Source organism: Ruegeria sp. CDSC021 (genome assembly GCF_059610845.1).
This window is the reverse complement of record NZ_JBXWOK010000011.1, coordinates 1-54,104: the sequence shown is the minus strand read 5'-3', so window position 1 is coordinate 54,104 and position 54,104 is coordinate 1. Positions and strand designations below refer to the sequence as shown.

Genomic DNA, 54,104 nt, shown 5'->3' with positions numbered 1-54,104 from the left:
GGCTCGAAACAAAGGTCTAAACGCACGGCTTGCCTTGGGACGGTCCCTTGGCCAAGTCGCCGCTACCTTGTCAAAACGGGCATCAAAACATGCAACGCGCTTTTATTCCCGGCATTCTTGCCATGGCCACCATCGTTGTGGCTTCGAACATTCTGGTCCAGTTCCTGATCCTTGACGGGCTGTTGACTTGGGGTGCTTTCACCTATCCACTGGCCTTTCTGGTCACCGACATCATGAACCGCGTCTATGGCGTGGCCACCGCCCGCAAGGTCGTGTTTGCCGGGTTCGTCACCGGCATCGTCTGCTCGCTGATCGGCAGCCAGATCATGCTGCAGGGCGACGGGTTCACCTATGCCGCTGTGCCGCTGCGGATCGCTGTTGCCTCTGGCACTGCTTTCCTGATCGCCCAGCTGACCGATGTCACCGTGTTCAATGCAATGCGCGGGGGTCGCTGGTGGCGCGCACCGCTGGTCTCGACCCTAGTGGGTTCGGCGCTGGATACAGCATTGTTCTTCACTATCGCCTTTTCTGCCTCGATCGCGATCTTCGGCGCCAATGCCGACGCTGCGATCAGCTGGGCGTGGGAGCCTGTTCCCTTCATGCTGTCTGGCCCGATGGCACCCCTGTGGGTCACGCTGGCCTTTGCGGACTGGCTGGTAAAGTTGTCGCTGGCACTGATTGCGCTGATCCCCTTCAAGGTGATCGTTGCGCGCCTGACCGCGCAGCCCGTGTAAAAAACGCTTTGAGAATGGCACAGCTTGTGTCACCATCCTTGTTAACCGCAACAGATAGAAAAGGAGGTGATCCAGTGTCGAGAAAGAGATTGGAGAGAGGTGTTGGAACAACCGGGGGGATCGCCCGTTAGGGCAGCCCTTGGCGGAGCGCTCGCTCCGGCTGGTCGATTGATCTAACCGACCCAACCTCCTGAACTTTCGAAGGGCCGTCCTGCTAGGGCGGCCCTTTTTGTTTCCGCACAGCACTTGTAAGGTCCGCCCCATGTTGCGGATCAATGACGATATCACCCTGCAAGACTGGGAAATGACCGAAAGCTTTGTGCGCTCTTCCGGCCCTGGCGGGCAGAACGTGAACAAGGTTTCAACCGCGGTTGAGCTGCGGTTCGAAGCGGCGCGCTCGCCCTCACTGCCTGATCCGGTCAAGGCGCGGCTGAAACGGTTGGCTGGGCGGCGCTGGACCAAAGAGGGCGCGATCATCATCCAGTGCGAGGAAACGCGTAGCCAGGCCCGCAACCGCGAGATTGCGCGGGTGCGATTGGCTGAACTGATCACCCGCGCGCTGGTCAAACCCAAACGGCGTATCGCCACCAAGCCCACCTTTGGCTCGGTCAAACGTCGATTGGCCGCCAAAAAGGCCCGTTCGGATGTCAAATCTCTGCGCGGCAGGGTCGACGAAGATTGATCTGGTAACTTCTTTGCGCCTTGCTACTCTGCCCTGACAGGCGACAAGGAGGCAAAGCCATGAGGTTGGAGGGAAAAACCGCAATCGTAACCGGCGGCGCGTCCGGGTTCGGGGCCGGTATCGCGCAGAAGTTCATTGCAGAGGGCGCACGCGTGATGATCGCGGATATCAACGGCGCTGCGGCCCGCGAAATGGCAGAAACGCTGGGCGCGCAGGCTATCGCGCAGCAGGTTGATGTGGCCAGCACGGCATCGGTTCAGGAAATGGCGGACACCGCCCACGACGCCTTTGGCGGGCTCGACATCCTGGTCAACAATGCCGGAGTGACCCATCTGCCGACCCCGCTGGAGGACGTCTCCGAAGAGGATTTCGACCGTGTCTTCAACGTGAACATGAAATCCGTCTATCTGACTGCCCGCGCCTTTGTGCCGATGATGAAGGCACGCGGAACCGGGGCGATCCTGAACGTCGCCTCAACCGCCGGGCTGTCCCCACGCCCCAACCTGAACTGGTATAACGCGTCCAAGGGTTGGATGATCACCGCAACCAAGACCATGGCGGTAGAACTTGCTCCGTCCGGCGTGCGTGTCAACGCGATCTGCCCTGTGGCTGGGGAAACTCCGCTGCTGAAATCCTTCATGGGCGAAGAAACCCCCGAGATTCGCGCCAAATTCCTGTCGACCATCCCATTGGGTCGCTTCTCGACTCCCGAAGACATGGCCAACGCCGCCTGCTTTCTGTGCTCGGATGAAGCCAGTATGATTACGGGCACCACGCTCGAAGTGGACGGGGGCCGATGCATTTGATCCGGACTTCATTTGGCTCAAAATATCTCCGCCAGAGGCAGCGCGCCGAGGCGCGCTTCCCTGCCCAACGTCAGAGGTTTCGATGACTCCCGGATCCAAAAACCTGATCACCGATGTCCCAGGGCTGAAGGTCGGCAACGCGCAGGACGAGGCGTTGAAATCGGGCACAACTGTTCTGACGGCGGACAAACCCTTTGTTGCTTCTGTCCATGTAATGGGGGGCGCGCCGGGCACGCGTGAAACTGACTTGTTGGCACCGGACAAAACCGTTGATCAAATCGATGCGATCGCGCTGTCTGGTGGCTCGGCTTTCGGGTTGGACGCCTGCTCAGGGGTTACGGATGGTTTGCGGGGCGACGGGCGCGGCTTTGCTGTCGGGAATGCGATTGTGCCCATCGTGCCGGGAGCAATTCTGTTCGATTTACTCAATGGCGGCGATAAAACTTGGTCCGAGAATCCATACCGCGCTCTCGGAAAGGCAGCCTACCACGCTGCCGCAGAATGTTTTGCGCTCGGTTCAGTCGGGGCAGGAACCGGCGCATTGGCGGCTATGCAAAAAGGTGGCCTGGGTTCTGCATCGTTGGTTCTGGACGACGGCATCACTGTAGGCGCGCTTGTGGCAGCCAATCCGGTTGGCAGCGTCACGACACCTGGGGATCGCCACTTCTGGGCGGCGCCATTCGAGATCGACAACGAATTTGGCGGCCTGGGGCCAGACCTCTCATCGGGTCAAGCACAGATTCAGCAAAGCCGCAAAGCTCTAGCTATGGGGCAGGTTGACCCAGACCGGGCCAACACGGCCATTGCAATTGTCGCAACTGATGCCGCGTTAACCAAGACACAGTGCCACCGCCTGGCGGTGACAGCTCATGATGGCATCGCTCGCGCGATTGTGCCTGCGCATACTTCACAAGATGGTGATCTGGTTTTCGGCATCAGCACTTCCGGTCAAGCTGTTGACCCAAGCGTGCTGCCTATGATCGCGCATGCAGCCTCGGTTTGCCTGTCGCGGGCGATCGCCCGTGCGATTTATCTGGCGTCACCCAGTGCAGGCGATCTTCTGCCCTGTTGGGCAGACGTACATGACTTAAGTTAAGGACGACCCGATCCCGGCTGTGACACAGTGCCATCGCGCGGCAATCTGCGCGTTGACTCTCTGCCGCGCCAGAGGTCCTTTCTGTGCAGCCAATTCGTATCGGAGCAAAAGTTATGAATCGTATCCTCGCGACCGCAATTGCCGGCCTACTGGCCCTTCCAGTCTATGCTGAAGGTGACACCGAAGCTGGCAAGAAAGCCTTCAACAAATGCAAATCCTGCCATCTGATTGCTGATCCCGATGGCGAGGTGATCGTAAAGGGCGGAAAAACCGGCCCGAACCTCTATGGGGTTGCAGGCCGTACTGCTGGGACGGTCGAAGGGTTCAAATACGGTGACAGCATTGTCGAAGCCGGTGAAAACGGCTTGGTCTGGGACGAGGCAACCTTTGTCGAATATGCCCAGGACCCCAAAGCCTTCCTGCAATCCTATCTGGATCAGACCTCGGCCAAGTCCAAAATGACCTTCAAGCTGAAAAAGGGTGCTGAGGACGTTTACGCCTATATCGTCAGTGTTTCGGGCGAATAACCTGGGAAACCACGCAATCGGTAAGACCAGAAAAGGCCGCAGCCCCTGCGGCCTTTCGTGCGGTTGATAACCGGATCAATAGACGCCAGTTTGGAATCGCGTGGTGCATTGCCCGCTTTGCACCACAGCCAAGCCTATCAGGCCAAAGCTATTCCGGAATTCCCGGTCGCACAGGCGGATCGGCAGCAGGAGACGACAAATGGGAATCATGATCCCGGCCTGGGTTGATGGTGAATTGACCCCCGTTGAAAAGCTTGAAGCCCATGAAAAGGGTCTGCGGCACAAAGCGGTGTCGGTCTTTGTTGTGCGCGGCACCGAGATTTTGCTGCAGCGCCGGGCGATGGGCAAATACCACACGCCCGGCCTGTGGGCGAATACCTGCTGCACCCATCCTGACTGGGGTGAGATGCCCTCGGTCTGTGCAGTGCGTCGCCTGCAAGAGGAACTGGGGATCACTGGGCTGTATCCCGAATATCGTCACCGTTTGGAATATCACGCCGATGTCGGCAATTCGCTGATCGAGCATGAGGTGGTAGACGTATTCCTGGCCCATGTTCGAGGACCACTGAAGATCGAGCCGAACCCCGAGGAAGTGATGGATATCCGCTGGATCGACTACCACGATCTGCTGGCCGAGGTGCAGCGCCATCCTGACCGGTTTACGCCTTGGCTGAAAATCTATCTGCACAACCACGCCGACACGATTTTCGGCCCCGATCTGATTATCTCGGCCAAATCCTGATGCACCTGCTTGCAAGGTCCGCCCAAGGGGCATAAATCAACCCGTCATGGCCAAGCAGAAGACAGACCCGAATTACAAAGTCATCGCCGAAAACCGGCGCGCCCGTTTCGATTACGCGATCGAAGAGGATATCGAGTGCGGCATCATGCTGCACGGGTCCGAGGTCAAATCCCTGCGGGCAGGCGGGTCGAACATCGCCGAAAGCTATGCCACGGTTGACGACGGAGAGCTGTGGTTGGTCAACAGCTATGTCGCCCCCTACGAACAGGCCAAGGTCTTTAAGCACGAAGAACGTCGTCGCCGTAAGCTATTGGTGTCGCGCAAAGAGCTGTCAAATCTGTGGAACGCGACCCAACGCAAAGGCATGACGCTTGTGCCGTTGGTCCTGTATTTCAACCACAAGGGCCTGGCCAAGATTAAGATCGGCATCGCCAAGGGTAAGAAAAACCACGACAAACGCGAAACCCAGGCCAAGCGCGACTGGTCACGGCAAAAGCAACGCTTGCTGAAAGATCACAGCTAAAGGCGCTCGACTATCGGTTGTCAGATGGATTTGATCCTCGCGTTCTCAATCAGGCTACCGGGGCTACAGGTACGGCAGATGTCCGGTTAGAGCCCCGAGCTGCCGATGCTGCGTAAATCGGCTGCAGCGGGTGCAATGCTCCCGCATTTGGGCGTTTCTAGCTTCGGCTGATATGATCGACGTAGGCGACAATCAACCGCCTGGTCGCATCCCGACCTTTCCGCAAGTCATCTTGATCAGGCTTCTTATGGTCTGTGCCCTTGCCACGGTGCCTGCCCAGAGCATTATTCGGATTATTGGATAGCTCGCCGATTGTTTTCCATTCATCTTCGGCATTTAACTCCCTCATCACTTTCCTAGCATTACCGAAAATGGTCTGAATGCGATCCCGAACTTCGTAAAGATGAACGAAGCAGTTCGCCTCATCTTCGAAGGACCTGTTCAAGCTTTCGGCCATTGCCCTGATCTCGGGGAAACGTGGTAAGGCGTCGGCGAACTTGGCTCGAAACCGAGCCTGTTCTGCGAAGCGCTCCGCTTGGGTGTCGAAAGTGACATTGCCGTCCTTGCCACGGATGATGACGTCTACGTTTGTTGGGAACGTTGACAGATTTAAGTGGCCCACTTCCGCGATGATGGTTAGGTCGGAACGCCCGTCGGGGTATTCACGGGTCAATCGTGCGGAGTTCAGAACGAACTGCTTACCTGTAACGACGGCTTGGCCCAAGAAGTTAGGCTCTAACTTCCGATGAGCCTCATCTCGAAACTCGATGCCTCGTTCATACTCAGACGGTATGAAATGCCCGCGAGCAACTCCTTGTTCGATATGTACACTACCGGACAGTATCTCGACATCAATAATCTCTTCGAAGAGGTCCTTCGGTTCGAAGGTCCATTCGAGAACAGTTGTTGCGTCATCATTCATTGCGAGACTCTCCAATACAGGGTATCAGACAACAGAGCACCGATGCTATCCAGGCGCTGAAGCGAACGGCTGGTTTGTCCGCATAGCAGACCTTGAAGCCCTCAGAACCGGCTCAATGTCCTACTGAAAATGTCGGATGACCGGTCTGAGCCCAAAGCAGCCTTTGCAAATCGATGCAAATCACTTCCGTTGCTTGCCACTTTCAGTCTTTGGTTGCGGCCAAACTCTTCTGTTCGAGTGCTTTTTTGAATGTGGCTGTAAGCCGCTCGTTCAACGCGTGGTGAGGTTTAGCAGATGAACCGTAGTGCAATTCTGCCAACGCGGCGATGTCGTTAAATATCACCACAGACCCTCCATTTTCGCCTGCATATACAAGAAGTTTCTGGCAAAATGCATCCAGACCAATTGCGGGGAAATCCGCCATTGCAACGCCGCCCGGCGCTGGCCCCCCAAAGAGAAGCAAGACAGCGTCAGGTAGCGTGACGCCATGCTTGTAGGCTTGCTTGGCGAAATCGATTTCACCAAACCAGACCGTATCGTCCTGTGCCGTCACAATCCTGGTCAGGTTTGATACTGCTTCAGCGACGCTAAGTGGGGAGGTCAGTTCGATAATGCCGAAGTCTGGGGTCAATCCATCTGTAGGTGCCGGTGTTGCGCCTGCACCATCCACTACCGCGTTAAGTCGGATCCCAAAGTTGTTGAGTGATTGCTGGTTGTCTAAAGAATGCCGGATCTTCAAAAATTCTGCGTTCGTATAAATGTCCTTGGCGGTTCCATCCTGCGCAAAGGACAACACCCGAAACGGCAGGTCTAAGCCTGCTCTGACATTGTCGCTCAGGATCGATGTGTTGATACTCGGGTCCGAAAATATTTGAACCCGTGACGGCGGCATCTCAACACCTTCTGCTGCTGCTAACCGCGCATGATCAATTGTCACAACTGAGTTGAACCCGGCGTCTTCCACTGCGCGCTCAATGGCAGCAAAACTGTTATCTACAGCCGCCTCGGCTGAGGACGCATATGCTTCGGACCCTCCGGTCAGCACCAGAGATGCTGCAACGAGACTAAATTGACAATGATGGATTAGATTTTTCAGGTCTTTCATTTGCTTTCCCCATTTTTGAGCAAGAGCATGAGTGACAGAGCAGCAAAAACCAGTTCGGCTATCAGATAAAATACCAGTATTGCCCCCGGCAGACCATCCAACAGGATGCTCAAAGCACGGCCGCCAGCAAGCCCTGCCATGAACAGAAAAAGTACCCACAGCGCGGACCGCTGCAACTTCGGCTTTGTCGACGCAACCAACCAAAACAGTGCGTTCGCCAGATAGAGGCCCATGATGGCGCGGAAGACATGCGTTTGGTTTACACCTTCGACGGGAAAACCCAACAGATAGGTTACGGAAGCCGACGGCATGAGGCCGTAAGATAACGCTATGGGCACAAGGCCCAAGGCAGCCAGGATCAATAACGAGCGTTCTGTCATGATACCGTTCCCATGGTTTCGATGTTGTTGGAGCGTCGCCTACTAACCCAGTATGGCACCCCCCTCCAACGGTATAAAGGATAGTATCTTATTCAGAAGTATAGATTATTGAAATGTAGTGTGGTCACCTAGTCGCGCTGTGGATAGGCTGCGGAAAGTAAAAAGGCGGAGGGACAAATGAAAACATTAGCGGCAATGACACTTGGGCTGTGTATCGTAGGGTCTAGCGTTTGGAGTGACGAAAGTGAGCGCCCAAACATACTCGTGATTATGGCTGACGACGTAGGATGGGCAAGCCTCGGCGTTTACCATGGGGGTATCAAAAGTATCGAGACCCCAAATCTCGACCAGCTTGCTTCCGAAGGTGTACGCCTGACGGATTACTATGCTGAACCCAGTTGTACGGCGGGTCGGTCGGCATTCATGACAGGACAAATGCCTATTCGAACAGGTATGCACACTGTTGGTCTCCCGGGCGATCCAGTTGGGTTGCACCCCGATGATCCCACGCTGCCAATGTTTTTGAAGAAATTGGGCTATACCACGGGTCAGTTTGGCAAAAATCATCTTGGAGACCTGAATGAGTTTTTGCCTACCACCAAGGGCTTCGACGAATATTGGGGTTGGTTGTATCACTTGAACGCAATGGAATACACAAGTGACCCAGACTGGCCCGATGACCCGGAATTCGTGGCGCAGTTCGGTCCACGTAACATCATCCATTCGTACGCTACCGAAGAAGACGACGAAACGATCGACCCTCGTTTTGGTAAAGTTGGAAAACAACGCATTGTCGATGATGGGCCCGCCCCACCAGGACGGCAAGCGACCTTGGACGATGAGGTAACAAATCACACCAAAGACTTCATTTCTCGCGCGGTAGAAGCAGATACTCCATTCTTCGTGTGGATGGCTCCGGCACGGGCTCATGTCTGGACACATCTTAGTCCCAAGTATGAGGCGATGCTTGGTGACGGTCGCGGTCTGCAAGATGTCATTATGAAAGAACTGGATGACAACGTCGGGAAAGTCTTAGCTCATCTGGTCGACCTTGGAGTGTCCGACAATACTATCGTCATGTTCACCGCGGACAATGGTCCGGAGACGCTGACGTGGCCGGATGGAGGCACGACACCCTTTCATGGCGAGAAAGGAACGACTTGGGAGGGCGGTTTCCGCGTCCCGGCGGTCATCAGGTGGCCCGGCAAGATCCCCGAAGGGCAGGTGTTGAACGGTATTTTCAGCGGCTTGGACTGGATGCCAACATTTGTTGCTGCTGCGGGTGGTCCGGCGGACCTCAAAGAGAAACTGTTAGAAGGTTATGAAGGCTTCAAAGTCCATGTCGATGGCTACAATCAACTTCCTTATCTGAGCGGAGAAGCGGAAGAGAGCAGCCGTCGGGAACTGCTCTACTACCAGGGAACGGACCTTCAAGCTGTGCGCTATAATGATTGGAAAGCTCATTTCGTAGTTCAAAACCATGGATGGTCTGGCCCAAAAGAAGAGTTGGTAGCTCCGTTGCTCTATAACTTGCGCAGAGACCCGTATGAGAAAGCAGCTGATGAAAGTGGCATGTATGTCCGTTGGATGGGAGAAAAAATGTGGGCGTTCGGGCCCGCCGCACGCATTGTGCAATCGCACTTGGCGACCTTCCAAGACTTCCCGCCGCGAGGACGACCGGTAGCAAATCAGAGCCACGTAGAAGAACAAACTTCCAAGGAAGGTGGCATGTCTCAGTAGAAAACTGAACTTCCACTATTCAAATGCAGGGCGAGCTTTCGTTGGACACAGCCGCAAGCTCGCCTTTGTGAAACTACATTTTTGGCGACCCAAACGGGTCATTACTTTGAGTAAATGGCCGACACTTTCTGATTTTTGTAAATGGCGGTTTGTCCGCATAGCAGACCTTGAAGCCCTCAGAACCGGCTCAATGTCCTACTGAAAATGTCGGATGACCGGTCTGAGCCCACAGCCGACATGTCTATTTCTCGCTGCGTGCGCTCGCAGCGCGGAAACCGCCGCGACCGCATCATTGCTAGCGCCGCTGAGCGCTACAAAAGCGGACCATTCCGTGCACTACGAACCTGATTGAGATCGGCACTGCTCGATGATGTGCTTGCGGACAGCAGCGACAGCGGGCATTGAAAGCCGCTGCGCACGACAAAGCAATGTGACCTTGACCGGTTTCAGCGACCAATCCGGCAGCAAACGAAAAAGTGTTCCGGCTGAGACGTCTGACTTTGCCAGTTGCTCAGGTAACATCGCGATTCCGGTCCCGAACATTGCCGCCGCACGGGCCAATTCCATTGTATTGACTCGGATGGCGGGCTCTGGACAAATGTCTTGTTGCACTCCGTCTGAGTTTCGAAACGACCAAATTGGCGCTTCCTGAGTACGCAAGATGACCGGCAGGCCTGGCAAGTCTGATGGTGTTCTCAAGGCGTCGAAACGATGTAGAAATTTCGGGCTTGCGAATGGCGCTCGCGGCGCAACCGGGAGAGACACAGCCACGTCTCGTCCTCTATCTCGTTCGCCCGTCCGAAATGAAAGGTCTATATCGTCGGTTGAAAAATCCGATCTGGCATCGTCTGCGTGTAACTCCAACTCAATTTCCGGATATTCGCGCTGCAGCCCCTCAATCATGGGCAGGAAAATTGTCTCCAGGAGACTGTTCGGTCCCGAGAGCGAAACGCGCCCTTCAACCCTGTCGCCTCTCTTAAGGCCAAGCTCAGCTTCGGCCTGCGCTGCGGCGTCAACCGATGCGACGCAAATGTTGAAAACCCGCTTGCCCGAAGACGTTGCCATGACCGATCGGCCAGATCGATCCAGCAGAGTGAGTCCAAGATCGGCTTCGAGCACGGCAATCTTCTGGCTGATAGCCGACTTTGTTGTTTTCAGATCAGCTGCAGCAGCGCTCATTGATCCGGCTCGGAGCGTGGCGACAAAGGCCTTGGTGCAGGAGAAATGCCTATCGTTCATAAATTCGAACGATAGTTTAATAAAGAGCTATTTTCCAGAACTAACGGCCTAGCTAGATTCTTCGCAACAAGGATGTACAGGAGCCGTATCGTGAGACAAGATTTGATATTCCATCCAGCCGATAGTCGCGAGCACAAAGACTTTGGATTCATGACTGCCCAGCTGTCTTTCAAGCCGCATCTGCAAACCGACCGGCAAAGGTTTGGCCCATTGATCACGATCGACGACGGCACGCTTGCACCTGGTGCTCAGGGGTTTGGCCTTCACCCGCACAAAGATGTTGAAGTGGTGACGTTTCTGGTCGACGGCTCCGTGGAACACATTGATCCAAATGTTCCGAGCCACAATGGCCGGATGTCTTCAAAAGGCATCCAAGTGATCACTGCAGGGACAGGCATCGTCCACAATGAGGTCAATGCTTCTTCAAGCGACCCAATGCGCGCGTTGCAGATCTGGTTTGAGCCCCACTCGCTTGGTCTGAACCCCGACTATGCGCGCAAGCAACTTGATCCGGGGGATTACACCGATGCCTTCCAACTTGTCCTGTCGCCGACGGGGGACAAGGAGTCTTTGGTTGCACAGCAAGATGTTCGCATGAATTACGGGCTGTTCACGACCTCTCAGACGCTCTCATTTCAACCCGCAGATCAAGGCCGCAGCATCTACGCCTTTGTCATCAACGGCTCCGGCGAAATTGCCGGAAAACGCCTAACCAAGGGTGACGGGGTCGGGATTGTGAACACACAGACGCTGTCGCTTGTGACACAGCCAGATCTGGAACTGCTGATTTTCGACTTACCACCTCTCACGCTATCAAACTGAAACTGAAAGGAAAAAGTGATGACCGCTAAGAAACCGAGCCCCCAAAATGCCGCCATGGTGCTGATTGACCATCAAATCGGTACAATGAATTGGGCCAAATCTGTTGATCGGGATCTGATCGAAGCACACACACGTGCGCTTGCAAGGGTTGCTATTGATCTTGGAATGCCTCTTGTGATGACATCCAGCATGGAAGAACACATGCAAGGGCCGCTGATGCCTGCGCTGGAAGAGCTTGCACCTGATGCTTATGCGGCCCGGGTGAAACGCCCCGGCGTGGTGAATGCCTGGGATGACAGTGCGTTCGCAGATGCAGTGCGTGGTACTGGCCGCAAGCATTTCATCATGGCGGGGATCACCACCGATGTGTGCCTTGCACCTCCCGCCATTGATGCTGCTGCCGAGGGTTTTGAGGTGACGGCTGTCGTGGATGCCTCTGGCTCGCCCACATCGCTGACAGATGAGATGGCATTTCGGAAGATGGAGCGCGGCGGAGTCGAATTGACCACGACGAGTGCACTTCTCGCCGATCTCGCGGTCAATTGGACCAGCGAGGACGGGCAGAAGATAATGGCGGTGTTGGGGGAAGAAATCCTCAGCCGGGGTTAAAGGTCGATGATCGATGGAAGGTTCGCTGTCCATCGATCGCCCTTCAATGTAGCTGTTCGTTCCTCAAGGCCGCGCCGAAGCGCCGTGCGAAGTCCATGAACATTCTTTGTTCTTTCGACCCCATTTCAAACAGAGAGACCATGTTGGCTTCCTGCGCTGCTTGGATTTCACAGGTTTGTGCCTGTCCGAATGTCTGAAAACGGGAAATTCGTTGCGCCGACAAACAGCAATCGCTGCGGACGCAAATGCTTTCTGCGTGAGCGAAAGCCGCAGCTGCACAAGTCCGGAAAGTCCGCTCTACCGACATTGACCATCAGCCTAACTCGCAGCACTGACTTGCCGTAGAAATTCACCGTTCGCACAGGTGGCCCCAAGAAACCCAACCTTGAACAAAGCAGAGCCCAAATGCGGCACCGATCAGAACGCCATGGCCGCCTGAACAGCGCGTTGCCAGCGGTCATAGGCGGCGTCGCGTTCCTCTGCGGATAGTTTGGGTTCGAACCGGCGATCCAGCGCCCAGGTTTCCGCGAATTCCTGTTGATCAGGGTAGATGCCCGCGCGCATACCGGCCAGCCAGGCCGCGCCCAGTGCGGTAGTTTCCTGCATCACGGGTCGGTCGACCTCGGCGCCGAGGTAATCCGACAGCCCTTGCATCGCCCAATCAGATGCGCTGGCACCGCCGTCGACGCGTAAGATGACATCGGTATCTGCGCCCCAATCGCCCTGCATGGCATGCCACAGGTCTCGGGTCTGATAGGCGATGCTTTCCAGTGTTGCCTTGGCAAATTCTGCCCGCCCGGAATTGCGGGTCAGGCCAAAGACCGCGCCCCGACAATCGGGTTTCCAATAGGGTGCGCCCAACCCGGTGAACGCAGGCACCAGCACAACGTGCTGGTTCGGGTCGGCCTGCTGCGCCAGCTCGCCACTTTCCGGGGCAGTTTCGATGATCTGCAGCGCATCGCGCAGCCATTGCACCGCAGCCCCTGCGACAAAAATCGAACCCTCAAGTGCATAGGTTCTTTGTCCGTCCAACTGATAGGCGATCGTCGTCAGTAGGCGGTTCTTCGAGGCGACCGGCTGTGGCCCGGTATTCAACAGCGCAAAACAGCCTGTCCCATAGGTCGATTTCATCATGCCGGGCTGAAAACAGGCCTGCCCGATAGTCGCGGCCTGCTGATCGCCCGCAACACCCAGAATCGGGATTTTTCCCCCAATCAGAGTCGTTTCTCCGAAATCCGAGGCGCAATCCTGTACCTCGGGCAGCATGGACATGGGCACATCCAACAGATCGCAGATCTCGGTGCTCCAACAGCCTTTGTGGATGTCGAACAGCAGTGTGCGGGCAGCGTTGGTGGCGTCTGTCACGTGGTTGCAGCCTTCGGTCAGGCGCCAGATCAGGAAACTGTCGATGGTGCCGAACAGTAGATCGCCTGCCTCGGCGCGGTCGCGGGCGCCGGGGACATTATCCAGTAGCCATTTGACTTTGGTGCCCGAAAAATACGGGTCCAGCAACAGCCCGGTCTGCTGGGTCACGTCATCCTCGCAACCGGCCTGCTTGTAGCGGGCGCAGATATCGGCGGTGCGTCGATCCTGCCAGACGATTGCGTTGTGGATAGGCTCGCCGGTCTGTTTATCCCAGACCACGGTTGTTTCACGCTGGTTGGTGATGCCGATACCGGCAATCTGATCGGGGGTTGCGCCAACGCTCTGCATCACCTCGCGGCAGACACGTAGGACGCTGTCCCAGATTTCCTCGGGATCGTGTTCAACCCAGCCTTCTTGTGGGAAATGCTGCGTGAATTCATGCTGCGCGGTGCCTGCCCGTTGCATGTCCGCGTCGAACAGAATGGCCCGTGATGATGTGGTGCCCTGATCAATGGCAAGAATATAGGTCACGCCTGCGCCCCCCTTCGCATTTGGTTTTGCGAGACTTTAGCGCAAACAGTCGGTTGCGTACCAGAGTGTTCAGACGGGAATATTGTCGATCAGACGCACTCCATCCGCCCAGGCCGCGGCAAACAGGCGGGCGGGTCGGTCCGCATGTGTCAGCGGGTTCAGAGATTCCGCACAGCGCAGTTGGATATATTCCACTTGTGTAAAACCTGCGGCCAAAAGATCGGTACTGGCCTGTGCTGCCAGTGTGTCGAACGGGGCGCCGTTCTTTAGCGCGTTGGCCAGATCCAGCATGATGCGGTGTTTGTGCGCTGCAATCTCCACCCCCTCGGGCGAGAGGCGCTGATTGCGCGAGGACATGGCCAGACCCGAGGGTTCACGCACCGTGGGGCAGCCGATCACTTCGATCGGGATATCCAGATCGCGCGCCATGCGGCGCACGACCAGCAGCTGTTGATAGTCTTTTTCCCCAAAATAGGCTCTGTCTGCCTGGGTTTGCAGGAACAGTTTGGCGACCACAGTGGCGACGCCATCGAAATGGCCGGGGCGGAATTCGCCCTCCATCACACTGGTCAGGCCAGTTACAGATACGGTGGTGGCAAAGCCTTGCGGGTAGATCTCGTCCGGGTCCGGCACATAAATTGCATCAACGCCATAGGGGGCCAGTTTCTGAGCATCTTCGATTTCGGTGCGCGGATAATTGGCCAGATCCTCGGGGTTGTTAAACTGCGTTGGGTTCACGAAAATCGTCACGATAACTCGGTCGGTGCCATTTTTGGCCGCCTCAACCAGAGACAGATGCCCCGGATGCAACGCGCCCATAGTTGGGACGACGCCGATTGCCTCACCATTCTTGCGCCAGTTGGCGGTCAAGGCGCGCAGATCGGAGAGGCGACGCAGGATCGGAGCGGTCATTTAACTGCGCCCTGTGACGGAGCCTGATTGGCAAAGACATGTTCATCGGCGGGGAAAGCGCGTGCGCGCACTTCGGCGGCGTACTCGGCGATGGCGGCCTCGGCCAGTGGCCCCAGCTCGGCATATCGTTTGACGAATTTCGGTTTGAAAGCGGTGAAAAAGCCGACCATGTCGTCCACCACCAGTATTTGCCCGTCACATCCGGCGGACGCGCCAATGCCGATAGTAGGGATGGCGACCTCGGCAGTGATTTGGTTGGCTAGACTCTGCGGGACCTTCTCTAACACAAGGGAAAAGGCGCCTGCATCAGCCACGGCATGGGCATCGGCCAGTACCGTCTGTGCCTGATCATCACGGCCCTGCACCTTGTAGCCGCCCAGCGTGTTGATCGACTGCGGGGTCAGGCCGATATGCGCCATCACCGGGATGCCGCGCTTGACCAGAAAGCGGATGGTTTCGGCCATTTCGACCCCGCCCTCTAGCTTGATCGCACCGGCACCGGTTTCCGCCATCAGGCGGGCGGCATTGCGGAACGCCTGTGAGGGGCTTTCCTCGTAACTGGCAAAGGGCATGTCGATGACCATCATCGCCTTGTCCAGCCCGCGAGCAACAGCCTGACCATGCAGGATCATCATCTCCATCGTCACGCCAAGGGTGGATTCCAACCCGTGTAGCACCATGCCGACACTGTCACCGACCAGAACAAAGTCGCAATGATCATCCATCAGTCGGGCCATCGGAGTTGTATATGCGGTCAGACTGACCAGTGGCTCGCCACCTTTTCGGGAGCGAATATCCACGGCATTCGGGGCTCTTTTGCGGGCGGTGGCGCTCATGCTCGCTCCTCGCGGTTCATGTTGCGGTGCGGCATAGCAGATTGGACCGGGCCAAAGATAGCCCGGTTGCGCGAACATTTCCTTGATTGACCTAAGGTTTAAAGGGACATTGGTCCGCAGACCGGTCCGCGACATGCAGGACCACACAGTTTCAGTGGGGAGACAACGATATGACAAAGCAGATGTTTCGGTCTTTTGCATCGGCGCTGGCGATTGGAGCCAGTTTGATAGCCACCCAAGCCCTGGCCAAATCCGACATCACCATCGCAATGCAGCTTGAGCCGCCGCATCTGGACCCGACCAGCGCTGCGGCACAGGCCATCGATTCGGTTGTCTATACCAATATCTTCGAAGGTCTGACCCGGTTCATGGGCGACGGATCGGTCGTGCCCGGGCTGGCGGAAAGCTGGGAGATATCAGACGACGGCACCGTCTATACCTTTAAGCTACGCGATGGTGTGACCTTCCACGATGGCACCACCATGGATGCCGAGGACGTCAAATTCAGCCTTGACCGGGCCCGCGCTGAAGACAGCGCCAATGCACAAAAAGCCCTGTTTGCCGGGATCGAAAGCGTAGAGGTCGTGGATCCGCTGACCGTCAGGGTCACCCTGTCAGGACCAAACGGGAATTTCCTGTTCAATATGGCCTGGGGGGATGCGGTGATTGTCGCCCCCGAAAGCATAGAGACGATCAAGACCAACCCGGTCGGCACCGGCGCGTTTGCCTTTGGGGACTGGGTGCAGGGGGACAGCATCACGCTGACGCGAAACCCCGACTATTGGGGTGATCAGCCCGCGTTAGAGTCTGCTACATTCAAGTTCATCTCGGACCCGACCGCCGCCTTTGCCGCCATGATGGCCGAGGATGTTGATGTGTTCGACATTTTCCCGGCGCCTGAGAACATGCCGCAGTTCGAGGCTGATCCGCGCTTTCAGGTGCTTGTCGGCTCGACCGAGGGTGAGACGATTCTGTCCACCAACAACAAGCAGCCGCCCTTTGACGACATCCGGGTGCGGCAGGCGCTGGCCCATGCCATCGACCGTCAGGCAATTATTGACGGCGCGATGTTCGGCTATGGCACGCCCATCGGAACGCATTTTGCCCCGCACAACCCCGCCTATGTCGATCTGACCGGCAATTCGGCGTATGACCCCAAGAAGGCCGCGCAGTTGCTGGCCGATGCGGGCTATGCCGAAGGGTTCAAGACCACTCTGCACCTGCCGCCGCCTTCTTACGCTCGCCGCGGAGGCGAGATCATCGCCGCACAACTGGCCGAGGTCGGGATTGAGGCTGAAATCATCAATGTCGAATGGGCGCAGTGGCTGGAATCGGTGTTCAAGGGCAAGGATTTTGGTCTGACTATCGTCAGCCATACCGAGCCGATGGATATCGGCATCTATGCGCGGCCCGACTATTATTTCCAGTATGACAGCATCGACTTTCAGACGCTGATGGAGACGTTGAACGCCACCACCGACCCTGATGAGCGTACCCGCCTGTTGGGCGAAGCGCAGCGTCTGATCGCAAATGATTACGTCAACGGGTATCTGTTCCAGCTGGCCAAGCTTGGCGTTGCCAAGGCTGGCGTTCAGGGACTTTGGGAAAACGCACCCACAGCGGCCATCGACCTGACCGCCATCAGTTGGGCGGAATAAGACCAGTTCCAGAGAGGAGACCGGCGCATGAGAAGATCAACCCTCGTTGCGTTGATGATTGCGGTTTTAGCCGTGATTGCGCCGGTCGCCAAAGGGGATACGCCGCTTGAACAGGCGGTGACACTGTGGCTGGAGGGCGATGATGAACGCGCTCTGCCACTGCTGGCGGATCTGGCGGCTGATGGCAACGCGCAGGCTCGTCTGCTGTTGGGGCGAATTGAAACCGCCGATCTTGGACCATCTCCGTTCCGCCAATCGCTGGGCCGAAAGGGTTCGCGCAAGCTGTTTCGTCAAAAAGACCTGACGGCCTTTGGCCGATCCTGGCTGTTGGTCGAGGCGAAAGGTGGAAATGAGCTTGCCCAAGCGCTGTTGGATGCCAAACGCCCCACACCAGACCCGAAGCTGATTGCACAGCTCAATGCGTTGGGAGAACATCAAGCTACGGACTACCCGACGCGAATTGTGGCGCTCTATGGCGATCCAGAAATGCGCGGCGATCTGTTGGCGGATGGGCAGCTGATGCAGGACCTCAAACCTTATCTGAGTTATCTGACGGTCGATCCCGAGCCGCGCGGCGACGGTCTGGCAGCGCTGCGCCACATTCAGCCTGATCCAGTTGACATGAATTCCGATCAGGCGCTGGGCATGGCGGGGTTGCTGGCCCTGGGGCTGGGATATGGCGATCTGTCTGTGGACAATAGCTGGCGCCCGGCGGTGGAAAACTGGTTGATGACATCCCAGTCGACCCGCCCCATCGCGCAGCTCTGTTCTGACCAATGCGGGGCCGAGGCACCAAACTGCGCCTTTGCCTTCCTTGCCCTGTTTGGCGGCTATTTCGAGGTCATCCGCATCGACAGCCCGCTGGAAACGCTCATCCCGCAGGAGCAGTTTCTGGACAGTCCTCGCGCGCGCCTGATGGTCCTTCGTCGGGCGGCACTGGCCCGGACCGAGACAAATCTGGAAACGCTGGTGGACAGCGCACCCGCGGCGAAGCTTTCGACCTGCGCGACTGATTTGGTCCGGCAAGAGCAGCAGTCCTACAAGTAGCTGTTGCGTAGGCGCCGCTCGCACCCGTAACCTGTTTGTAATGCTACGCTATGCCCTCAAACGTCTGATTTCGCTGGTGATCAGCCTGGCTATCGCCTCGGTGGTCATTTTTGCAGTGATCGAGGTCGCGCCGGGCGATCCGGCATCCTTCATGCTTGGCGTCAACGCGCAGGCGGACACGCTGGCCGCGCTGCGGGCCGAGCTGGGGTTGGATGTGTCCAAACCGCAGCGCTATTTCAACTGGGTCAGCGGAATGCTGGTCGGGGATTTCGGCACTTCATACACCTATCGCACGCCGGTGTCGCAGATGATTGCGGACCGACTTTGGGTGTCGCTGCCGCTGGCGCTTTATGCACTGACCCTTTCAACCCTGATCGCCTTTCCCGCAGGGATTTACGCTGCTGCGCGCCGGGGGCGGCCCGGCGATGTGGCGGTCATGGGGGCCACACAGCTCGGCATCGCCGTGCCAAATTTCTGGTTTGCCATGATGCTGGTGCTGGTCTTTGCCATCAATCTGCGCTGGTTCAACGCTGGAGGGTTCGCAGGCTGGGACGATGGGTTTTGGACCGGTCTACACTCGCTGACCCTGCCAGCCATAGCGCTGGCTCTGCCACAGGCGGCGATTCTTGCAAGGGTCATGCGGTCGGCCCTGCTGGATATTCTGGGTGAGGATTTCATGCGCACCGCACGGGCCAAGGGCCTGTCCCGCCGACAGGCGCTGTGGCGTCACGGGGTGCGCAATGCGCTGATCCCGGTGTTGACCATCATCGGGCTGCAGTTTTCCTTTCTTCTGGCCGGGTCCATCATTATCGAACAAGTGTTTTACCTGCCCGGCCTCGGGCGGCTGGTGTTTCAAGCGATCTCGGCCCGCGATCTGATCGTGGTGGAATCCGTGGTCATGCTACTGGTTTTTGCAGTGATCACGGTAAATTTTCTGGTTGATCTCGCCTATGCCGCCGTTGACCCCCGTCTGAGGAGCAGGACATGAGCCGCAACCTCATCCTTGGTGCAGTACTCTCCTCGCTGGTGGTCTTGGCGGCTGCACTTTCCTTTGTCTGGACGCCCTACGCGCACGCCGCGCTGAATATTCCCGCCAAGCTGCAACCACCCAATGCGCAGCACTGGTTTGGCACCGATCATTTTGGGCGGGACATGTTCTCAATGATCATGGTGGGTGCGCGCACTTCAATCGCTGTGGCCTTGGTGGCGGTGGGGATCGGCATGACATTGGGCGTGCCACTTGGTCTGGCGGCAGCGGCGCGCAAAGGCGCGTGGCTGGATGAGGTGATCATGCGCGGCAACGATCTGGTTTTTGCTTTCCCGTCGTTGGTCATCGCCATCCTGATCACCGCCGTTTTCGGTGCCGGGGCGGTCAACGCCATCATTGCCATCGGTATCTTCAACATTCCGGTCTTTGCCCGTATCACCCGTGGCGCTGCGCTGTCGCTGTGGGAGCGAGAGTTCATCCTGGCCGCCCGGGTCTCGGGCAAGGGTGCGGCGCGGATATCGGCGGAACATATCCTGCCGAATGTGGCGAACTTGCTGATCGTACAGGGCACCATCCAGTTCAGCCTTGGCATTCTTGCCGAGGCAGGCCTGTCCTATGTCGGGTTGGGTGCGCAACCGCCTACGCCCAGTTGGGGCCGGATGTTGGCAGATGCGCAGACGATGGTCAGTTTTGCCCCGCATTTGGCTCTGATTCCGGGGCTTGCAATCATTGTCACTGTTTTGGGGCTGAACCTGCTGGGCGACGGTTTGCGGGATTGGCTGGACCCCCGAATACGGGTGGCGCGCGCATGAGCTTGCTGGAAATCGAAAATCTCAACCTGTCGATTCATGGCATGGACATCCTCAAACAGGTCAGCCTGTCTGTTGCGTCGGGTGAGATCGTCGCCGTCACCGGAGAAAGCGGTTCGGGCAAGTCCATGACGGCGTTGGCGGTGATGCAACTGCTGCCAAACGGTGCGGATGCCGCGGGCGCGATCCGGTTGGACGGGCTGGACCTGCTGAACTGTTCCGAGGATGAGATGTGCGCCCTGCGTGGCGCCTCGGTAGGGATGGTGTTTCAGGAACCCATGACCGCGCTCAACCCGGTCAAAACCATCGGGGATCAGGTGATGGAGACAATCCTGATCCACAAAGCCATGCCTACTGCACAGGCCCGGTCCCGTGCCGAAGAAGTGCTGACGCGCGTCGGCCTTCCGCCCGAAAGGTTCCCTCTGTACAGGTATCCGCATGAGCTGTCCGGTGGTCAGCGTCAGCGCGTGGTGATCGCCATGGCCATCGCGTTGCGCCCAAGGTTGCTGATCGCGGACGAACCTACGACGGCGCTGGACGTCACTACGCAGGCGCAGATTCTAGACCTGCTCACGGGGTTGGTGCGCGAATACGACATGGGATTGCTAATGATCACCCATGATCTGGCGGTTGTGGCCGATATGGCCGACCGGATCATCGTCATGCGCTATGGCGAAGTCGTCGAGGCCGGCGCCACCGAACCCTTGCTGCGGAACATGCAGCACCCTTATACACGCATGCTGTTCCGGGCTTCGGGCCATCAGGTCAACCTGCCGGAACCCAAACCGACACAGCCTTTGCTTGAGGTTGCACAGGTGGTCCGGGATTACCGTTTGCCCCGAAAGGGCTTGTTTGATGCGCCGCGACACCACAGGGCTGTGGCTGGGGTCAGCTTTACACTGAACAAAGGCGAGCGCTTAGGCCTGGTCGGAGAGTCCGGGTGCGGAAAATCGACCCTAACACGGGCTATCCTGGGGCTGGAAGAGGTGCAGAGCGGCCAGATTCTGCTGGACGGGCAGCCAGTATTCACCGGGCACAAACCCAATCTGGCCGTCCGGCGTAAGATGCAGGTTGTGTTCCAGGACCCCTATGGCAGCTTCAACCCCCGACACCGGGTCACGCGCCTGATCACCGAGCCGTTTCACCTGCTCGAATATCCCCCAACCGGGTCCGAGCGGCAGGATCGGATCGCCGAGATTCTGACAGCCGTAGGTCTCAGCCCCGATGACGCGGGTCGGTACATTCACGAATTCTCGGGCGGGCAGAGGCAGCGTATCGCCATCGCCCGTGCCCTGATCATCCGGCCCGAACTGATCTTGTTTGATGAGGCGGTCTCGGCCCTTGATGTTTCTGTCCGAGCGCAGATCCTTGATCTGCTGGCCGAGCTCTGCACCGCCTATGACCTGACTTATCTGTTCATCAGCCACGATCTAAGCGTCGTGCGCACCATTACCGACCGGGTTTTGGTGATGCAGGCGGGGCAGATTGTCGAACAGGGTGAGACCGAACAGGTCTTTTCCAACCCGCAGCACGTTTATACCCAAACCCTGATTGCCGCTGCACCTATCCTGCCGGATATCGGTCAGGATGTGGCGTAAACTTCAATGTTAGAGACGAAATGGAGCCTGACATGACCAATCCCCTGTGGTTCGATCCCAGCTTGTGCCTGATTGGCGGTGCATGGCAGCGCCCTGCCTCGCAGGCCGATCTGCCGCTGATCAACCCCTCGGACGGATCTGAACTTTGCCGGATCGCGCGCGGAGATGCCGGTGACATCGACGCAGCCGTGGCCGCGGCCCAAAAAGCGTTGGATGGGGACTGGGGCCGCAAATCCGCGTTAGAGCGCGGGCGCATTCTGACCCGGTTGGGTCAGATGGTGCTGGAGCGTGTCGATGATCTGGCCGCGTTGGAGGCGATGGATGTCGGCAAACCCCTGACACAGGCGCGCGCCGATGCGGTGGCACTGGCGCGGTATTGTGAGTTTTACGGAGGCGCGGCGGATAAGGTGATGGGCGAGACAATCCCTTATCTGGATGGCTATACCGTCTATACCCTGCGTGAACCGCATGGTGTGACGGGCCACATTGTGCCGTGGAATTATCCTATGCAGATCATCGGCCGCTCTGTCGGGGCGGCTTTGGCGATGGGCAATGCCTGTGTGCTGAAGCCAGCGGAAGAGGCCTGTTTGACCGCGCTTGCCTTTGCCCATCTGGCGCAGCAGGCCGGGTTGCCGGCGGGCGCTTTGAACGTGGTTCCGGGGCTGGGGGCCGAGGCCGGGGCGGCGCTGTCGGCGCATCCGGGGATTCAGCATGTGTCCTTCACCGGCTCCGTTGCCACCGGCGCGTTGGTGCAACAGGCCGCTGGGCATAACGTGGTGCCAGTGACGCTGGAGCTGGGCGGGAAATCCCCGCAGCTGGTGTTCGACGATGCAGATCTGGATGCGGCCCTGCCATTTCTGGTGAATGCGGGCGTTCAGAACGCAGGGCAGACCTGTTCGGCCTCCTCCCGCGTTCTGGTGCAACGCGGAGTGTATGAGCAGGTCAAATCGCGCATGGCCTCGGCCTATTCCGAGTTGACCGTTGGGCCCGCGTCCGAAGATTTGCGCCTGGGGCCCCTGATTTCAGCACGTCAGAAGGACATCGTGACCGGATTTATCGACAAAGGCGCAGATCTGAATATCGTGGGCCAGGGGCCGATTGTTGGCCACGCACCCGAGACTGGCGCCTATGTGCAACCGACCCTGTTTGCCGACGTACCCGCTGATCATGTTTTGGCACAGGATGAGATTTTCGGCCCAGTCCAAGTGCTGATCCCCTTTGAGACCGAGGAAGAGGCCCTGCAGATCGCCAACTCCACCGATTACGGGCTGGTTGCCAGCATTTGGACACGCGATGGTGCGCGGCAGATGCGGCTGGCAAAGAAGTTGCGGTCGGGGCAGGTGTTTATCAACAATTACGGCGCTGGCGGCGGTGTGGAGCTGCCCTTTGGCGGTGTCGGGAAATCCGGCCATGGTCGCGAAAAAGGGTTCGAAGCGCTGTACGGGTTCTCACAGGTGAAAACGGTAGCTGCGTTTCATGGTTAGGGCCTAAACGATGACCTCGATTGGCTGTTGCACGCCGACGCCGAAGACACGTTTGTAGCGCTCGATCTGATCTGCCGGACCCATCGCTTTTTCCGGGTTGTCCGACAGTTTGACCGTCGGGCGACCATTGGCCGAAACCGCCTTGCAGACCAACGAGAAGGGTGCCAGCGCGTCATCGGGAACCAGCCCTCTGAAATCATTGGTCAGCAGCGTGCCCCAGCCGAAGGATACTTTGGTGCGGCCTGCAAACTGACTTTGCAGTTCGCGGATTTTGCCGACATCCAGACCGTCAGAAAAGATCACGCGTTTCTGTTTGGGATCCTCACCGCGCGATTGCCACCATTTGATCGCAGTTTCTGCACCGGTTGCCGGATCACCGCTGTCGATTCTGATGCCAGTCCATCCCGCCAACCAATCTGGCGCGTCGTCCAGAAAACCCTTGGTGCCATAGGTGTCAGGCAGGATGATCCGTAGGTTGCCGTCATGTTCCTCGTGCCAATCGCTAAGCACGTCATAGGGTGCCTGCGCCAGTTTCTCATCAGTATCAGCCAGCGCAGAGTAAACCATGGGCAACTCGTGGGCATTGGTGCCGATGGCCTCGACCTCGCGCCGCATGGCGATCAGGCAGTTCGAGGTGCCGGTAAATGCAGGGCCCAGACCTTCGATCATGGCTTGGACGCACCAGTCCTGCCATAGAAAGGAATGCCGCCGTCTGGTACCGAAATCGGCGATGCCCAGCCCCTGAATCCCTCGTAGATGTTCTATTTTCTCCCATACACGGGTCATCGCACGAGCATAGAGAATTTGTAGCTCGAACCGCCGCATCGCATTCAGCACCGAGCGGGATCGCAGCTCCATCAGGACTGCCAATGCGGGAATTTCCCACAGCATGACCTCGTGCCATTTGCCTTCAAAGGTCAATTCGTACTGATCACCTTTGCGTTCAAGGTGATAGGGCGGCAGTCGCAGGTTCTCGAACCACCCCATGAAATCCGAACGGAACATCTGACGTTTGCCATAAAAGGTATTGCCGCGCAGCCAAGTGCTTTCCCCCCGGCTCAGGCTTAGTGACCGAATGTGGTCCAGCTGTTCGCGCAGCTCCCCCTCATCAATCAATTCAGCCAATGGAATGTGATTCGACCGGTTAATTAGTGAAAACACCACATCCGTTTGGGGCTTATTTCGAAACACTGACTGGCACATCAGCAGTTTGTAGAAGTCTGTGTCGATTAAAGACCGGACAATCGGGTCAATCTTCCATTTGTGATTGTATACTCGCGTCGCAATATCGACCATTGGGAACTCCTGCGATTTCCGTTGTTAGATCAATAGGTGCGTGGAATGGCAAGAGTCGCTAAATTGATGACAATGACAAGGTCAAGTCACAATGCGAGCATATTGTGGGGTCTTTTCACCGGTTAGTGGAAAGAGGGGGATGGATAGTCGAGGTTTAGTTAGTGAATGGTTCTCGAGTACGACTTTGATATTGTAACGATCGCTTCGGGGGAAAACGATCCGGAGACGACCCCGTCAGGGGCGCAAAACGGACGCAAGGTGCGTGCGCTGTTTCGGAATGTGAAAACAGCCGATGCATTGCGGGCAGCGTCACCCAAAATACGCAAAATTTTTCATGATGCCGGTTTTGGTCTGGATTCGACGCGCAGCGAGATTACCCATGGATATTACCGTCCACAGGATACGGCGGACAGGGATCGCATTCTGCGAACCTTGTTTCACAATATCCGGACGACGGGAGTCAAAGGCGAATATTGCGGCGAGTTTGATTTCCTGAAGTTCATGAACGATGTAAAAGCCGCCAAGCCGCGCGCCGGGTTGCCCAAAGAGGTTCCGATGTGGAAACCCAGGCCACAGCAGGCGGAATCGGTCGGACCAAAGCGCCGAACTGTACCAGGCCGGGTTGGGTTTGCTTTGGGGTTGGCGGTGATTATCTTTGCACTGCTCAAGTATCTGGCGGCTGCGGGGGCAACCCCTTAAATCAGCCGAACGCCAGCATCTTTCATCGCGGTCTCTGCCGAGGCCAATGACCCATCCAGATTAATTGCCCGGCAGGCTCTCATCTGAACTGACACGTCGAAACCCAGCCGCGCTGCGTCAACCGCAGAGTAGTAGACGCAGAAATCCGTGGCCAGTCCGACGAGTGTCAGTCTCTCGATTTCACGGGTGCGCAGATACCCTTCCAACCCGGTGGGCGTGGTCTGGTCGTTCTCAAAGAACGCCGAATAGCTATCGATGTTGCTGCGGAACCCTTTGCGCAGGATCAGATCGCCATCCGTACGCAGGTTCGCATGAAATGCTGCCCCATTTGTTCCCTGCACGCAGTGATCTGGCCACAAAACCTGAGGCCCATAAGGCATCTCGGTCATGTCATAGGGGTTTTTGCCCGCATGGCTGCTGGCAAAGGACGAATGCCCCGCAGGGTGCCAGTCTTGAGTCAGGATCACCGCGTCAAAATCTGGCATCATCGCGTTGATCGGAGCCACGATCTCATCTCCGCCGGGAACCGCCAACGCACCGCCGGGACAGAAATCGTTCTGAATATCGATCACAATAAGGGCATGGGTCATGGGGACCTCCTTCGGTTGCGTTATCGGTAGTGGGCGCGACAAGGGGCGTCAATCCGGTCTCTTGCGACTCTGTCCGCGCGGGTTTAGACCGCGCGCATGTATACGATCGCTGCTCTCTATCATTTCACCCGGTTCGCCAACCACGAAGCCCTTCGTGAGCCCTTGCTTGAGCTGTGCCGCGCGCAATCGGTCAAAGGGACGCTCTTGCTGGCACAGGAAGGGATCAATGGCACTATTGCCGGACCCCGCGCTGGCATTGACGCGGTTTTGGCCCATATCCGTGCGCTGCCCGGCTGTGCTGATCTGGAGTGGAAAGAGGCCACGTCTGACCAACCGCCATTTGGCAAGATCAAGGTACGCCTGAAAAAAGAGATCGTGACCATGGGCCAACCGGATATCGATCCGCGCGCCCGTGTCGGCAATTATGTCGAGCCCGAAGACTGGAATGATCTGATCCGCTCGGATGATGTGGTGGTGATCGACACCCGAAATGATTACGAGGTGGCAATCGGTACGTTTGAGGGTGCGTTAGACCCTGAAACAAGCAGTTTTCGTGAATTCCCTACCTGGTGGGAAGAAAACAAGGACCGGTTCCACAATAAGCGTGTGGCGATGTTTTGCACGGGTGGCATCCGGTGTGAGAAATCCACCAATTACCTGTTGGGTCAGGGGGTCGAGGATGTCTATCACCTGAAAGGTGGCATCTTGCGATACCTCGAGGAAATGCCCGTCGAGAACAGCACCTGGCAGGGCGAATGCTTTGTGTTCGACAACCGCGTATCTGTTGGGCATGGGCTGGTCGAAGGGCCGCACAACCTGTGCCATGGCTGCCGTCGCCCGATCCTTCCCGAGGATGTGAAACGTGCCGAATACGAACACGGCGTGTCCTGCCATCAATGCATAGAGGAAACCTCTGAGGTCGACAAAACCCGGTTCCGGGAACGTCAAAAACAGATCCTGCTGGCACGTCAACGGGGACAGGAGCATCTGGGCGCAGACTGATTTGCTGAAATCTGGTTGCCACGCAGGACAGTCCACCGGATAATCCCGGAGATTTCAGCGCGTTGGAGGTTCCATGTCCCGAAAACCCACGACTTTGGAAGAATGGAAATCAACGCTGCTGGCGGCAGCCGCAATGGTGGTTGCCAGTTTCCTCGCATGGTTCGGTCTGTCCCGTCTGAGCGAGGGCACCGCAGGTGACACGATCGGTACGATCGCCTCTGTGGGGCTGGTTGTGTGGATGGTGTCTCAATCCTGGTTCTATATGACTCAGGTGAAATCACCGCGCCGCATTCTGTTTTTGATGGGTGTGTCCTTTATTCAGGTCGTTCCGTTCCTGTTCGCCGCTGCCTATGGCGCATTCGGGTACCAGGATAATTGCGTCATCGGGGCGCAAGGGCCCGCTGATATCCTGTATTTTTCTTATGTTACATTCACCACCGTTGGGTACGGCGATATGTCCCCAACCGGGCTGTGCCGCGCCCTGGCCGTGGCCGAGGCGGTGACCGGCTATATCCTACTGGGCCTGTTCGTCGCGGCGGCGGTGGCGTTGTATGCCCGCAATCATAGTCCGGATTAGGCTCTGATTTCGTCTATTTGTTTTGATCTATCCAACGTGACATCATCTGTTTGTCGCGAAAACACTCCGACGGGATTGGTCGGCGTTTGCTGCGCGAGATACGTTCGGCAAAGGCAACCTGCTTGCCGGTCGGGTAATTTGCAAATGGCGAGGGATCATCAGGTTTGTGTTTGGAAATCCAGGCAGACATGGACTGACGGTCGCGCTGCGCCTCGACCGGAATCTCAAGTGCAGTTTGCTCCGCGATGGCGCGGGCATAGCGTATCTGCCGATCGGTGGCGGGCAGCAGGTGATAGTCGTTTGTCGGGCCGTGCGGGGCGGTGTTTCGCAATGAATGGGCCATCGGTTGATCCTCTGACTATGTAGAACATAAATAGAACATTTACCGAAAATTTCAAGCCGCGGCCTGTTGGAATTGGCAGGAAATCGCTCTGGATCAGTTTTATTGACTGCTGAGTCAATAAAATATAAACGCGGAGGAAACAGCTTCTGATCAGGGAATCCCCACAATGAGATTTCAGCCCAAGGCGAGCCATTTCATCAACGGTGAATATGTCGACGACACGACCGGAGCACCCATAGACGTGATCTACCCTGCAACAGGGGAAGTGATCGCACGGCTGCATTCTGCTACTCCGCAGATCATAGATCAGGCTCTAAACAGTGCAAAATCGGCACAGGCAGACTGGGCCGCGATGTCTGGGACCGAAAGGGGCCGTGTTCTGCGCCGCGCCGCGGACATCATGCGCGAACGCAATCGTGATCTGTCGATCATCGAAACCCACGATACTGGAAAACCGCTGCAGGAAACGTTGGTTGCCGACGCTACCAGCGGAGCCGATGCGTTGGAATATTTCGGAGGTCTGGCGGCCTCGCTGACCGGCGAGCATATCCCGCTGGGTGGTGGGGATTTCGTATATACGATCCGTGAGGCGCTTGGGGTTTGCGTCGGAATCGGCGCGTGGAACTATCCAACCCAGATTGCCTGCTGGAAAGGCGCGCCTGCTTTGGCCTGCGGCAACACGATGGTATTCAAGCCTTCCGAGACCACGCCCTTGTCTGCTCTGCAAGTGGCCGAAATCCTGGTCGAGGCCGGGGCACCAAAGGGTGTCTATAACGTAATTCAGGGTTATGGCGATGTGGGCGCATCACTTGTGACGGACCCCCGTGTTGCCAAGGTCTCGCTGACCGGATCGGTACCGACAGGGCGCAAGGTTTATGCCGCAGCAGCCGATGGCATGAAGCATGTCACGATGGAACTAGGCGGCAAGTCCCCCATGATCGTGTTCGACGATGCGGATATCGAAAACGCCGTGTCTGGCGCCATTTTGGGGAATTTCTACTCCTCGGGTCAGGTCTGTTCCAACGGCACCCGCGTTTTTGTACACAAAGGCATCAAAGAAGCCTTCCTCGATCGCCTGTCCCAGCGTCTGGCGAATGTGAAAATCGGCGACCCGATGGATGAAGAGGTTAATTTCGGTCCGATGGTTAGCGAAAACCAGATGAATATCGCTCTGGGTTATGTTGAAAAAGGCAAGGCAGAAGGTGCGCGTTTGGTCTATGGCGGTGCGCGTATCGAAGGCGACGGGTTCTACATTCAGCCCGCCGTCTTTGCCGATGTGACCGATGACATGGCCATCGCGCGCGAGGAAATCTTCGGCCCGGTTATGTCAGTGTTGGATTTCGAAACCGAGGAAGAGGTGATGGCCCGCGCCAATAACACCGAATTCGGTCTGGCAGCCGGTGTGTTCACCAAAGATCTGACCCGAGCCCATCGTATCGCGGCCGCGTTCGAGGCGGGCACCTGCTATATCAACACTTACAACCTCGCACCGGTTGAAGCCCCGTTTGGCGGGTCAAAAATGTCTGGGGTCGGGCGGGAAAACTCGAAATTGGCAATCAATCATTTCAGCGAGATGAAAACGGTTTATGTCTCGATGAATGACGTCGAGGCGCCTTACTGACTAAACCCACCAATTCAGGCTCTGTTCATGAGGTTTTCCCTCGGGAACAGGGCATTGGATGCCGCGGTTCGTCAGGAGATCAGCCCTGACTGGGTGGCCACCCTGAGTTTTGCCCAGACGTTTCAGTCTGCCCTCATAAGTGCGAGAAGCTGAGCGATATTCTCCCGGGCGTTGGCGCTGTTTTCAAGCAGGGCAGTTGCATCCGCCAATGGTCGTTCTTCAATCCTGGTTACAGGTTCTGCCAATGCCAGAGTCGCCCGCCTGACCTGTCCAAATTTTTGGTCGGCCTCAGGCTGCGGGACGTCTTCCATATCAGAAAGCCAGAACAATCTTTCTGCTTCGTTCACCCTGTCAAACTGCAACAGTACCCGCCCTGCATTTTCAAACTCACCTATATCCAGATTGGCCTGCGCCCGCAGTGACATGGCCTTGTCCGAGGGGTCATCCCCTAACTCCAGCAAGGCTTTGTGTGGCTGGCCGGACAACAATGCGGCCTGCGCGCGCAAAAGGGCTCGGTCCTTTCGCCTGATAGTGTCCTGAGGTCGGTTGGACCAAAAGAGCGTTGGACGGGCAAACCCCAGCGATGCCGACCTTTCGGCAATGGAGATTGCGGTTTCGGTTGTCAGCGATTGTGCCATCGGTTCGGGCAGGTTGATGATGCGCCGCAAAAAGGTATCGTCGTCGGCGCGCGCAGTCAGTATTTGAACGGCCCGGTCCAGCGTTTCAGCTGAATTCGGAATATCTTCTAACAGATCAAAAGACTGGTCGAACTCTTGGCCCAAACTCAGTGCCAGCGCATATGTCCGTTGCATAAGTGGCCCGATCTCAGATCGGCGCAATTCGACCGTATAAGATGCGGCAAGTTCGAGCTCCCGGGCGGAGGCTGACCCGCGTTCCGCCCACCGCTGTTCAATCAACCGCGCCAGCGCCAGAGGCGCTTCGAGCCCCGCTTCCGAGCTGCTCACTACGTCACTCAGCAAGGTTTCGGATTTTTCCTGATTACCTTCAGCCTTTGCAACACTGGCCTTGGCCTGTGTTGCGCCGGGGCTGGGTTTGGTTTCGATGCGATCAACAGCCCGCAAGACGCGCCGCGCGGCTTCAAGTTTTTGGGCTGCAACGAAAATGTCGGACAGCATAGGTCCGACTTGCCGGCGCAGATGATCCGGTAGTCGCGCAAAGGAATGTTCCATAACCCTTATCTGGGCATCTTCGGCGAGCTTACCCTCGGTCAGAGCGGCCCAGATTGCGGCGTCACTTTCGCAACGCTGTAGGTCGCGGAATGGATTTGACCCTTTCAGTGGCCGGTCGTCCAGAACAGCGGCAATCGCAGAAATCCGGTTCGTTTCCGGCGTCTCTTCACCCATCCAGCCAAGGCTGCGAACCGCCTCGGCACCGAAGCCGAAATACGCATAGAGCTTGGCAAGCTTCATGGCTCGTACTTTGTCAAGGCGATCAAACTCCTGAAAAAGGCCAGTGCGCAGCTCTGCCACCTGTTCGGGGAACAGGCGCTCATCGGACCAGCTGTCAAAACCTAGCTCGGCGCTGGAAATGCAGGCTGGTTTCTTTTCCAGTTGTGGAATGGATGGTCCCAGCAAGCCATCCAGATCGTCCAGTACCGACGTAACTGCGATGTTCAGGTCCATACGCGGTGGCATGTCGAGCGATTGATTGCCATTCGAGTTCCTGGGCCCAATCTGAGATAGTTCAAGATCAACCAGATCTCGGTCAGCGCCCTGCAACAATCGCGTCGATAGCTGGTCCTCAAATACCTGCGCATTGAGATTCAAAAGCGGCAATACCAGAGGATCAAGCGCCTGTGGCCCGGGCAGCGGGGCGTTTACCACAGCGGCTTTGGGCAGCGTTGGGGGTGGAATGTCGCTGCTGATCGGTGGAAGGGCTGCCCCCGGCGCAATATCCACAACGATCATCGTGTTTTGATGCAGAAATGCGGTGGCAAAGCAGTCGCAGCCGAATTCCATCTCTAACGCATCACCCGGGCTGGTCTGTGAGATCGCAGACAGACGGTTCTGCGACAGCCGCTGAAATACCGCTCCGGTTTGAAATTCGGCATCAGGAAGCGCCACGTTGAGTCTTGCGCCATTCTTCGTTTGCTTCAGACCCCATTCCGTACCCGGGGGCACCTGCACAACAAGACGCGTATATCCGTCATGCTCGCCCGATCGCACAGAAATGTCGCGCGCGCCAGCCTGTCCAGCGGCCGTAAGCGCCGCTGAAACCATCAGGGCGTATCGGATCATGCCGCTGCCTGCTTGAGCTCTTTCAAGGCCTCTTCAAGTTCTGAGAAACCCGGCCTGTTATGGGTGGGAGTGTTCTGCCGCCCGACCTCAATGCACATGGCAGGGTTGTGGTTGTGCAGGTTGGCAACCAGAACCTCTTTGATCAACTGATAGAAATGATTGTCTTCTTCCACCACGGATTTGAGTTTTCCTGCAAATGGGCCGACCAGCCCATAAGCCAGAAAGACCCCCAGGAACGTCCCGACCAAAGCGCCACCGATCAGCTTTCCCAACACTTCTGGGGGTTGATCAATCGATCCCATCGTTTTGATAACGCCCAGAACTGCCGCAACAATTCCAAGTGCGGGCAGGCCGTCAGCAACAGTCTGTAGCGCGTGGCTAGAGTGCATCGCGTGGTGAAATTTCGCCTCCATCCGCTTTTCCAGCACCTCTTCGACCTGGTGGGGATCGTCATAATTCAAAGAGGCAGCCCGCATCGTGTCGCAGATCAAGTCGACGGCTTCTTTGTCGGCCTGAATTTTCGGATAAGTCGAAAACAGAGGCGAGTTTTCGGGGTCTTCGATATGCTGTTCAACCTCGACCGGGTTGGCCTTGGCGATCCGGATCAGCGAAAACAACAGGCACAGTAGATCACGGTAGTCATTGGGCTTCCACTTCGGCCCTTTGAATACTTTTGCCATATCCCTGATCGTGTGCTTCACGGCGCTCAGGTCATTGCTGATCATAAATGCGCCGACCGCGGCGCCACCGATCATCATCATCTCGAACGGCAGGGATTTCATGATGATGGTCATTTTCCCACCAGCCGCCAAATAGCCGCCGAACACCATGACGAAAATAATGACAATTCCGACAATTCCGATCATAAGAGGTCTCCGGTGAATTCCGATGCAGGGTTGAAAATCATGGGGGCTACTCCTGCGGAGCCGAAGCGTTTCGCCCGGCCATAATCACGCTGATTGTATAGGCAGCCTCGGGGTTCAGGCCTGCCAAAACACCGGCTGCGGCATCGGGCGGCATCCGTGACAGGAATCCGGCGGCAAAGGTCGGGTCCATCGTTTCAAACAGGGCGGCCGCGTCTTTCGGCTTCATGTTCTGATAGACATCCGTCAGGCGCGTCAGGTCTGTCTCAGCCGCTTTTTCTGCAATGGCCAGCGTCTCACGCAGCGCCTCTTCTGCCTGCTGCAGGGCGGCCAGGCGGGCCTCGATGGCCTGATCGGCAATGGCCAGCGCCTTTTCCCGATCAATGGCGGTGGCTTCGCGCTTTTTCAACGCCTCTTCGCGCCGCAGCAATTCGGTCAGCAATATCCGGGCTCCGGGCAGCTCTGCTTGGGTCTCTTTCGGAATTGCTTCTGCCTGCTCGGCCCCTTTTGCCAGGGCTGGTGCAGCCTCAAACCCCAGCCGAATCGCGGCTGACCCAAGCATCAACAGTGAAATAACTGTCAGGACACCGCTTCTTGGTCGTTTCTCTACAACGTGTCCGCTCATGTCGCGGCCTCTCCGCTATTGCGGTCGTGGCGGAAAAACATCAGCCCGCCCGGGCGCTTTTCCTGAGTGTCCTCAAATTTGGGCGCAGCAGGATCCTCTGGCTTTTCCACCGCCTCGATTGGAACCTCTTCAGGCACAGGATCCGTCGTTGGTTCCGCGGCCTTGGGTTCTTGCGGCTTGGGATCTTCAACCTTGATGTCATTGGCGGGTTCTTCGGCCGGAATGACATCATGCATCGAAGCCATCATCAGTTCGAGCCGCTGAGCAACCGATTCCGCCCTTTGGGTCAGAGCTTCAAGCACAAGGCCCGATTGGTCCGAGGCCGTCCGCGCCGAATCAAGCGACTTCTTCAGCTCATCCGCCTGGGATGACAGGACAGCAACCGCGCCACCGACCCCCTGTTCCAGATTAGTGAACCGCTTTAACCGACGGGACAGCACAAAACAGTAAAGACCCGCGCCCAGCGCACCTGCGACCAGCAAAATATCTGCAATCAGCTCCATCTCGGCCTCCTAATTCAATACGAATTCCATCACGAGGACATCGCGCACGCGCCCTTCGCCGACGACGATTTCAATGCGACGCAAAAGATGGCCGCGGATGCGCATCAGTGCGAGCGAATCCTCCAGATCCGACACTTCGACCGCCCGCAGGTACCCGTTCAGCACATCCATGATTCGAGGCTTCATCTTCTCGACATCCGAGACGTAGCCGCTGTTCACCTCAAGCTGGGCGTGGAACTTCAGATGCCGCGAATCGCCGGCATTGACCGTGACGATCACCGCCGGCAGGTCGATAAAACCAACCTCGGGCAGGGCCTTAACCTCGGCCCCTTTGTCTTTTTCCTTGGCGTCTTCCGCGGCTGGTTGGCCGCCAAATGGCAGCAGTCCCGAAGTGGTCAGGAAATACCCGCCCGCAGCCCCGGCAACGGCCAGAATCACCCCGATGATCATTCCTTTTTTCCCCAATTTTTCCGGGGCTTCTGCCTGTTCTGCAGTCGCGTCAGTCATGACGTCCTCATTCATTCAGTCTGGGGATGTCATAACCCGGCAGGGACTAACCGATTGTTAAGGGCAATCGTCCAAACAGGGGATGCGCCGGGCAGAATGTCGGCGAGTCGGAGGTGAGCGTGCAGCAGATCGGAACTGTCTGGGCAAGTTTGGACAGGCGAAAGCAAATCATTGTCGCCGGTGCAGTCGTGCTGGTGTTTTTGGGGGTCCTTGCGATGTCGCGGTTGGCGACGGCGCCGTCGATGACCCTACTCTATGCCGGGCTGGAAAGCGGCGCGGCGGGGGATATCGTTCGATCACTGGATCAGCGCGGCGTACAGTATGAGATTCGAGGCGGTTCGATTTACGTGCCCGGCTCGCAGCGGGACGAATTGCGCATGACTCTGGCCAGCGAAGGCCTGCCTGCGAACGGAAACCGCGGGTATGAGCTTTTGGATTCACTCAGCGGCTTTGGCACCACCTCGCAAATGTTCGATGCGGCCTATTGGCGTGCGAAAGAGGGTGAGCTCGCGCGCACGATTGTCGGCAGCCCTCACATAAGTCAGGCGCGCGTGCATATTGCCAACGGGTCAACGAACCCGTTTCAGCGCAGCGTCGCGCCGACGGCTTCGGTCTATCTGGTGTCCTCGGGTGCGGATATCACTTCGGATCAGGCCAAGGCGATCCGTTTTCTGGTCTCTTCTGCCGTCAGCGGCCTCGCACCCGAGAATGTGGCGGTGATTGATTCCAATGGTGCGGTCATTGGCGCAAAAGAGACTGCGGTGGCAGCAGATTCTGCGGATGACAAGTCGCGCCAGCTGCGCGAACGGGTCCTGCGTCTGATTGAGGCCCGAGTGGGGGCCGGAAATGCAGTCGTTGAGGTCAGTGTTGATACGGTCACTAAAACCGAATCCATCCGTGAAAGGCGCTTTGATCCTAAGGGGCGCGTGGCCATCAGCACCGATGTCGAGGAACGGTCTGACAGCGCCCGGAACCAATCGTCCGATGTCACGGTTGCGTCGAACCTGCCCGATGGCGACGGCGCGGGCGGGGATGCATCCAATTCGAATGCCACACAGACACGGGAACGGGTCAACTATGAGGTATCCGAGACTGAGTTAGAGGTTCACACCGCACCCGGTGCGATCAAGCGCCTGACCGTTGCGGTTCTGGTGAATGGAACGCGTTCTGTGGATGCCTCTGGTGCTGAAAGCTTTGTGCCGTTGCCTCAGACAGAGCTTGATGCGCTGGCTGAGCTTGTGGCCTCGGCCGTTGGGTTCGATGCCGAACGTGGCGACGTCATCACACTGAAATCGCTGGATCTGCCCGCAGTAGAGCCTGGCGGAACTGTGGTTTCGTCCTCGATCTGGCAGCAGGTTCATTTTGACGCGATGTCACTGGTCCAAATGGCCGTTCTGGCGATCGTGATGCTGGTTCTGGGATTGTTCGTGATCCGCCCGATCCTGATGAAACCGGCCCTTGCCCCCGCCCTTTTGCCGGCGGGAACACCGCCAGAGCCCGAGGCGGTTCTGACCGGTGAGATCGCGACCGAAGAGGGCGGGCAATTCGCCGCTATTCCGGGACATACCCCGGGGGATGTACCCGCGCTGGCGGCAAATCCGGGCGCTGATCCGGTTGATCGGCTGCGGGCCATGATCGGCGACAAGCAGGAGGAGACCGTGGAAATCCTGCGCAGCTGGCTTGAAGAAAGTGAGGAGCGTGCGTGATGTCGATAGCTCATCTTCTTGAGGATTTCACTGTACAGGCAGGCGGCGGCAAAGTTCATTTATTGGACGAAGAGGCGCTGGAAGAACAGCGGCTTGGTGCCTTCGAACACGGCTATAGCGCCGGATGGGACGATGCCCTTCAGGCCCAGGAACAGGGTCGTGGAAAGGTATCAGACAACCTTGCCCGCGCGCTCGAGGATATGTCCTTTACTTATCATGAGGCGACGAGCCGGATGACAATGTCGTTAGAGCCCATGTTCCAGAGCCTCGTCAATCTGGTGTTGCCGAACACCCTGGATCGGGGGCAGGCCACGCGGCTGGTCGAACAGCTTACAGAAATGGCCGGTGAACAGATTGGCCAACCGATGCAAATCTTTGTGCCTTCGGGGTTCGTGAGTGTTGTCGAAGGGCTGTTGCCCCCCGAATTGGCCACCCCGACCCGCGTTGTCGAGGACCCGTCTCTTGGGGCCGGTCAGGCGCGTCTGCAGGTTGGTACTTCGCAGCGAGAGGTGGATAGCAGCGCCTTGCTAGAGACAATCCGTTCAGCATTTGACGCTTACGTGTATGAGGCAAAAGAGGCATTGAACAATGAGTGACCCGCAATCCCCCAAACCCGAAAAAGCCAGCCCGTTTGATTCCATTCCGATCGAGGTAACCGTGTCAGTCGGTCGGGCGCGCCCGCTCATCCGGGATCTGCTGAATATGGGGGAAAACGCTGTTCTCATCCTGGACAAACGGATCGAAGATCCTGTGGACCTATATGTTGGCGATCAACTGGTGGCGCGCGGTCTGCTGGAAGAGATGGAGGGTGATCAAGCCGGGCAACTGGCCGTGCGCCTAACCGAAATCGCGGATCTGCAGAACGGGATCGGGTAATGCGTTTCCTGTATTGGGTGGCGGTGCTGCTGACGCTGACGCCGTCTCTGGCCGCCGCGCAAGAGGTGTCGCTGTCACTGGGCGAAGGCGGGTCGATTTCCGCGCGCACCATTCAGTTGATTTTGCTGATTACCGTGCTCAGCCTTGCGCCTGGGCTGGCGATCATGATTACCTGTTTCCCGTTCCTGATCACCGTTCTGGCCATCTTGCGGCAAGGGATCGGATTGCAGCAATCCCCCCCCAACATGCTGATCGTCAGCCTCGCACTGTTTCTGACCTATTTCATCATGGAGCCGGTCTTTTCCGAATCCTGGGCCACAGGCATTCGCCCCATGGTCGAAGAAGCGATGGAGGTCGAACCAGCGTTGGAGCGCGCGTTGCAGCCGTTTCGTGCCTTTATGGCAGGGCGAGTTGATCCCGATACCTTCCATGCCATTGCGGCCCTACGCCCTGGGGGTGATACTGTGTCCTTGTCGGCCGAGGCACCCTTGTCGATCTTGATGCCGTCTTTCATGCTCTCTGAGATAGCGCGGGCCTTTCAGATCGGGTTTCTGATCTTCCTGCCGTTTCTGATCATTGATCTTGTGGTGGCCGCTGTGCTGATGTCGATGGGGATGATGATGGTTCCGCCTGCAACAGTGTCGCTGCCGTTCAAACTAGCCTTCTTTGTCATCGCCGACGGCTGGTCGCTGATCGCAAGCGCGCTGGTGCGTAGCTATATGACATGAATCGTCACTGCCTGGTGATCTGCAGACGTGCGCGCAGGCCTTGCTCTCCGGCTTCGAAGCTGAGGGTGCCGCCATGCTGTTCCGCGATTGTCGCCGCGATTGTCAGTCCCAGACCAAACCCATCCGAAGACCCGGAGTTTGACCCGCGCCGGAACGGGGCCATCAGGGCTTCGATATCCGAGACGGACAGATCGGCCCCTTTGTCCTCGACGGTGATGGTTGCTATTTTGGCATCGGTTTCCAGCTGAACCTCGGCATGGCGCCCATATTTCAGCGCATTGTCGATCAGGTTGGTCAGGGCGCGCTTTAGCGAAATTGGCCTGCCAACGACCAGTATCCGCCGGGTCTCGGGCAGGGATCCATGCCCTCGGCGCGACATGAAAACGGACGTGCCGCCCTGTACCGCCACTGGGGCCAGCTTTTTCAGGGTCACCGGCAGTCCCATATCCTGATAGTCCGCGACCAGAGCCTCGACCAGCGACGTCAGTGAAATCTGCCGCGGTTCTTCGATGCTCAGCTCGGACCGTGTGTAGGTCAGAACGCTTTCGATCATGCCGGTCATCTGATCGACATCGGCCTCAAGTTTTTCGCGCAGCTCGGCATCTGGGATCAATGCGGCACGCAGCCGGACGCGGGTGGCCGGGGTGCCCAGATCGTGGCTGACACCCGATAAAACAGTGGCGCGCTTTTCCAGTTGCATGCGCTCTGCGTCCAGATGCTCGTTCACGGCAGAGACGATGTCGCGCAGTTCGGCCGGGCCATCGGCCTCATAACTGTTCGGCCCACCCCGCCTTTTGCGGTCGCGCAAGGCAGTAGAAAAGCGGGTGAAACTGTCTGATACATTGCCCACCGAGGTCAGGATCACCGCCAGCGCGACAATAGCGACCAGAATCGTAGGCAGACGCAGGTCGGTTGGGGCTGCACGGCATCCCCAGATATCTGTCCCGTCCACCTGTTGCCATGCGTCGCGCCCATAGCGGGCGATCAGTATCGGTTCGCTGCAATAGGTCGCCAAAAGCCGGGTCAGGTTGCCCATTTTCTCAGGGCCGGTCTGGTCGATGCCGGAGAGGATGTCGGACACCGGGTAAACCAGCCGGTCTGACATCACAGCCAGCGTCAGCTCTCGGCCTGAAACGGGTGCTGAGCTGTCAGTCAGGATCGACAGGTTGGTGACAAAGCTGCGATCCGAAAACCCGGGAAGTTGCTCAAACTGCCCGGCATCCGCCAGGCTGGCTGCTTTGGGCGGCAATGGTACGATGGAGATGCCTGGCGGTGGGGATTTACCGATGCGCAAATCCTCGTAAATAGTGAACCCGGCAACATATGCACGGGTCTGGAATTCCTGCCATGCCCGGGCCGAGGCGAACCAAAGGCCTGCGGCCAGCAACCCCGAGGTAAAAGCGGCGCAGGTCCAGATCCAGCCCAGGCTGCGCAGGCGCGTGGCGCGGACGGTCATGCGGTTTCGTCCACAGACACCTCTGCGGCAAAGATATAGCCCACACCGCGTTCGGTCTTCAGCATTTGCGGGTCTTTGGGGTTGGCTTCGATCTTGGATCGCAGCCGCCCGACCAGCATGTCGATGGCGCGTCCCTGGCCTTCGCTCTTGTCATTAGCGCCTGTTACATCCAGGGCCGCGGCGATTTCATCCCGGGTCAGGGGAATATGCGGGTTGGCCAGAAAAACCTTGAGCATTGCTGTTTCTCGCTGCGACAGGGATACCAGATATCCGTCGGGCGAATGCACTTCGTCCCGTTTGCCGTCATAGAGCCAGCCGTCAAACCTAAAGGAGCGGGTGCGGCGGCGATAGGCAAGCGAAGGTGTACGACGCGCCCGTTGCATGACGGCGCGTACGCGAGCCAGCATCAGTTGCGGATTAAAAGGCTTGGCGATGTAATCGTCGGCGCCCACCTCATACCCGGCCATGCGTTGATGATCGGCGGACAAGGCCGAGACCAGAATGATCGGCACGTCCTGTTCGGCCCGCAGGCGGGCACAGATATCAACGCCGTTTTCATCCCCCAGCATCACATCCAACAGAATCAGGTCGATCCGACCCGACTTGAGATGGGCGCGGATTTCGCTTTCGGAACTGGCGGGCAGCGCAATGAAGCCATTCTGTTGCAGGAACTGGGTCATCATCGACCGCATTTCAGGGTCGTCATCCACCACCAACAGCCGCGGAATGCTCACAGTGTTCGTCCTCCTGTTCTCTGGCCCCAAACTTCGTCCATTGTAACGAACGGAAACAGATTCAATGCTAACGTAACACGCTGTAACAAAAGCGGTGAAAATTTGCGCCATTCCCGGGTATTGGCCCGGATTTAGCGTTGTCAGACTCAGATAGGGACACAGTATTGCGGCATTGCCATTTTGACTGGCACCGAATTCTCAGGGAGGAGAAAACATGAAACGATTTTCTTTTGCGACTGTGTCCGCATTGGCCGTCGCAGCCGGATCATCTGTGGTGGCCGAACCACAGGCGGAGGTCTTGCATTGGTGGACATCCGGTGGCGAGGCCAAATCGGTGGCCGTGCTTCAGGAAGAGTTTGCCTCGAACGGGGGCACATGGACCGATATGCCTGTCGCAGGCGGCGGCGGTGATGCGGCCATGACAGCGCTGCGGGCGCGGGTTCTGGCAGGCAACGCGCCGACAGCGGTTCAGCTGAAAGGCCCGGCGATTCAGGAATGGTATGAAGAGGGCGTACTGGCCGATATCTCGAACGTGGCCGCCGCCGAGGGCTGGGCCGAGGTTCTGCCCGCGTCGATCGCCGGTCACATGATGTGCGAGGGCACCTGGTGCGCGGCACCGGTGAACGTTCACCGCATTGACTGGATTTGGGCCAATGCCGATGTGCTGGCCGCAAACGGAATTGAGATGCCCACCACATGGGACGAGTTCAACGCCGCAGCCGAAAAACTGCAGGCCGCCGGTGTGATCCCGCTGGCGCATGGCGGTCAGGCCTGGCAGGACGCTACGGTTTTCGAAGCCGTCGCGCTGGGTCTTGGCGGACCGGAATTCTATCAGAAAGCCCTGATCGATCTGGACCCCGAGGCGTTGACCTCGGACACAATGATCCAGGTCTTTGACCAAATGCGCACCCTGCGTGGTTATGTGGACGAGAATTTCTCGGGTCGCGACTGGAACCTTGCCACCGCGATGGTGATGAACGGCGAAGCGGCCTTTCAGATCATGGGTGACTGGGCCAAGGGCGAATTCCTGGCAGCGGGCAAGAAGCCTGGTGAGGATTTCCTCTGCGCCTCGACCCCCGGCGATGGATATCTGTATAACGTCGACAGTTTTGCCATGTTCGAGGTTGAGGGCGACGACAATCGCGCCGGTCAGGAATTGCTGGCCAAGCTGATTGTTGCACCGAACTTTCAGGAAGTGTTCAACCTGAACAAAGGTTCGATCCCGGCCCGGACCGATGTGTCGCTGGATGCCTTTGACATCTGCGCGCAAATCTCGGCCGAAGACATGGGCTCGACCTCGGCAGGTGGTTCACTGCTGCCGTCTTATGCCCATGGCATGGCGCTGCGCGGGTCGCAGGCTGGTGCGATCACAGATGTTGTGACCGCGCATTTCAACTCGGATATGTCCTCGGCTGACGCGGTTCAGCAACTGGCGGACGCGGTGGCCAACAGCTACTGATCCAATACGCTCTGCCCCCAAGGTGTGGGGCAGAGCATCTTTCCCCGGAGGAAAACATGTCCGAATGGCTGGAAAACCACCTGCCCAAGGTGGTGCTGGCACCGTCGTTCATCGCCGTATTGATCTTTGTCTACGGATTTATCGGATGGACCGCATGGGTGTCGCTTACACGCTCAAAACTGCTGCCGAAATACGAGATCCATGGCTTCATCCAGTATGAGCGCCTGTTCGACTCTCCTCGCTGGGATACGGCGATTGGCAACCTGTATATCTTTGGTACTCTGTTCATCGTGATCGCGATGCTGCTGGGCCTGCTGCTGGCCATCCTGCTGGATCAGAAAATCCGCGTCGAAGGAGCGATCCGAACAATCTATCTCTACCCCATGGCGCTGTCGATGATCGTCACGGGCACGGCGTGGAAGTGGATCCTGAACCCCGGTCTGGGGATTGAGTCCATGGTGCAGGGTTGGGGCTTTCCCAACTTCGAATTCGATTGGCTGGTGAACCCCGATTACGCGATCTACACTATTGTGATCGCTGCACTCTGGCAGAGCTCGGGCTTTGTGATGGCGCTGTTTCTGGCCGGTCTGCGCTCGGTCGATGGCGAGATCATCAAGGCCGCACAGGTCGATGGTATTCCAACATGGCGTATCTATACCGCGATCATCATCCCGTCGATGGCCCCGATTTTCCTGTCCGCTTTCATCGTGTTGGCGCATCTGGCAATCAAAAGCTTTGACCTTGTCATCGCCCTGACTGGCGGCGGCCCGGGTTATGCCACCGATCTGCCCGCCACTTACATGTATGCGATGGCCTTTTCGCGCGGCGATATCGGTCAGGCGGCGTCTTCTGCAATGATCATGATGCTGGTCGTCTTTGCCATCGTGGTTCCTTATCTCTACTCAGAATTGAGGGCTAAAAATGACTGATCTGTCGATGCCCCACACCCAAACCCGCAGTCAAAGTAACATGAGCAAAATCGTCCTGCGCTGGCTGCTTTACGTGGTGCTGTGCCTGTTCGCGCTGTATTACCTGATGCCATTATTTGTGATGTTGACGACATCGCTCAAAAGTCTTGAGGAAATCCGTACCGGTAGTCTGATATCGTTACCGCGTGAGGTGAGTTTCGAGGCCTGGAAAACCGCTTGGTCGGGCGCCTGCACGGGTATCCAATGCGAAGGTCTGCGGCCTTACTTCTGGAACTCGGTCCTGATTGCGGTGCCTGCGGTGGCCATCTCGACCCTGCTGGGTGCTCTGAATGGTTACGTTGTCGCGCAGTGGCGGTTCAAAGGGGCTAACATCATCTTCTCGCTGATGCTGTTTGGTTGCTTCATTCCGTTTCAGGTCGTCCTGCTGCCGATGGCGCGCCTTCTGGGCATGATGGGTATTGCCGGAACCATTCCGGGGCTGATTTTTGTCCACGTAATCTATGGTCTTGGCTTCACCACGCTGTTTTTCCGCAACTATTATGTCTCTATCCCGGCCGAGCTGACCAAGGCCGCTCGCGTCGATGGGGCCGGGTTCCTGCGGATTTTCTGGTCGATCTTCCTGCCACTGTCACTGCCGATCATCGTGGTAACCGTGATCTGGCAATTCACGCAGATCTGGAATGATTTCTTGTTCGGCGTGTCGTTCAGCCAGGCGGGCACACAGCCTGTGACTGTGGCGCTTAACAACATCGTAAACTCCACCACCGGTGTCAAAGAATACAATGTCGACATGGCCGCCGCGATCATCGCGGGTCTGCCGACGCTGCTCGTCTATGTCGTTGCCGGTAAGTATTTCATCCGCGGCCTGACCGCTGGCTCTGTGAAGGGATAGAATGATGGCTCCCATCCTTGATATCAACAAGCTGTACAAGAACTACGGCGCAACCGAGATCCTGAAGGATATCAACATCTCGATCGAACCGGGCGACTTTCTGGTGCTGGTCGGCCCATCGGGCTGTGGTAAATCCACCTTGCTGAACTGCATCGCCGGGCTTGAGCCGATCTCAGGCGGGACGCTGTCGATCGGAGGCAAGGACATGACCCATGTCAGCCCCAAAGACCGCGACATCGCGATGGTGTTCCAGTCCTATGCCCTGTACCCGACCATGTCGGTGGCCAAGAACATCACCTTTGGCATGAAGGTGCGCGGCGTCGATCAGGCCACACAGGACGCCAAGCTGAAAGAGGTCGCCTCGCTGCTGCAGATCGAGCCGTTGCTGAATCGCCGCCCCAGCCAACTGTCGGGTGGTCAGCGGCAGCGTGTGGCGATGGGCCGGGCTCTGGTGCGCGACCCCAAGCTGTTCCTGTTTGACGAACCGCTGTCAAACCTGGACGCCAAGCTGCGGGTCGAGATGCGGACCGAAATCAAGAAGCTGCACCAGACGCTGGATGCCTCGATCGTTTATGTCACCCACGACCAGATCGAGGCGATGACGCTGGCCACCAAGATTGTGGTTCTGAAAGGCGGGATCGTGCAACAGATCGGCAGCCCGGCCGAGATCTATAACAACCCCGCCAACCTGTTCGTCGCCGATTTCATGGGCTCGCCTGCGATGAACCTGATCCCTGCAAAGGCCACCAAGAACGGCACGGGCACCGAAATCGCCATTGAGCGGTCATCCGGTGAAACGCTGGTTCTCAAGGATGCCCGTGATCTGTCGCTGCCGCAGGACGTGATTCTGGGCCTGCGCCCCGAGGATATCGCCGAGGCCGGATTCCGCGCAGGCGACGGTGTGCAGGAGGCGGTCTGCATGGTCGACATGGTCGAACCTGCCGGAGCTGACACCTATGTAGTGTCCGAACTGGGCGGCAAACAGGTCACTGCGCGCCTGCACGCGGAAACCAGCGCCCAGGCCGGACAAGAGCTGAACCTGGCCTTTGACATGAGCAAAGTGTCCTATTTTGCCAAGGAAACCGGCGAGCGGTTGAACTAGCGCACTGCGCAGGACTTGTTCTTGCTAAACTCGGGCAATTTCGCCAAGTACTGACGCCATGTCAGGCCAACGAGATTGCCCGGGGTATATGATGATACTGGAAATTCGACATTACACACTAAAACCGGGCCGCCGAGAAGCGTTCATAGAATTCTTTGAGAAACACAATCGCGCTGCGTTGCGGGATGCAGGAATGCTTGTGTTTGGGCCGCTCAGAGACCTGGAAAATCCTGACAAAGTGCATTGGATGCGCGCGTTTTCTTCGTTGGAAGAACGCGACAGGATAAAGGACAGCTTCTATGGTGAGGCGGTCTGGAATGACCAGATCGAACCCATTGCAATGCCAATGATCGCACACTATGAGGCCGAACTGGTCGAAACTACGATCGGATTTGAAAGTTTTGACTGCAGCAAATCGCTGTGAATTCACCCGGTTCGCTTCATATCCTTGATCAGACGGTTCAGATCACCGCCGCGCGCGTCCAGCATGGCGCCAATCTCGGTACGTTCGGTCAGCAGCATGTTCACGCCTTCGATAAACATGTTGAAGAATTTGTCGCGGCCGGATTTGTCGGACACCAGGAAGGTCACCTCAAAGGGCGAGGAGCCCTGCAGCTTGACCGAGGTACGCACCTCGTATCCGGCTTTGATCTTGCGCGCATTTCGAACGGTCACCTCGCCGCCAATGAACTCGCGAAAGCGACGTCCGTATTTGTTCGAGATATAGCCCTGAAACGCGTCGGTGAACTGCTTTATCTGTGACGCACTGGCCGAGCGGCCATCGGCCCCCAGCACATAGCGGGCCATGATCGGAACGTCGGCATATTGCACGAAGATCTTTTCAAAATCGCGGATCATGCTCTTTTCGGATTTTCCCGAACTGATGACGCGGTTGATGTCATCCACAACGCTAACGACCAACGCTTTTGCACTGGCCTCTGTCTGTGCAAAGCTTGGCAAAGGGAGGGTGGCTAGCGCCAGGCCGGCGATGCCAGATGCAATAAACTCTCTTCTCTTCAAATAATTACTCGGCATATGGATCCTCGTAGGGGTCAAGGTAGGGGTCTCTGACAGGGTCGGTCCCGATATCTGCATAGGGATCGTCATACAATCCCAGATAGGCGTCCTCATCATCGCGTGCCAGTTCGAAACGTCGATTTTGCAGGTAAATTGTTTGTGCCTGCTTATAGCTGTCAGCACTTTCATAGAGGATGGAATCGACTGTGTCCGAGAACCGTCCACGGTCGCCCATCCGCCTTACGATTTCGGCGTAGACGCCGATATTCTCAACCGGGCGCACTGGTGTGAAGTTGATCGGGTTCGAAAACAGGTTGACGACGACGCCGACCGCATCCCTGGATGTTGAGGGGCCATAGAAGGGCAATTCCACATAGGCGCCTTCGCCAAAACCCCAGACGTGCAGGGTTTCACCGAAATCGGTATCCACGGGCGGCAGGTTCAATTCGCTGGCCGGGTCAGACAGACCCGCGCCACCAACGGTCGTATTGATGAGGAACCGCAGTAGGGCATTGCCCGACTGCTTCAGATTGCCCTGCAGCAGATAATCCAGAGCCTGACCCGGCATAGTCAGGTTTTCGGCAAAATGGTTGAAACTGGTCACCATCGGATCGGGCACGATCTTCACATAGCCCTTCGAGGCCGGACGGAACAGGAACCGGTCGACGCCCAGATTGAACTTGTGAATGCCGCGGTTTGTATTCTCGTAGGGATCGAAAGTATCGCCGCGCGCGGCCTGATCGGCGGGTTGGGACGCACAAGCGCCAAGAACGGTCATCAGGGTCACGACAATCAGGGGCTTGAATCTGATCTTGCTCAACACGGTATTTCAACTCCAAACGCGCCAGCCGTTTTGTGAGTGGGGCTGGACGCTCAATCAATAATGCCTGCGGCCATTTTGCGGCTCAATCTGTCGTCACATAAAGGTTTTGGGCCCATTTTGAAACAGTTCGCGTTTAACCCGGCCGACTGCATCAGGTAAAGTGACACAAGTTCAACACCTCGGGATAAGAGAAGTTATGCTTAATACGCCACTGACCGCAGTTTTACTGGTTTCACACTTTTCCAGCCGAACGATCCCGGATAGCGTCCGGCCGAGTCTATATCAGGTGAGGATCAACCGATGAGTATCGCAGCAAAACTGGAAAGCCTGGGAATCAGTCTGCCGGACGGGCCGGCGCCCGCCGCCAACTATGTGCCTTTCGTGCGGGTCGGCAATATCGTCTACGTTTCAGGACAGATTTCCAAGGATGCGGAACTGATCACCGGCAAGCTGGGTGATAACATGGATGTTGCAGCGGGTGCTGCGGCTGCCAAGGTCTGCGCGATCAATCTTCTGGCGCAGGTCAAGGCTGCTTGCGGTGGCGATATAGAAAAGCTGGTGCGTGTGATCAAACTGACAGGGTTTGTGAATTCAACCGCCGATTTCACCGACCAGCCGCAGGTGATCAATGGTGCGTCGGACTTTCTGGTCGAGGCGCTGGGCGAGGCTGGTCGCCATTCGCGCTCGGCCGTGAGTGCAGCGTCGTTGCCGTTGGGCGTCGCGGTTGAGATCGAAGGCATCTTCGAGATCGCATGACCCCGGTACTGCCCGCTACGTTCCTACAGGCCCCGATCACGCATCGGGCCCTGCACGACAAATTGGACAACCGCCCGGAAAACAGCCGGGCGGCGGTTCGTGCCGCTGTTAAGGCCGGTTACGGGATTGAGATTGATCTGCAGTTGAGCGCCGACAACCGGGCTTTGGTCTTTCACGACTATGACCTGGGGCGACTGACCGGGCGACCGGGGCCAGTTCGGCAGATTTCGGCGCAGGTAGCGTCCGAGACACAGCTGTTGCACGCTGATGACGGTATTCCGACACTGGATGATGTGCTGGAAATCGTGGCGGGCAAGGTGCCCCTGCTGATCGAGCTTAAGGATCAGGACGGTGTGATGGGCCCGAATGTGGGCCCGCTCGAGCGCGATACTGTACGAGCCCTTGAGGGTTATGAAGGTCCGGTGGCGCTGATGTCGTTCAACCCCAATTCGGTGGCTGAACTGGCGCGGTTGGCGCCGCATTTGCCCAGGGGGATCACGACCTGTTCGTATCAGCCCAAAGTCGAACTTTTGCCTGCGGCGGTGTGCGATTACCTGCGGGACATCCCGGATTTCGTAAGGGTCGGGGCCAGTTTCATCAGCCACGAAGTCGAAGACTTGTCCCGCCCAAGGGTTGCCGAGCTGAAGGCGCAGGGTGTTCCGGTCCTGTGCTGGACCGTTCGCTCGGCCGCGCAAGAGGCCGAGGCTCGCAAGATTGCCGATAATGTGACTTTCGAAGGGTACATAGCTGCGCATCCGGCTTGAACCGCGCCCCTTCCGTCACAGATAAAGATCAAACGCAGAGGGCACATGGATCAGGCACAAATCGAGGTTCGGGTACTTGGATCGCTCTCGCAGATTACTGCGGCAGAGTGGGACAGCTGTGCCTGCCCCGAGACTGCGGATTGGGGCCGTCCGCTTGATCCCTTTACCACTCATCGCTTTCTTTTGGCTTTGGAGGAGAGCGGGTCGGTCGGGCCGGGTACCGGCTGGCAGCCGCAATACCTGACGGTTTATCTGGATGGAATGTTGATCGGGGCCGCCCCGATGTACGCCAAATCGCATAGTCAGGGCGAATATATCTTCGACCACAACTGGGCGCATGCCTATGAAAACGCCGGCGGGCGGTATTATCCCAAACTGCAGATTGCCGTACCGTTCACCCCGGCCACCGGGCGTCGCTTTCTGCTGCGGCCGGGATATCAGGCGGTGGGCATGTCCGCCTTGGTGCAGGGGGCGGTGCAGCTGGCGGCGGACAATCAGGTTTCCTCTGTCCACGCGACCTTTTGCACCGAAGATGAGGCGCTGGCTGGCGCGCAGATGGGCCTGATGCTGCGCCATTCCCAGCAATTTCACTGGCTGAACGACGGGTATGCGGATTTCGATGGATTTCTGGCCGCTTTATCCTCGCGCAAACGCAAGAACATTCGCAAGGAACGCGCGCAGGCCTGCGCCTTTGGCGGCGAAATCCGCGCGTTGACGGGTGATGACCTGCGCCCTGAACATTGGGACGCGTTCTGGGAGTTCTATCAGGATACCGGCGCTCGGAAATGGGGCGTGCCCTATCTGACGCGGCAATTCTTTGATATCGCTCAGGAAACCATGGCGGATGACATGGCATTGGTTCTGGCCGAGCGCGGCGGGTATCCGATTGCGGGGGCGCTGAACTTTATCGGGCGCGAGACGCTTTATGGCCGTTACTGGGGCTGCGTCGAACATCATGCCTGCCTGCATTTCGAACTGTGCTATTATAGGGCAATCGACTTTGCCATTGCGCAAGGCCTGGCCCGGGTCGAGGCAGGGGCGCAGGGCGAACACAAGCTGGCGCGCGGCTATCTTCCCACGCGCACGCACAGCCTGCACTGGGTCAATGACCCCAGCTTTGCCGATGCGATCAAAAAATATCTGGACGCCGAGGCCCAAGCAGTGGGAGAAGAAATCGAGATTCTGACTGATTATGGCCCGTTCAGAAAGTCGAACCCGGAGGAACACCAATGACTGAACTTCTGTCGACCGAGACCCGTGGCCCCTTGCTGGACCCGCTGTTCAAAAGCGGCTGGACCATGGTCAAGGACCGGGATGCGATCACCAAGACCTTTACCTTCGAAGATTTCGTCCACGCCTTTGGCTGGATGACCCAAGTGTCCATGTTTGCCGAGAAATGGAACCATCATCCCGAATGGTTCAATGTCTACCGCACGGTCGAGGTGACGCTGTCCACCCATGATGTCGGCGGGCTTTCGGCGCTGGACGCCAAACTGGCCCGCAAGATGGACAGCCTGGTCTAGCCGCTGTCACCGCGTGATCCGACACCACCGGCAAGGCTGGCAACCTGACCCAGCCGCCTGAACTCGGCTGGGGTGACCAGGTTGTCACTAACGTCGATTTCGGCAGGTATCCGGGTAGTTCTGTTGCCGATCATGCGCACGGACCGTGCTGCGGGGTTGATGTCGAGACAGCGCCGGTCATAGCAGGTCAGGCCATTGGTACTGATCTCTATCCTCGGTTGGCCATCAGGGCCGGTCACAATAGGGGCCTGCGGCACATCACATGCCGCAAGCAACCCCAACGCAAAAAGAGCGCTCCATTTGGTCATTGCATACTCCTGTCTGGCCCAAGGCCGCAGAGCCTAGTCCAGTTGACCGTTGCTGTTCTGATCAGCAGAAATAAAATCTTCGGTCATATGCTGATCGTATTCCGTTCTTGAAATATTACTATCCCGGTCCCGGTCAACCTTTTGGAATTGCTTTATATCCAGAAACGGCTTGGCTTCATCCAGGCCCAATGTGCCGTTCTTGTCCTCATCCATCGTCTGGAACGCATAGTCGGAAAAGGCGTCGAACTCATCTTTCGACAGGAAGCCGTCATTATTGGTATCGATGGCCTTAAGCTCATTCTCATGCAGCTCTGCCACGGTTTCGGCCGTAGCGGCACCCGCCAGGGACAACATCGACAGGACGATTGCGGTTTTCATCTTCATCCCTCTCAACATGCGAACCTCTGACCTTCAACGCCGCCGACCGCAGCACCCGCTGCCGTCAGAATGGTTTTCCCGGAACCGCCGCCAAACTGATTGCCGATGACACCGCCCAGCAAGGCACCACCCACTGTGCCGCTCAGGCAGGCGATCTCATGCTGTCGTGCGGCCTGTTGCTGCGGGGTAGGGGCCGGTCCACAAGCGCCAAGTGCGCCGGTCAGACCTAAAAGAAAGGTAAATGTCTTTAGGTTCATAAACAAACTCCCTGATGAATATGTACCAAGTATTCGCCCATCATGAGAGTGCCGCAAGTTAAATTGCGAAAATGGCCCCAGCAGCACTGGGGCCAGATCAGGTCAGATAACCTCTAACAGCCCTTCACCTGCGGAAATCTCGCAGACGCCGGGATTTTCCTCCAGGTTCATGGCGACCACTTTGCCGTCTTCGACCAGCATCGCATAGCGCTTGGACCTGCCGATCAGACCAACGGGCGGGGCGTCGAAATCCATCCCGATGGCTTTGGTGAATTCAGACGCCGCATCGGCCAACATGGTTAGGCCAGTCGCAGTTGCGCCGGTGGACTCGCCCCAGGCGCTCATGACAAAGGGGTCGTTGACCGAGATGCAGATGATTTCTTCCACGCCTTTTGCATCGAACTGGTCTTTGGTACGCATAAAGCTTGGAACATGCGCCGTTGTGCACGTGCCGGTATAGGCGCCGGGCACGGCGAAAATGACAACCTTGCGCCCTTTGGTCTTGTCCGAAACGCGGACCTCTTCAGGGCCATTTGCCCCCATTTGGGTCAATGTGGCGTCGGGCAGAGTGTCACCTGTTGAAATCATTTTTTCGCTCCTGTCATTTGGATTTGCAGAGTCGGGCCTAGCCGCAATATAGGTGAGCTAACAAAAGTGACCACGGGAATTCGACAGGGTGAGGGGAATATGAGCCATATTGTCGTGATTGGCGCCGGCCAGGCAGGTGCTTCGCTTGTCGCCCGGCTGCGCAAAGATGGGTTCGACGGCGAGATTACTCTGATCGGCGTGGAGCCGCATTTGCCCTATCAGAGACCACCTTTGTCCAAGGCCTATCTTCTGGGTGAGATGGGGCTAGAGCGCCTGTTCCTGCGCCCCGAAAACTTCTATACCGATAACAATATCACCCTGCGCCTTGGTCAGCGCGTGACCGACATCGACCCGCAGGCCAAGACAGTAACGCTGGGTGATCAGGTTGTTGCCTATGATGAGCTGGCCCTGACCACCGGATCAGACCCGCGCCGCCTTCCCGCTGCTATTGGCGGCGATCTGGACGGCGTGCATGTGGTGCGCGATCTGGCCCATGTGGACGAAATGGAACCCTTCGTCTCTGAAGGTGCGCGCGCTTTGATCGTGGGTGGGGGATACATCGGGCTTGAGGCCGCAGCCGTTTGCGCCAAGCGCGGGGTCAAGGTGACCCTGGTTGAAATGGCCGACCGCATTCTGCAACGGGTCGCCGCCCCTGAAACCAGTGACTATTTCAGAACGCTGCATTCCGAATATGGCGCCGATATCCGCGAAGGCGTCGGGTTGGACCGTTTGCTGGGTGAAAACGGCAAGGTCACTGGCGCGGTGCTGACCGATGGAACAGAACTGGCGGTCGATTTCGTTGTTGTCGGCGTTGGCATCGCTCCTGCAACCCAACTGGCCGAGATGGCCGGGCTTGAGCTGGACAATGGCATCAAGACCGATGCGCATGGGCGCACCTCTGATCCGTCGATCTGGGCGGCGGGCGATTGCGCCTCATTCCCGCATGCTGGCGGGCGTATCCGTCTGGAAAGCGTGCCAAACGCGATTGATCAGGCCGAGATTGTTGCCCAGAACATGTTGGGCGCGGCAAAGGATTATACTGCGACCCCGTGGTTCTGGTCGGATCAGTATGACGTCAAACTGCAGATCGCGGGCCTGAACACCGGGTATGACCGGGTGGTGACCCGCAATGGTGACGGGCAGACCGTGTCCTTCTGGTACTATAAGGGCGATCAGCTGATCGCGGTCGACGCGATGAACGATCCGCGTGCCTATATGGTTGGTAAGCGTCTGATTGAAAGCGGAAAAACAGCTGATCCTGCTATTGTGGCCGACCCGGATGCGGACCTGAAACCGCTGCTCAGAGCGTGAGGATCATCGCCGGAGCCTTCCGAGGCCGAGCTTTGGCCTCGGTCGGCAAGGGGGACGCCGGCGCGCATCTGCGCCCGACCACAGACCGGGTGCGCGAAAGCCTGTTCAACGTACTGGCCCATCAGATTGATTTTGACGGACTGCGCGTGTTGGACCTGTTCGCAGGCACCGGTGCGCTGGGGCTTGAGGCCTTGTCGCGCGGTGCGGCACATGTGAGCTTTGTCGATGATGGCCGCGTGTCACAGGGCCTGATCCGCAAGAATATCGACCTGACCCGTAGTTCTGACTGTACCGAGCTGATCCGTCGCGACGCCACGCGGTTGGGGGCCAATCCTGCAGCGCCTTATGACCTGATCTTTCTGGACCCGCCCTATGGTAAATCCCTTGGGCAAAAGGCGATTGCTGCCCTGTCAGAGGACTGGTTCGCACAAGGCGCCCTTGTGGTCTGGGAGGAAAACGCGCCCATGCAGCCGCCCGAAGGATTCGTCCTGCAAAACAGCCGCAAATATGGCGATACGCATATCACCCTGATGTGGAATGGCGATCCGGATGCATGATCTGGTGATCTTCGATTGCGACGGAGTCCTGGTCGACAGTGAGCCGCTGTCCAATCAGGTACTGGTCGACAATCTTGCCCGTTATGGCCTGAACCTGACAATCGAAGACAGTATGAAGCTGTTCGTTGGGGGCACCATGACCGGGGTGCGGGACAAGGCAAGGGCGCTGGGCGCGGAGCTGCCCACAGGCTGGGTTGATGAGGTCTATGCGGAAACCTATGACCGGCTCCGCCTTGGCGTTCAGCTGATGCCCGGCGTGGCGGACCTGTTGGCGGTTCTCGAAGCAAACGGGTTGCCTTTCTGTGTCGCCTCGAACGGCAGCCCGGACAAGATGCAGATCACTTTGGGTCAGAACGGGTTATGGGATCGGTTTCGCGATGTCGCCTTTTCGGCCCATGTCCTGGGAACGGCCAAGCCGGACCCGACATTGTTTCTGACAGCGGCTGAGCGTTTCAACGCCGTAAACCCCGTGGTGATCGAGGACAGCCTCAGCGGCCTGACCGCAGCAAGCAGGGCACATATGCGCTGTTTGGCCTATGCGCCGCATGGTGGCGGTGAAAAACTGGCCGCTGCGGGGGGCGAAGTCTTCTCTGACATGACGCAGGTCCCGGCGCTTTTGGGGATTTGACCCTGTCATGTTACCCTGCGGGGCATGGACCGTGCACTGACCCCGTCGAATTGGTCACTTCCGCAAGAGGCTGACACCGCAACCGATCCCCAGCGCACACCTCTGCGCGCGCCGGTTTTCATCCATGATGCGGTCACGCCATGGGGGCCGGAAACCTTGCTGCTAAAGCTGCTATGGGAACAGGCCGCGGATCAGGAAGAATAAGTCGGGTGGTACTTACCGCCTGGCGACAGGGTAAAGATCTCGACCCCATCTGCCGTTACACCGACCGAGTGTTCAAACTGTGCCGACAGTGATTTGTCGCGCGTCACGGCGGTCCAGTCATCGGCCAGCGTCTTGGTCTCGGGGCGGCCCAGATTGACCATCGGTTCGATGGTAAAGAACATGCCCTCTTCCAGAACCGCACCAGTGCCCGGACGGCCATAGTGCAGAACGTTTGGCGGTGCATGGAAGACCCGGCCCAGCCCGTGGCCGCAAAAATCGCGGACTACGCTCATCCGGTGTGCCTCGACAAATGATTGAATCGCGTGGCCGATATCGCCGAACGTGTTGCCGGGTTTGACCATCTCGATGCCCTTGAACAGGGCATCATGAGTGATCTGGATCAACCGTTCGGCTTTGCGCGGCAGCTTTCCCGCTACATACATGCGCGAGGTATCCCCGAACCAGCCGTCGACAATAACGGTCACGTCGATATTCAGGATATCGCCATCCTTCAGCTTTTTGTCGCCGGGAATGCCGTGGCAGACCACATGATTGACGCTGATACAGCTGGCATGCTGATAGCCCTTATATCCAATCGTGGCCGAAGTTGCGCCTGCATCCTCGACCATCTGCGTTATGAGCCCGTCAATCGCGCCAGTGGTCTGGCCGACGAACACATGATCGGCAATATCATCCAATATCCGCGCAGCCAAAGCCCCTGCCGCCTGCATGCCGGCAAAGTCACCCTGTTCATAGATACGGATACCGTCCTTGGTCAGACGGCCACGATGCTCTTTCATCGATGCGAGGCTCCAAATATTTCGCGCAGCACCCTTTTTACGCTGCTTGTGCAGAAAGTACCAGAGGGCGCACGGTCGCGGGTTAAGATGGGGATCAATGCCGTGGCTTCAAGGATTGGTCGGATCGCCTTTGTTGGGCGCGTGCTTTTTCTGAGCACATTGCCCAGTCGGAGGGGGGCGCTAATGTCGGCTTAGGGTCAGGACCCATTGATTTCCGTTTTGCGGCGTGATTCACGGTTCAAAAACGAGCGGTGAACATGTCTGATCTC

General features: G+C 57.6%; 61 protein-coding genes. 37 read left to right on the top strand and 24 right to left on the bottom strand.

Annotation, left to right across the window (positions count from 1 at the left end):
* Positions 1-89: 89 nt before the first annotated feature.
* The 7 genes from AC2FGB_RS16030 (at position 90) to smpB (ending at position 5,110) form a co-directional block, all read left to right on the top strand.
* On the top strand, positions 90-734 hold the full coding sequence (locus AC2FGB_RS16030; protein WP_281973321.1) for a queuosine precursor transporter: 645 nt from the start codon (positions 90-92) through the stop codon (positions 732-734).
* A 262-nt stretch (positions 735-996) separates the two neighbouring features.
* The gene (arfB, locus tag AC2FGB_RS16025; RefSeq protein ID WP_281973320.1) at positions 997-1,416 is read left to right on the top strand and encodes an alternative ribosome rescue aminoacyl-tRNA hydrolase ArfB; all 420 of its coding nucleotides are present in this window, start codon (positions 997-999) and stop codon (positions 1,414-1,416) included.
* A 59-nt stretch (positions 1,417-1,475) separates the two neighbouring features.
* Positions 1,476-2,222 (top strand): SDR family oxidoreductase, encoded by a 747-nt coding sequence (locus AC2FGB_RS16020; RefSeq protein ID WP_496694313.1) that lies wholly within the window; start codon positions 1,476-1,478, stop codon positions 2,220-2,222.
* 82 nt (positions 2,223-2,304) lie between these two features.
* A complete protein-coding gene (locus AC2FGB_RS16015; RefSeq protein WP_496694314.1) occupies positions 2,305-3,318 on the top strand; it encodes a P1 family peptidase in 1,014 nt (337 codons plus the stop codon).
* A gap of 113 nt (positions 3,319-3,431) precedes the next feature.
* Entirely contained in the window at positions 3,432-3,845 is a 414-nt protein-coding gene (locus AC2FGB_RS16010) for a c-type cytochrome (protein ID WP_142638581.1), read from the top strand.
* 199 nt (positions 3,846-4,044) lie between these two features.
* Positions 4,045-4,587, top strand: coding sequence for an isopentenyl-diphosphate Delta-isomerase (gene idi, locus AC2FGB_RS16005; protein WP_271951847.1), 543 nt, complete (start codon positions 4,045-4,047; stop codon positions 4,585-4,587).
* 46 nt (positions 4,588-4,633) lie between these two features.
* Complete coding sequence (smpB, locus tag AC2FGB_RS16000; RefSeq protein WP_142638585.1) at positions 4,634-5,110, top strand: SsrA-binding protein SmpB; 477 nt, start codon at positions 4,634-4,636, stop codon at positions 5,108-5,110.
* A gap of 157 nt (positions 5,111-5,267) precedes the next feature.
* Here smpB and AC2FGB_RS15995 read toward each other — a convergent pair whose 3' ends face one another.
* From AC2FGB_RS15995 to AC2FGB_RS15985, 3 genes are all read right to left on the bottom strand, one after another.
* Positions 5,268-6,032, bottom strand: a complete 765-nt coding sequence (locus tag AC2FGB_RS15995; protein ID WP_496694315.1) for a hypothetical protein — start codon at positions 6,030-6,032, stop codon at positions 5,268-5,270.
* Positions 6,033-6,234: 202 nt separating this feature from the next.
* A complete protein-coding gene (locus AC2FGB_RS15990) occupies positions 6,235-7,137 on the bottom strand; it encodes a DUF302 domain-containing protein (protein WP_142640381.1) in 903 nt (300 codons plus the stop codon).
* Positions 7,134-7,517, bottom strand: a complete 384-nt coding sequence (locus AC2FGB_RS15985) for a DUF4345 domain-containing protein (RefSeq protein WP_142640380.1) — start codon at positions 7,515-7,517, stop codon at positions 7,134-7,136. Before AC2FGB_RS15985 ends, AC2FGB_RS15990 begins: the two co-directional genes overlap by 4 nt.
* A gap of 177 nt (positions 7,518-7,694) precedes the next feature.
* On the opposite strand from AC2FGB_RS15985, the gene AC2FGB_RS15980 reads away from it, so the two are divergent.
* On the top strand, positions 7,695-9,257 hold the full coding sequence (locus tag AC2FGB_RS15980; RefSeq protein ID WP_496791787.1) for an arylsulfatase: 1,563 nt from the start codon (positions 7,695-7,697) through the stop codon (positions 9,255-9,257).
* A gap of 336 nt (positions 9,258-9,593) precedes the next feature.
* Here the strand turns inward: AC2FGB_RS15980 and AC2FGB_RS15975 are convergent, their stop codons facing one another.
* Positions 9,594-10,496 (bottom strand): LysR family transcriptional regulator, encoded by a 903-nt coding sequence (locus AC2FGB_RS15975; protein ID WP_496694316.1) that lies wholly within the window; start codon positions 10,494-10,496, stop codon positions 9,594-9,596.
* 90 nt (positions 10,497-10,586) lie between these two features.
* On the opposite strand from AC2FGB_RS15975, the gene AC2FGB_RS15970 reads away from it, so the two are divergent.
* A complete protein-coding gene (locus AC2FGB_RS15970) occupies positions 10,587-11,318 on the top strand; it encodes a pirin family protein (protein ID WP_496694317.1) in 732 nt (243 codons plus the stop codon).
* Between the two features lie 18 nt (positions 11,319-11,336).
* Positions 11,337-11,927 carry an isochorismatase family protein gene (locus AC2FGB_RS15965; RefSeq protein WP_496694318.1) on the top strand — a complete coding sequence of 197 codons (591 nt, stop codon included), beginning with the start codon at positions 11,337-11,339 and terminating at the stop codon, positions 11,925-11,927.
* Between the two features lie 417 nt (positions 11,928-12,344).
* Here AC2FGB_RS15965 and glpK read toward each other — a convergent pair whose 3' ends face one another.
* The 3 genes from glpK to panB form a co-directional block, all read right to left on the bottom strand.
* Positions 12,345-13,823, bottom strand: a complete 1,479-nt coding sequence (gene glpK / locus AC2FGB_RS15960; protein ID WP_496694319.1) for a glycerol kinase GlpK — start codon at positions 13,821-13,823, stop codon at positions 12,345-12,347.
* A gap of 69 nt (positions 13,824-13,892) precedes the next feature.
* Positions 13,893-14,735, bottom strand: coding sequence for a pantoate--beta-alanine ligase (gene panC, locus AC2FGB_RS15955; RefSeq protein WP_142638600.1), 843 nt, complete (start codon positions 14,733-14,735; stop codon positions 13,893-13,895).
* Positions 14,732-15,571, bottom strand: a complete 840-nt coding sequence (panB, locus tag AC2FGB_RS15950; RefSeq protein ID WP_496694320.1) for a 3-methyl-2-oxobutanoate hydroxymethyltransferase — start codon at positions 15,569-15,571, stop codon at positions 14,732-14,734. The genes panC and panB overlap by 4 nt, the downstream gene beginning before the upstream one ends.
* 170 nt (positions 15,572-15,741) lie before the next feature.
* Here panB and AC2FGB_RS15945 point away from each other — a divergent pair, with 170 nt between their 5' ends.
* The 6 genes from AC2FGB_RS15945 to AC2FGB_RS15920 are packed head-to-tail and all read left to right on the top strand — an operon-like array spanning position 15,742 to position 23,155.
* Complete coding sequence (locus AC2FGB_RS15945; RefSeq protein WP_496690263.1) at positions 15,742-17,229, top strand: ABC transporter substrate-binding protein; 1,488 nt, start codon at positions 15,742-15,744, stop codon at positions 17,227-17,229.
* Positions 17,230-17,256: 27 nt separating this feature from the next.
* Positions 17,257-18,276, top strand: a complete 1,020-nt coding sequence (locus AC2FGB_RS15940) for a hypothetical protein (RefSeq protein ID WP_282022086.1) — start codon at positions 17,257-17,259, stop codon at positions 18,274-18,276.
* 40 nt (positions 18,277-18,316) lie between these two features.
* The gene (locus tag AC2FGB_RS15935; protein ID WP_282027660.1) at positions 18,317-19,264 is read left to right on the top strand and encodes an ABC transporter permease; all 948 of its coding nucleotides are present in this window, start codon (positions 18,317-18,319) and stop codon (positions 19,262-19,264) included.
* Entirely contained in the window at positions 19,261-20,076 is an 816-nt protein-coding gene (locus AC2FGB_RS15930) for an ABC transporter permease (RefSeq protein WP_496678434.1), read from the top strand. Before AC2FGB_RS15935 ends, AC2FGB_RS15930 begins: the two co-directional genes overlap by 4 nt.
* Positions 20,073-21,671: an ABC transporter ATP-binding protein gene (locus AC2FGB_RS15925; RefSeq protein ID WP_496694321.1), complete on the top strand. Its 1,599-nt coding sequence runs from the start codon at positions 20,073-20,075 to the stop codon at positions 21,669-21,671. Before AC2FGB_RS15930 ends, AC2FGB_RS15925 begins: the two co-directional genes overlap by 4 nt.
* Before the next feature lie 32 nt (positions 21,672-21,703).
* Positions 21,704-23,155 carry an aldehyde dehydrogenase family protein gene (locus tag AC2FGB_RS15920; protein WP_496694322.1) on the top strand — a complete coding sequence of 484 codons (1,452 nt, stop codon included), beginning with the start codon at positions 21,704-21,706 and terminating at the stop codon, positions 23,153-23,155.
* Between the two features lie 3 nt (positions 23,156-23,158).
* On the opposite strand, the gene pncB is transcribed toward AC2FGB_RS15920, so the two are convergent.
* Positions 23,159-24,451: a nicotinate phosphoribosyltransferase gene (gene pncB / locus AC2FGB_RS15915; protein ID WP_142638615.1), complete on the bottom strand. Its 1,293-nt coding sequence runs from the start codon at positions 24,449-24,451 to the stop codon at positions 23,159-23,161.
* Positions 24,452-24,616: 165 nt separating this feature from the next.
* Between pncB and AC2FGB_RS15910 the strand changes: the two genes are divergently transcribed.
* Positions 24,617-25,150, top strand: a complete 534-nt coding sequence (locus tag AC2FGB_RS15910; RefSeq protein ID WP_496694323.1) for a hypothetical protein — start codon at positions 24,617-24,619, stop codon at positions 25,148-25,150.
* Here AC2FGB_RS15910 and pncA read toward each other — a convergent pair.
* Positions 25,147-25,740, bottom strand: coding sequence for a bifunctional nicotinamidase/pyrazinamidase (gene pncA, locus AC2FGB_RS15905; RefSeq protein ID WP_496694324.1), 594 nt, complete (start codon positions 25,738-25,740; stop codon positions 25,147-25,149). The genes AC2FGB_RS15910 and pncA overlap by 4 nt on opposite strands.
* Positions 25,741-25,836: 96 nt before the next feature.
* On the opposite strand from pncA, the gene trhO reads away from it, so the two are divergent.
* Both trhO and AC2FGB_RS15895 read left to right on the top strand, forming a co-directional pair.
* The gene (trhO, locus tag AC2FGB_RS15900) at positions 25,837-26,742 is read left to right on the top strand and encodes an oxygen-dependent tRNA uridine(34) hydroxylase TrhO (protein ID WP_496694325.1); all 906 of its coding nucleotides are present in this window, start codon (positions 25,837-25,839) and stop codon (positions 26,740-26,742) included.
* Between the two features lie 73 nt (positions 26,743-26,815).
* Positions 26,816-27,319 carry a potassium channel family protein gene (locus AC2FGB_RS15895; protein ID WP_281973307.1) on the top strand — a complete coding sequence of 168 codons (504 nt, stop codon included), beginning with the start codon at positions 26,816-26,818 and terminating at the stop codon, positions 27,317-27,319.
* Positions 27,320-27,332: 13 nt separating this feature from the next.
* On the opposite strand, the gene AC2FGB_RS15890 is transcribed toward AC2FGB_RS15895, so the two are convergent.
* On the bottom strand, positions 27,333-27,662 hold the full coding sequence (locus tag AC2FGB_RS15890) for a hypothetical protein (RefSeq protein WP_271952366.1): 330 nt from the start codon (positions 27,660-27,662) through the stop codon (positions 27,333-27,335).
* A gap of 166 nt (positions 27,663-27,828) precedes the next feature.
* Here AC2FGB_RS15890 and betB point away from each other — a divergent pair, with 166 nt between their 5' ends.
* Positions 27,829-29,283 carry a betaine-aldehyde dehydrogenase gene (gene betB / locus AC2FGB_RS15885; RefSeq protein ID WP_496694326.1) on the top strand — a complete coding sequence of 485 codons (1,455 nt, stop codon included), beginning with the start codon at positions 27,829-27,831 and terminating at the stop codon, positions 29,281-29,283.
* Positions 29,284-29,405: 122 nt separating this feature from the next.
* On the opposite strand, the gene AC2FGB_RS15880 is transcribed toward betB, so the two are convergent.
* From AC2FGB_RS15880 to AC2FGB_RS15860, 5 genes are read right to left on the bottom strand one after another with little or no spacing between them, the layout of a single operon-like run.
* Entirely contained in the window at positions 29,406-31,541 is a 2,136-nt protein-coding gene (locus AC2FGB_RS15880; protein WP_496694327.1) for a hypothetical protein, read from the bottom strand.
* A complete protein-coding gene (gene motA / locus AC2FGB_RS15875) occupies positions 31,538-32,407 on the bottom strand; it encodes a flagellar motor stator protein MotA (protein WP_496694328.1) in 870 nt (289 codons plus the stop codon). The genes AC2FGB_RS15880 and motA overlap by 4 nt, the downstream gene beginning before the upstream one ends.
* A 46-nt stretch (positions 32,408-32,453) precedes the next feature.
* Entirely contained in the window at positions 32,454-33,029 is a 576-nt protein-coding gene (locus AC2FGB_RS15870; RefSeq protein ID WP_496690253.1) for a MotE family protein, read from the bottom strand.
* The gene (locus AC2FGB_RS15865; protein ID WP_496690252.1) at positions 33,026-33,532 is read right to left on the bottom strand and encodes a hypothetical protein; all 507 of its coding nucleotides are present in this window, start codon (positions 33,530-33,532) and stop codon (positions 33,026-33,028) included. Before AC2FGB_RS15865 ends, AC2FGB_RS15870 begins: the two co-directional genes overlap by 4 nt.
* Before the next feature lie 9 nt (positions 33,533-33,541).
* On the bottom strand, positions 33,542-34,039 hold the full coding sequence (locus tag AC2FGB_RS15860; protein WP_496694329.1) for a flagellar basal body-associated FliL family protein: 498 nt from the start codon (positions 34,037-34,039) through the stop codon (positions 33,542-33,544).
* 119 nt (positions 34,040-34,158) lie between these two features.
* On the opposite strand from AC2FGB_RS15860, the gene fliF reads away from it, so the two are divergent.
* The 4 genes from fliF to fliP are packed head-to-tail and all read left to right on the top strand — an operon-like array spanning position 34,159 to position 37,349.
* Positions 34,159-35,745: a flagellar basal-body MS-ring/collar protein FliF gene (gene fliF, locus AC2FGB_RS15855; protein WP_281995696.1), complete on the top strand. Its 1,587-nt coding sequence runs from the start codon at positions 34,159-34,161 to the stop codon at positions 35,743-35,745.
* Entirely contained in the window at positions 35,745-36,341 is a 597-nt protein-coding gene (locus tag AC2FGB_RS15850; RefSeq protein WP_281995695.1) for a FliH/SctL family protein, read from the top strand. Before fliF ends, AC2FGB_RS15850 begins: the two co-directional genes overlap by 1 nt.
* The gene (locus AC2FGB_RS15845) at positions 36,334-36,621 is read left to right on the top strand and encodes a FliM/FliN family flagellar motor switch protein (RefSeq protein ID WP_281995694.1); all 288 of its coding nucleotides are present in this window, start codon (positions 36,334-36,336) and stop codon (positions 36,619-36,621) included. The genes AC2FGB_RS15850 and AC2FGB_RS15845 overlap by 8 nt, the downstream gene beginning before the upstream one ends.
* Entirely contained in the window at positions 36,621-37,349 is a 729-nt protein-coding gene (gene fliP / locus AC2FGB_RS15840; RefSeq protein WP_496690251.1) for a flagellar type III secretion system pore protein FliP, read from the top strand. Before AC2FGB_RS15845 ends, fliP begins: the two co-directional genes overlap by 1 nt.
* Before the next feature lie 4 nt (positions 37,350-37,353).
* On the opposite strand, the gene AC2FGB_RS15835 is transcribed toward fliP, so the two are convergent.
* Both AC2FGB_RS15835 and AC2FGB_RS15830 read right to left on the bottom strand, forming a co-directional pair.
* Positions 37,354-38,805, bottom strand: a complete 1,452-nt coding sequence (locus tag AC2FGB_RS15835; RefSeq protein ID WP_496694330.1) for a sensor histidine kinase — start codon at positions 38,803-38,805, stop codon at positions 37,354-37,356.
* Positions 38,802-39,539: a response regulator transcription factor gene (locus tag AC2FGB_RS15830; protein WP_142638648.1), complete on the bottom strand. Its 738-nt coding sequence runs from the start codon at positions 39,537-39,539 to the stop codon at positions 38,802-38,804. The genes AC2FGB_RS15835 and AC2FGB_RS15830 overlap by 4 nt, the downstream gene beginning before the upstream one ends.
* 214 nt (positions 39,540-39,753) lie before the next feature.
* Between AC2FGB_RS15830 and AC2FGB_RS15825 the strand changes: the two genes are divergently transcribed.
* From AC2FGB_RS15825 to AC2FGB_RS15805, 5 genes are read left to right on the top strand one after another with little or no spacing between them, the layout of a single operon-like run.
* A complete protein-coding gene (locus AC2FGB_RS15825) occupies positions 39,754-40,998 on the top strand; it encodes an ABC transporter substrate-binding protein (RefSeq protein ID WP_496694331.1) in 1,245 nt (414 codons plus the stop codon).
* 56 nt (positions 40,999-41,054) lie between these two features.
* Positions 41,055-41,927: a carbohydrate ABC transporter permease gene (locus AC2FGB_RS15820; RefSeq protein WP_142638652.1), complete on the top strand. Its 873-nt coding sequence runs from the start codon at positions 41,055-41,057 to the stop codon at positions 41,925-41,927.
* Positions 41,920-42,819, top strand: coding sequence for a carbohydrate ABC transporter permease (locus AC2FGB_RS15815; RefSeq protein WP_496694332.1), 900 nt, complete (start codon positions 41,920-41,922; stop codon positions 42,817-42,819). Before AC2FGB_RS15820 ends, AC2FGB_RS15815 begins: the two co-directional genes overlap by 8 nt.
* A gap of 4 nt (positions 42,820-42,823) precedes the next feature.
* Positions 42,824-43,921 carry an ABC transporter ATP-binding protein gene (locus AC2FGB_RS15810; RefSeq protein ID WP_496694333.1) on the top strand — a complete coding sequence of 366 codons (1,098 nt, stop codon included), beginning with the start codon at positions 42,824-42,826 and terminating at the stop codon, positions 43,919-43,921.
* Between the two features lie 58 nt (positions 43,922-43,979).
* Positions 43,980-44,345, top strand: a complete 366-nt coding sequence (locus AC2FGB_RS15805; protein ID WP_496694334.1) for a putative quinol monooxygenase — start codon at positions 43,980-43,982, stop codon at positions 44,343-44,345.
* A 2-nt stretch (positions 44,346-44,347) separates the two neighbouring features.
* Here AC2FGB_RS15805 and AC2FGB_RS15800 read toward each other — a convergent pair whose 3' ends face one another.
* Both AC2FGB_RS15800 and AC2FGB_RS15795 read right to left on the bottom strand, forming a co-directional pair.
* Positions 44,348-44,956, bottom strand: a complete 609-nt coding sequence (locus tag AC2FGB_RS15800; protein WP_142638660.1) for an MlaC/ttg2D family ABC transporter substrate-binding protein — start codon at positions 44,954-44,956, stop codon at positions 44,348-44,350.
* Positions 44,946-45,716, bottom strand: coding sequence for an MlaA family lipoprotein (locus AC2FGB_RS15795; protein ID WP_142638706.1), 771 nt, complete (start codon positions 45,714-45,716; stop codon positions 44,946-44,948). The genes AC2FGB_RS15800 and AC2FGB_RS15795 overlap by 11 nt, the downstream gene beginning before the upstream one ends.
* A 345-nt stretch (positions 45,717-46,061) precedes the next feature.
* Between AC2FGB_RS15795 and AC2FGB_RS15790 the strand changes: the two genes are divergently transcribed.
* From AC2FGB_RS15790 to AC2FGB_RS15775, 4 genes are read left to right on the top strand one after another with little or no spacing between them, the layout of a single operon-like run.
* Positions 46,062-46,517 (top strand): RidA family protein, encoded by a 456-nt coding sequence (locus AC2FGB_RS15790; RefSeq protein WP_142638661.1) that lies wholly within the window; start codon positions 46,062-46,064, stop codon positions 46,515-46,517.
* Positions 46,514-47,281, top strand: a complete 768-nt coding sequence (locus AC2FGB_RS15785; RefSeq protein WP_281995692.1) for a glycerophosphodiester phosphodiesterase family protein — start codon at positions 46,514-46,516, stop codon at positions 47,279-47,281. The genes AC2FGB_RS15790 and AC2FGB_RS15785 overlap by 4 nt, the downstream gene beginning before the upstream one ends.
* Before the next feature lie 45 nt (positions 47,282-47,326).
* A complete protein-coding gene (locus tag AC2FGB_RS15780; RefSeq protein ID WP_496694335.1) occupies positions 47,327-48,514 on the top strand; it encodes a GNAT family N-acetyltransferase in 1,188 nt (395 codons plus the stop codon).
* A complete protein-coding gene (locus AC2FGB_RS15775) occupies positions 48,511-48,804 on the top strand; it encodes a 4a-hydroxytetrahydrobiopterin dehydratase (RefSeq protein WP_496690249.1) in 294 nt (97 codons plus the stop codon). Before AC2FGB_RS15780 ends, AC2FGB_RS15775 begins: the two co-directional genes overlap by 4 nt.
* Here AC2FGB_RS15775 and AC2FGB_RS15770 read toward each other — a convergent pair.
* The 4 genes from AC2FGB_RS15770 to AC2FGB_RS15755 form a co-directional block, all read right to left on the bottom strand.
* A complete protein-coding gene (locus AC2FGB_RS15770) occupies positions 48,801-49,112 on the bottom strand; it encodes a hypothetical protein (protein ID WP_281973287.1) in 312 nt (103 codons plus the stop codon). The genes AC2FGB_RS15775 and AC2FGB_RS15770 overlap by 4 nt on opposite strands.
* 33 nt (positions 49,113-49,145) lie before the next feature.
* A complete protein-coding gene (locus AC2FGB_RS15765; RefSeq protein ID WP_142638671.1) occupies positions 49,146-49,490 on the bottom strand; it encodes an EF-hand domain-containing protein in 345 nt (114 codons plus the stop codon).
* An 11-nt stretch (positions 49,491-49,501) separates the two neighbouring features.
* The gene (locus AC2FGB_RS15760) at positions 49,502-49,747 is read right to left on the bottom strand and encodes a glycine zipper 2TM domain-containing protein (protein ID WP_271952399.1); all 246 of its coding nucleotides are present in this window, start codon (positions 49,745-49,747) and stop codon (positions 49,502-49,504) included.
* Between the two features lie 102 nt (positions 49,748-49,849).
* Positions 49,850-50,335 (bottom strand): peroxiredoxin, encoded by a 486-nt coding sequence (locus AC2FGB_RS15755; RefSeq protein ID WP_142638675.1) that lies wholly within the window; start codon positions 50,333-50,335, stop codon positions 49,850-49,852.
* A 99-nt stretch (positions 50,336-50,434) separates the two neighbouring features.
* Here AC2FGB_RS15755 and AC2FGB_RS15750 point away from each other — a divergent pair, with 99 nt between their 5' ends.
* The 4 genes from AC2FGB_RS15750 to AC2FGB_RS15735 are packed head-to-tail and all read left to right on the top strand — an operon-like array spanning position 50,435 to position 53,035.
* Positions 50,435-51,646, top strand: coding sequence for an NAD(P)/FAD-dependent oxidoreductase (locus tag AC2FGB_RS15750; RefSeq protein ID WP_496690248.1), 1,212 nt, complete (start codon positions 50,435-50,437; stop codon positions 51,644-51,646).
* The gene (gene rsmD / locus AC2FGB_RS15745; protein ID WP_496690247.1) at positions 51,643-52,203 is read left to right on the top strand and encodes a 16S rRNA (guanine(966)-N(2))-methyltransferase RsmD; all 561 of its coding nucleotides are present in this window, start codon (positions 51,643-51,645) and stop codon (positions 52,201-52,203) included. Before AC2FGB_RS15750 ends, rsmD begins: the two co-directional genes overlap by 4 nt.
* Entirely contained in the window at positions 52,184-52,831 is a 648-nt protein-coding gene (locus AC2FGB_RS15740; RefSeq protein ID WP_496694336.1) for an HAD family hydrolase, read from the top strand. Before rsmD ends, AC2FGB_RS15740 begins: the two co-directional genes overlap by 20 nt.
* A gap of 24 nt (positions 52,832-52,855) precedes the next feature.
* Positions 52,856-53,035 (top strand): hypothetical protein, encoded by a 180-nt coding sequence (locus AC2FGB_RS15735; RefSeq protein ID WP_496690245.1) that lies wholly within the window; start codon positions 52,856-52,858, stop codon positions 53,033-53,035.
* Here the strand turns inward: AC2FGB_RS15735 and map are convergent.
* A complete protein-coding gene (map, locus tag AC2FGB_RS15730; RefSeq protein ID WP_271952408.1) occupies positions 53,023-53,835 on the bottom strand; it encodes a type I methionyl aminopeptidase in 813 nt (270 codons plus the stop codon). The two genes, AC2FGB_RS15735 and map, sit on opposite strands and share 13 nt — an antisense overlap.
* Positions 53,836-54,104 lie beyond the last annotated feature (269 nt).

What these genes read in the sequence shown, in the direction of transcription:
- AC2FGB_RS16030 (WP_281973321.1), top strand. Translation starts at nt 90, where the DNA reads ATGCAACGCGCTTTTATTCCCGGCATTCTTGCCATGGCCACCATCGTT.
- arfB (WP_281973320.1), top strand. Translation starts at nt 997, where the DNA reads ATGTTGCGGATCAATGACGATATCACCCTGCAAGACTGGGAAATGACC.
- AC2FGB_RS16020 (WP_496694313.1), top strand. Translation starts at nt 1,476, where the DNA reads ATGAGGTTGGAGGGAAAAACCGCAATCGTAACCGGCGGCGCGTCCGGG.
- AC2FGB_RS16015 (WP_496694314.1), top strand. Translation starts at nt 2,305, where the DNA reads ATGACTCCCGGATCCAAAAACCTGATCACCGATGTCCCAGGGCTGAAG.
- AC2FGB_RS16010 (WP_142638581.1), top strand. Translation starts at nt 3,432, where the DNA reads ATGAATCGTATCCTCGCGACCGCAATTGCCGGCCTACTGGCCCTTCCA.
- idi (WP_271951847.1), top strand. Translation starts at nt 4,045, where the DNA reads ATGGGAATCATGATCCCGGCCTGGGTTGATGGTGAATTGACCCCCGTT.
- smpB (WP_142638585.1), top strand. Translation starts at nt 4,634, where the DNA reads ATGGCCAAGCAGAAGACAGACCCGAATTACAAAGTCATCGCCGAAAAC.
- AC2FGB_RS15995 (WP_496694315.1), bottom strand. Translation starts at nt 6,032, where the DNA reads ATGAATGATGACGCAACAACTGTTCTCGAATGGACCTTCGAACCGAAG.
- AC2FGB_RS15990 (WP_142640381.1), bottom strand. Translation starts at nt 7,137, where the DNA reads ATGAAAGACCTGAAAAATCTAATCCATCATTGTCAATTTAGTCTCGTT.
- AC2FGB_RS15985 (WP_142640380.1), bottom strand. Translation starts at nt 7,517, where the DNA reads ATGACAGAACGCTCGTTATTGATCCTGGCTGCCTTGGGCCTTGTGCCC.
- AC2FGB_RS15980 (WP_496791787.1), top strand. Translation starts at nt 7,695, where the DNA reads ATGAAAACATTAGCGGCAATGACACTTGGGCTGTGTATCGTAGGGTCT.
- AC2FGB_RS15975 (WP_496694316.1), bottom strand. Translation starts at nt 10,496, where the DNA reads ATGAACGATAGGCATTTCTCCTGCACCAAGGCCTTTGTCGCCACGCTC.
- AC2FGB_RS15965 (WP_496694318.1), top strand. Translation starts at nt 11,337, where the DNA reads ATGACCGCTAAGAAACCGAGCCCCCAAAATGCCGCCATGGTGCTGATT.
- panC (WP_142638600.1), bottom strand. Translation starts at nt 14,735, where the DNA reads ATGACCGCTCCGATCCTGCGTCGCCTCTCCGATCTGCGCGCCTTGACC.
- panB (WP_496694320.1), bottom strand. Translation starts at nt 15,571, where the DNA reads ATGAGCGCCACCGCCCGCAAAAGAGCCCCGAATGCCGTGGATATTCGC.
- AC2FGB_RS15945 (WP_496690263.1), top strand. Translation starts at nt 15,742, where the DNA reads ATGACAAAGCAGATGTTTCGGTCTTTTGCATCGGCGCTGGCGATTGGA.
- AC2FGB_RS15940 (WP_282022086.1), top strand. Translation starts at nt 17,257, where the DNA reads ATGAGAAGATCAACCCTCGTTGCGTTGATGATTGCGGTTTTAGCCGTG.
- AC2FGB_RS15935 (WP_282027660.1), top strand. Translation starts at nt 18,317, where the DNA reads ATGCTACGCTATGCCCTCAAACGTCTGATTTCGCTGGTGATCAGCCTG.
- AC2FGB_RS15930 (WP_496678434.1), top strand. Translation starts at nt 19,261, where the DNA reads ATGAGCCGCAACCTCATCCTTGGTGCAGTACTCTCCTCGCTGGTGGTC.
- AC2FGB_RS15925 (WP_496694321.1), top strand. Translation starts at nt 20,073, where the DNA reads ATGAGCTTGCTGGAAATCGAAAATCTCAACCTGTCGATTCATGGCATG.
- AC2FGB_RS15920 (WP_496694322.1), top strand. Translation starts at nt 21,704, where the DNA reads ATGACCAATCCCCTGTGGTTCGATCCCAGCTTGTGCCTGATTGGCGGT.
- pncB (WP_142638615.1), bottom strand. Translation starts at nt 24,451, where the DNA reads ATGGTCGATATTGCGACGCGAGTATACAATCACAAATGGAAGATTGAC.
- AC2FGB_RS15910 (WP_496694323.1), top strand. Translation starts at nt 24,617, where the DNA reads ATGGTTCTCGAGTACGACTTTGATATTGTAACGATCGCTTCGGGGGAA.
- pncA (WP_496694324.1), bottom strand. Translation starts at nt 25,740, where the DNA reads ATGACCCATGCCCTTATTGTGATCGATATTCAGAACGATTTCTGTCCC.
- trhO (WP_496694325.1), top strand. Translation starts at nt 25,837, where the DNA reads ATGTATACGATCGCTGCTCTCTATCATTTCACCCGGTTCGCCAACCAC.
- AC2FGB_RS15895 (WP_281973307.1), top strand. Translation starts at nt 26,816, where the DNA reads ATGTCCCGAAAACCCACGACTTTGGAAGAATGGAAATCAACGCTGCTG.
- AC2FGB_RS15890 (WP_271952366.1), bottom strand. Translation starts at nt 27,662, where the DNA reads ATGGCCCATTCATTGCGAAACACCGCCCCGCACGGCCCGACAAACGAC.
- betB (WP_496694326.1), top strand. Translation starts at nt 27,829, where the DNA reads ATGAGATTTCAGCCCAAGGCGAGCCATTTCATCAACGGTGAATATGTC.
- AC2FGB_RS15880 (WP_496694327.1), bottom strand. Translation starts at nt 31,541, where the DNA reads ATGATCCGATACGCCCTGATGGTTTCAGCGGCGCTTACGGCCGCTGGA.
- motA (WP_496694328.1), bottom strand. Translation starts at nt 32,407, where the DNA reads ATGATCGGAATTGTCGGAATTGTCATTATTTTCGTCATGGTGTTCGGC.
- AC2FGB_RS15870 (WP_496690253.1), bottom strand. Translation starts at nt 33,029, where the DNA reads ATGAGCGGACACGTTGTAGAGAAACGACCAAGAAGCGGTGTCCTGACA.
- AC2FGB_RS15865 (WP_496690252.1), bottom strand. Translation starts at nt 33,532, where the DNA reads ATGGAGCTGATTGCAGATATTTTGCTGGTCGCAGGTGCGCTGGGCGCG.
- AC2FGB_RS15860 (WP_496694329.1), bottom strand. Translation starts at nt 34,039, where the DNA reads ATGACTGACGCGACTGCAGAACAGGCAGAAGCCCCGGAAAAATTGGGG.
- AC2FGB_RS15850 (WP_281995695.1), top strand. Translation starts at nt 35,745, where the DNA reads ATGTCGATAGCTCATCTTCTTGAGGATTTCACTGTACAGGCAGGCGGC.
- AC2FGB_RS15845 (WP_281995694.1), top strand. Translation starts at nt 36,334, where the DNA reads ATGAGTGACCCGCAATCCCCCAAACCCGAAAAAGCCAGCCCGTTTGAT.
- fliP (WP_496690251.1), top strand. Translation starts at nt 36,621, where the DNA reads ATGCGTTTCCTGTATTGGGTGGCGGTGCTGCTGACGCTGACGCCGTCT.
- AC2FGB_RS15835 (WP_496694330.1), bottom strand. Translation starts at nt 38,805, where the DNA reads ATGACCGTCCGCGCCACGCGCCTGCGCAGCCTGGGCTGGATCTGGACC.
- AC2FGB_RS15825 (WP_496694331.1), top strand. Translation starts at nt 39,754, where the DNA reads ATGAAACGATTTTCTTTTGCGACTGTGTCCGCATTGGCCGTCGCAGCC.
- AC2FGB_RS15820 (WP_142638652.1), top strand. Translation starts at nt 41,055, where the DNA reads ATGTCCGAATGGCTGGAAAACCACCTGCCCAAGGTGGTGCTGGCACCG.
- AC2FGB_RS15815 (WP_496694332.1), top strand. Translation starts at nt 41,920, where the DNA reads ATGACTGATCTGTCGATGCCCCACACCCAAACCCGCAGTCAAAGTAAC.
- AC2FGB_RS15810 (WP_496694333.1), top strand. Translation starts at nt 42,824, where the DNA reads ATGGCTCCCATCCTTGATATCAACAAGCTGTACAAGAACTACGGCGCA.
- AC2FGB_RS15805 (WP_496694334.1), top strand. Translation starts at nt 43,980, where the DNA reads ATGTCAGGCCAACGAGATTGCCCGGGGTATATGATGATACTGGAAATT.
- AC2FGB_RS15800 (WP_142638660.1), bottom strand. Translation starts at nt 44,956, where the DNA reads ATGCCGAGTAATTATTTGAAGAGAAGAGAGTTTATTGCATCTGGCATC.
- AC2FGB_RS15795 (WP_142638706.1), bottom strand. Translation starts at nt 45,716, where the DNA reads ATGACCGTTCTTGGCGCTTGTGCGTCCCAACCCGCCGATCAGGCCGCG.
- AC2FGB_RS15790 (WP_142638661.1), top strand. Translation starts at nt 46,062, where the DNA reads ATGAGTATCGCAGCAAAACTGGAAAGCCTGGGAATCAGTCTGCCGGAC.
- AC2FGB_RS15785 (WP_281995692.1), top strand. Translation starts at nt 46,514, where the DNA reads ATGACCCCGGTACTGCCCGCTACGTTCCTACAGGCCCCGATCACGCAT.
- AC2FGB_RS15780 (WP_496694335.1), top strand. Translation starts at nt 47,327, where the DNA reads ATGGATCAGGCACAAATCGAGGTTCGGGTACTTGGATCGCTCTCGCAG.
- AC2FGB_RS15775 (WP_496690249.1), top strand. Translation starts at nt 48,511, where the DNA reads ATGACTGAACTTCTGTCGACCGAGACCCGTGGCCCCTTGCTGGACCCG.
- AC2FGB_RS15770 (WP_281973287.1), bottom strand. Translation starts at nt 49,112, where the DNA reads ATGACCAAATGGAGCGCTCTTTTTGCGTTGGGGTTGCTTGCGGCATGT.
- AC2FGB_RS15765 (WP_142638671.1), bottom strand. Translation starts at nt 49,490, where the DNA reads ATGAAAACCGCAATCGTCCTGTCGATGTTGTCCCTGGCGGGTGCCGCT.
- AC2FGB_RS15760 (WP_271952399.1), bottom strand. Translation starts at nt 49,747, where the DNA reads ATGAACCTAAAGACATTTACCTTTCTTTTAGGTCTGACCGGCGCACTT.
- AC2FGB_RS15755 (WP_142638675.1), bottom strand. Translation starts at nt 50,335, where the DNA reads ATGATTTCAACAGGTGACACTCTGCCCGACGCCACATTGACCCAAATG.
- AC2FGB_RS15750 (WP_496690248.1), top strand. Translation starts at nt 50,435, where the DNA reads ATGAGCCATATTGTCGTGATTGGCGCCGGCCAGGCAGGTGCTTCGCTT.
- AC2FGB_RS15740 (WP_496694336.1), top strand. Translation starts at nt 52,184, where the DNA reads ATGGCGATCCGGATGCATGATCTGGTGATCTTCGATTGCGACGGAGTC.
- AC2FGB_RS15735 (WP_496690245.1), top strand. Translation starts at nt 52,856, where the DNA reads ATGGACCGTGCACTGACCCCGTCGAATTGGTCACTTCCGCAAGAGGCT.
- map (WP_271952408.1), bottom strand. Translation starts at nt 53,835, where the DNA reads ATGAAAGAGCATCGTGGCCGTCTGACCAAGGACGGTATCCGTATCTAT.